Origin of the sequence: Chitinophaga pendula (assembly GCF_020386615.1) — a bacterium.
GTDB lineage: Bacteria > Bacteroidota > Bacteroidia > Chitinophagales > Chitinophagaceae > Chitinophaga > Chitinophaga pendula.
This window is the reverse complement of sequence record NZ_CP077769.1, coordinates 346029-403699: the sequence shown is the minus strand read 5'-3', so window position 1 is coordinate 403699 and position 57671 is coordinate 346029. Positions and strand designations below refer to the sequence as shown.

At 46.6% G+C, this 57671-nt stretch carries 44 protein-coding genes and 2 tRNA genes (2 of these 46 cut by a window edge); 16 read left to right on the top strand and 30 right to left on the bottom strand.

Annotated features, from left to right (window positions below; all coding sequences use genetic code 11):
• Together KTO58_RS01580 and KTO58_RS01575 are read left to right on the top strand one after the other, a co-directional pair.
• Positions 1–608 carry the 3' end of a glycosyltransferase gene (locus tag KTO58_RS01580; protein WP_157753270.1) on the top strand. It extends 736 nt beyond the left edge of the window, so only the last 608 of its 1344 coding nucleotides appear in the window; its start codon lies off the left edge, out of view; it ends in the stop codon at positions 606–608.
• A gap of 100 nt (positions 609–708) precedes the next feature.
• Positions 709–2049, top strand: coding sequence for a glycosyltransferase (locus KTO58_RS01575; RefSeq protein ID WP_095841062.1), 1341 nt, complete (start codon positions 709–711; stop codon positions 2047–2049).
• Between the two features lie 84 nt (positions 2050–2133).
• Here KTO58_RS01575 and KTO58_RS01570 read toward each other — a convergent pair whose 3' ends face one another.
• Positions 2134–2796: an HD domain-containing protein gene (locus KTO58_RS01570; RefSeq protein ID WP_095841063.1), complete on the bottom strand. Its 663-nt coding sequence runs from the start codon at positions 2794–2796 to the stop codon at positions 2134–2136.
• 216 nt (positions 2797–3012) lie between these two features.
• Between KTO58_RS01570 and KTO58_RS01565 the strand changes: the two genes are divergently transcribed.
• Complete coding sequence (locus KTO58_RS01565) at positions 3013–3351, top strand: DUF488 domain-containing protein (protein ID WP_095841755.1); 339 nt, start codon at positions 3013–3015, stop codon at positions 3349–3351.
• Between the two features lie 83 nt (positions 3352–3434).
• On the opposite strand, the gene KTO58_RS01560 is transcribed toward KTO58_RS01565, so the two are convergent.
• The 4 genes from KTO58_RS01560 to KTO58_RS01545 all read right to left on the bottom strand — a co-directional run bounded on the left by KTO58_RS01560 (position 3435) and on the right by KTO58_RS01545 (position 8348).
• Positions 3435–3626: a hypothetical protein gene (locus KTO58_RS01560; protein WP_157753272.1), complete on the bottom strand. Its 192-nt coding sequence runs from the start codon at positions 3624–3626 to the stop codon at positions 3435–3437.
• Positions 3627–4767: 1141 nt separating this feature from the next.
• The gene (locus KTO58_RS01555; RefSeq protein WP_095841065.1) at positions 4768–5373 is read right to left on the bottom strand and encodes a precorrin-2 dehydrogenase/sirohydrochlorin ferrochelatase family protein; all 606 of its coding nucleotides are present in this window, start codon (positions 5371–5373) and stop codon (positions 4768–4770) included.
• Between the two features lie 12 nt (positions 5374–5385).
• Positions 5386–6168 carry a uroporphyrinogen-III C-methyltransferase gene (gene cobA / locus KTO58_RS01550; protein ID WP_095841066.1) on the bottom strand — a complete coding sequence of 261 codons (783 nt, stop codon included), beginning with the start codon at positions 6166–6168 and terminating at the stop codon, positions 5386–5388.
• Between the two features lie 53 nt (positions 6169–6221).
• Entirely contained in the window at positions 6222–8348 is a 2127-nt protein-coding gene (locus KTO58_RS01545; protein ID WP_095841067.1) for a ferredoxin-like domain-containing protein, read from the bottom strand.
• Positions 8349–8773: 425 nt separating this feature from the next.
• Here KTO58_RS01545 and hxpB point away from each other — a divergent pair, with 425 nt between their 5' ends.
• Together hxpB and KTO58_RS01535 are read left to right on the top strand one after the other, a co-directional pair.
• Complete coding sequence (gene hxpB / locus KTO58_RS01540) at positions 8774–9457, top strand: hexitol phosphatase HxpB (protein ID WP_225860009.1); 684 nt, start codon at positions 8774–8776, stop codon at positions 9455–9457.
• Positions 9458–9483: 26 nt separating this feature from the next.
• Positions 9484–10251, top strand: a complete 768-nt coding sequence (locus tag KTO58_RS01535; RefSeq protein WP_095841069.1) for a cyclase family protein — start codon at positions 9484–9486, stop codon at positions 10249–10251.
• A gap of 233 nt (positions 10252–10484) precedes the next feature.
• Here KTO58_RS01535 and rpsA read toward each other — a convergent pair whose 3' ends face one another.
• Positions 10485–12383, bottom strand: a complete 1899-nt coding sequence (gene rpsA / locus KTO58_RS01530) for a 30S ribosomal protein S1 (RefSeq protein WP_095841070.1) — start codon at positions 12381–12383, stop codon at positions 10485–10487.
• Positions 12384–12928: 545 nt separating this feature from the next.
• On the opposite strand from rpsA, the gene KTO58_RS01525 reads away from it, so the two are divergent.
• Together KTO58_RS01525 and KTO58_RS01520 are read left to right on the top strand one after the other, a co-directional pair.
• Positions 12929–13819 (top strand): rhomboid family intramembrane serine protease, encoded by an 891-nt coding sequence (locus KTO58_RS01525; RefSeq protein WP_095841071.1) that lies wholly within the window; start codon positions 12929–12931, stop codon positions 13817–13819.
• A gap of 169 nt (positions 13820–13988) precedes the next feature.
• Positions 13989–15212 carry a 4-hydroxy-3-methylbut-2-enyl diphosphate reductase gene (locus KTO58_RS01520; protein ID WP_095841072.1) on the top strand — a complete coding sequence of 408 codons (1224 nt, stop codon included), beginning with the start codon at positions 13989–13991 and terminating at the stop codon, positions 15210–15212.
• A 337-nt stretch (positions 15213–15549) separates the two neighbouring features.
• On the opposite strand, the gene KTO58_RS01515 is transcribed toward KTO58_RS01520, so the two are convergent.
• From KTO58_RS01515 to KTO58_RS01485, 7 genes are all read right to left on the bottom strand, one after another.
• Positions 15550–16311, bottom strand: coding sequence for a LytR/AlgR family response regulator transcription factor (locus KTO58_RS01515; RefSeq protein ID WP_095841073.1), 762 nt, complete (start codon positions 16309–16311; stop codon positions 15550–15552).
• A 17-nt stretch (positions 16312–16328) separates the two neighbouring features.
• A complete protein-coding gene (locus KTO58_RS01510) occupies positions 16329–18278 on the bottom strand; it encodes a tetratricopeptide repeat-containing sensor histidine kinase (RefSeq protein WP_095841074.1) in 1950 nt (649 codons plus the stop codon).
• A gap of 545 nt (positions 18279–18823) precedes the next feature.
• Complete coding sequence (gene cmk, locus KTO58_RS01505; RefSeq protein WP_198315057.1) at positions 18824–19513, bottom strand: (d)CMP kinase; 690 nt, start codon at positions 19511–19513, stop codon at positions 18824–18826.
• A gap of 98 nt (positions 19514–19611) precedes the next feature.
• A complete protein-coding gene (locus tag KTO58_RS01500; RefSeq protein ID WP_225860008.1) occupies positions 19612–21216 on the bottom strand; it encodes a T9SS type A sorting domain-containing protein in 1605 nt (534 codons plus the stop codon).
• An 8-nt stretch (positions 21217–21224) separates the two neighbouring features.
• Complete coding sequence (locus KTO58_RS01495) at positions 21225–22925, bottom strand: phage tail-like protein (protein WP_157753274.1); 1701 nt, start codon at positions 22923–22925, stop codon at positions 21225–21227.
• Between the two features lie 105 nt (positions 22926–23030).
• On the bottom strand, positions 23031–24761 hold the full coding sequence (locus tag KTO58_RS01490; protein WP_095841078.1) for a phage tail-like protein: 1731 nt from the start codon (positions 24759–24761) through the stop codon (positions 23031–23033).
• Positions 24762–25387: 626 nt separating this feature from the next.
• Positions 25388–27919, bottom strand: a complete 2532-nt coding sequence (locus tag KTO58_RS01485; protein ID WP_095841079.1) for an ATP-dependent Clp protease ATP-binding subunit — start codon at positions 27917–27919, stop codon at positions 25388–25390.
• Between the two features lie 672 nt (positions 27920–28591).
• On the opposite strand from KTO58_RS01485, the gene KTO58_RS01480 reads away from it, so the two are divergent.
• The gene (locus KTO58_RS01480; protein ID WP_095841080.1) at positions 28592–29500 is read left to right on the top strand and encodes a ribonuclease Z; all 909 of its coding nucleotides are present in this window, start codon (positions 28592–28594) and stop codon (positions 29498–29500) included.
• A gap of 188 nt (positions 29501–29688) precedes the next feature.
• On the opposite strand, the gene dapA is transcribed toward KTO58_RS01480, so the two are convergent.
• Both dapA and KTO58_RS01470 read right to left on the bottom strand, forming a co-directional pair.
• On the bottom strand, positions 29689–30570 hold the full coding sequence (dapA, locus tag KTO58_RS01475; RefSeq protein ID WP_095841081.1) for a 4-hydroxy-tetrahydrodipicolinate synthase: 882 nt from the start codon (positions 30568–30570) through the stop codon (positions 29689–29691).
• A 170-nt stretch (positions 30571–30740) separates the two neighbouring features.
• Positions 30741–31694, bottom strand: coding sequence for an acetyl-CoA carboxylase carboxyltransferase subunit alpha (locus KTO58_RS01470; RefSeq protein WP_095841082.1), 954 nt, complete (start codon positions 31692–31694; stop codon positions 30741–30743).
• Between the two features lie 206 nt (positions 31695–31900).
• Between KTO58_RS01470 and KTO58_RS01465 the strand changes: the two genes are divergently transcribed.
• The 3 genes from KTO58_RS01465 to KTO58_RS01455 all read left to right on the top strand — a co-directional run bounded on the left by KTO58_RS01465 (position 31901) and on the right by KTO58_RS01455 (position 33282).
• A tRNA-Asp gene (locus KTO58_RS01465) sits at positions 31901–31974 on the top strand.
• 71 nt (positions 31975–32045) lie between these two features.
• A tRNA-Asp gene (locus KTO58_RS01460) sits at positions 32046–32119 on the top strand.
• 254 nt (positions 32120–32373) lie between these two features.
• Positions 32374–33282 carry a DUF5655 domain-containing protein gene (locus KTO58_RS01455; RefSeq protein ID WP_095841083.1) on the top strand — a complete coding sequence of 303 codons (909 nt, stop codon included), beginning with the start codon at positions 32374–32376 and terminating at the stop codon, positions 33280–33282.
• A 74-nt stretch (positions 33283–33356) separates the two neighbouring features.
• Here the strand turns inward: KTO58_RS01455 and KTO58_RS01450 are convergent, their stop codons facing one another.
• Positions 33357–34169, bottom strand: coding sequence for an SDR family NAD(P)-dependent oxidoreductase (locus KTO58_RS01450; RefSeq protein ID WP_095841084.1), 813 nt, complete (start codon positions 34167–34169; stop codon positions 33357–33359).
• Positions 34170–34374: 205 nt separating this feature from the next.
• Between KTO58_RS01450 and KTO58_RS01445 the strand changes: the two genes are divergently transcribed.
• Positions 34375–34938 (top strand): DUF4256 domain-containing protein, encoded by a 564-nt coding sequence (locus KTO58_RS01445; RefSeq protein ID WP_095841085.1) that lies wholly within the window; start codon positions 34375–34377, stop codon positions 34936–34938.
• 1 nt (position 34939) lies between these two features.
• Here KTO58_RS01445 and KTO58_RS01440 read toward each other — a convergent pair whose 3' ends face one another.
• The 3 genes from KTO58_RS01440 to KTO58_RS01430 form a co-directional block, all read right to left on the bottom strand.
• Positions 34940–35935 (bottom strand): hypothetical protein, encoded by a 996-nt coding sequence (locus KTO58_RS01440; RefSeq protein WP_095841086.1) that lies wholly within the window; start codon positions 35933–35935, stop codon positions 34940–34942.
• 114 nt (positions 35936–36049) lie between these two features.
• Complete coding sequence (locus tag KTO58_RS01435; protein WP_095841087.1) at positions 36050–36367, bottom strand: hypothetical protein; 318 nt, start codon at positions 36365–36367, stop codon at positions 36050–36052.
• 86 nt (positions 36368–36453) lie between these two features.
• Positions 36454–36915, bottom strand: coding sequence for a MauE/DoxX family redox-associated membrane protein (locus KTO58_RS01430; RefSeq protein ID WP_095841088.1), 462 nt, complete (start codon positions 36913–36915; stop codon positions 36454–36456).
• A gap of 680 nt (positions 36916–37595) precedes the next feature.
• On the opposite strand from KTO58_RS01430, the gene KTO58_RS01425 reads away from it, so the two are divergent.
• Positions 37596–37784, top strand: coding sequence for a hypothetical protein (locus KTO58_RS01425; RefSeq protein WP_157753276.1), 189 nt, complete (start codon positions 37596–37598; stop codon positions 37782–37784).
• A 206-nt stretch (positions 37785–37990) separates the two neighbouring features.
• On the opposite strand, the gene KTO58_RS01420 is transcribed toward KTO58_RS01425, so the two are convergent.
• Genes KTO58_RS01420 through KTO58_RS01410 form a run of 3 tightly spaced genes read right to left on the bottom strand, consistent with a single transcriptional unit; the run spans position 37991 to position 41734 of the window.
• On the bottom strand, positions 37991–39856 hold the full coding sequence (locus KTO58_RS01420; protein WP_095841090.1) for a GMC family oxidoreductase: 1866 nt from the start codon (positions 39854–39856) through the stop codon (positions 37991–37993).
• A gap of 22 nt (positions 39857–39878) precedes the next feature.
• Positions 39879–40373, bottom strand: a complete 495-nt coding sequence (locus KTO58_RS01415) for a sugar dehydrogenase complex small subunit (protein WP_095841091.1) — start codon at positions 40371–40373, stop codon at positions 39879–39881.
• A gap of 23 nt (positions 40374–40396) precedes the next feature.
• Positions 40397–41734 (bottom strand): hypothetical protein, encoded by a 1338-nt coding sequence (locus tag KTO58_RS01410; RefSeq protein ID WP_157753278.1) that lies wholly within the window; start codon positions 41732–41734, stop codon positions 40397–40399.
• Between the two features lie 821 nt (positions 41735–42555).
• On the opposite strand from KTO58_RS01410, the gene KTO58_RS01405 reads away from it, so the two are divergent.
• The 3 genes from KTO58_RS01405 to KTO58_RS01395 all read left to right on the top strand — a co-directional run bounded on the left by KTO58_RS01405 (position 42556) and on the right by KTO58_RS01395 (position 46150).
• On the top strand, positions 42556–44289 hold the full coding sequence (locus KTO58_RS01405) for an amidohydrolase family protein (RefSeq protein WP_095841093.1): 1734 nt from the start codon (positions 42556–42558) through the stop codon (positions 44287–44289).
• A 19-nt stretch (positions 44290–44308) separates the two neighbouring features.
• Positions 44309–45124, top strand: coding sequence for a helix-turn-helix transcriptional regulator (locus KTO58_RS01400; RefSeq protein ID WP_157753280.1), 816 nt, complete (start codon positions 44309–44311; stop codon positions 45122–45124).
• 72 nt (positions 45125–45196) lie between these two features.
• Entirely contained in the window at positions 45197–46150 is a 954-nt protein-coding gene (locus tag KTO58_RS01395; RefSeq protein WP_095841095.1) for a nitrilase family protein, read from the top strand.
• Positions 46151–46155: 5 nt separating this feature from the next.
• Here KTO58_RS01395 and KTO58_RS01390 read toward each other — a convergent pair whose 3' ends face one another.
• The 8 genes from KTO58_RS01390 to KTO58_RS01355 form a co-directional block, all read right to left on the bottom strand.
• Positions 46156–47070 carry a UbiA prenyltransferase family protein gene (locus KTO58_RS01390; RefSeq protein WP_225860007.1) on the bottom strand — a complete coding sequence of 305 codons (915 nt, stop codon included), beginning with the start codon at positions 47068–47070 and terminating at the stop codon, positions 46156–46158.
• Between the two features lie 96 nt (positions 47071–47166).
• A complete protein-coding gene (locus tag KTO58_RS01385; RefSeq protein ID WP_225860006.1) occupies positions 47167–47682 on the bottom strand; it encodes a YdeI/OmpD-associated family protein in 516 nt (171 codons plus the stop codon).
• Positions 47683–47745: 63 nt separating this feature from the next.
• On the bottom strand, positions 47746–50511 hold the full coding sequence (locus KTO58_RS01380; protein WP_095841098.1) for a PEP/pyruvate-binding domain-containing protein: 2766 nt from the start codon (positions 50509–50511) through the stop codon (positions 47746–47748).
• Positions 50486–51472, bottom strand: a complete 987-nt coding sequence (locus KTO58_RS01375) for an NAD-dependent epimerase/dehydratase family protein (RefSeq protein WP_095841099.1) — start codon at positions 51470–51472, stop codon at positions 50486–50488. The genes KTO58_RS01380 and KTO58_RS01375 overlap by 26 nt, the downstream gene beginning before the upstream one ends.
• Before the next feature lie 2 nt (positions 51473–51474).
• On the bottom strand, positions 51475–52131 hold the full coding sequence (locus KTO58_RS01370) for a methyltransferase family protein (RefSeq protein WP_095841100.1): 657 nt from the start codon (positions 52129–52131) through the stop codon (positions 51475–51477).
• 52 nt (positions 52132–52183) lie between these two features.
• A complete protein-coding gene (locus KTO58_RS01365) occupies positions 52184–52828 on the bottom strand; it encodes a methyltransferase family protein (protein ID WP_095841101.1) in 645 nt (214 codons plus the stop codon).
• 38 nt (positions 52829–52866) lie between these two features.
• Positions 52867–56016, bottom strand: coding sequence for a polyketide synthase family protein (locus KTO58_RS01360; RefSeq protein WP_095841102.1), 3150 nt, complete (start codon positions 56014–56016; stop codon positions 52867–52869).
• Between the two features lie 44 nt (positions 56017–56060).
• Positions 56061–57671, bottom strand: partial view of an SDR family NAD(P)-dependent oxidoreductase gene (locus KTO58_RS01355; protein WP_095841103.1) — the 3' portion only. 843 nt of this gene lie beyond the right edge of the window; the window shows 1611 of its 2454 coding nt (coding positions 844–2454); the start codon falls outside the window, past its right edge — the gene reads right to left on this strand; it ends in the stop codon at positions 56061–56063.

The window sequence follows — 57671 nt, the reverse complement described above, 5'->3', positions numbered from 1 at the left end:
CGTGGAAATGGCTGGCAGGAGAAACACCGGTTGTTTTCTTTACCATGGGTACTGTTTTCCTGCATAAAGAAGTGATCAGGCAGGCGATAGCTGCGAGTAAGGATGCTCCCTGGAAAATGGTCGTTGCTATCTCTCATCATTTATCGGTAGATGACTTTACCGATGTACCGGAAAATGTGCTGATCAGAAATTTTGTCCCCCAGGTAGCACTGCTGGAGAAAGTGGACCTAGTTGTATCTGTAGGTGGACTGGGGTCTGTAGGGCAAACGCTGCATGCAGGTGTTCCTATGTTGGTGATGCCCAGGGCCGGCGACCAGTTTGACGTAGCGCAGTTGGCCGTGGAAACGCAATCTGGGCGCCGCCTCGATCCGCGCCAGGTAACAGCAGGCAGCATACGGGAGGCGATAAAAGAACTGCTGGACAATCCGGTATATAAACAAAATGCCCTGCGGCTGGCTACCGACTTCCGTAAATGTGATGCCCCGTTGACTGCCGCCCGTATGATAGAACAATTAGCCATCAAACGTAAAATATTGCTGCGGCCAAAGTCCGTAGGCCCAACTGTATATAGTAAAGACATAGACCGGCTGTTGGATATCGTGGCTTAGACCGTAGCATGACCTATCAATTCTTATTGTTTACCCCGGTAGCTTAACCTGGTACATGCTATGTGTACCGGATTAAGCAGCGCCACAACCCCCTTCCGACATGTCTCGTATTCTTTTTGGTGCCATTCCCTTCTGGGCACACATCAATCCTACCATCGGAGTTGCGCTCAAACTCCAGGAAAGAGGACACCAGGTAGCCTACATCTGCCACCAATCTATGGAAGAAGCAGTTACCAAAGCAGGTATACCATACCTGCCGCAATGCCAGTGGAATGAAGCGCTGGTATTTGTCCATTCTCATATTGCCACTCACCCGCATACCTGGGCCAAAATGCTGGAGGAAACGCATGGGGTCAAACAAGGCGATATCTACCTGGCACAGCTGGAAGAAGCAGTCAGGGATTGCCTGGCTATCATAGATGAATGGCAGCCGGACAGTTGCGTGTTCGACATGATGTTTTTCCCGGGTATCATGGCTGCAGAGATCCGGAACATCCCATATGCCACCAGTTGCCCGACTCCCATGCCACTACCCAGTAAAGACACCTTACCGGTAGGCTTCGGATTTCCTGTCAATCAGAAAAAGACCTTCATCGTCCGGCTGGCTATATTCCTGGTGAACAGCCATATAAAAAAAATGCTGAAGAAGCTCAACCTGATCCGTAGCCGGTTTCATCTCCCTCCCCGTATGCATTACATGAATGCTGCCTCCCCTTACCTGTACTTATGTTATACCACCAACGCTTTCGAACGTACCCGCTCTGATCTGCCCCCACAGGTATTTTACGTCGGCCCTTCCGTGAGTAAGGCTATGGTAGGTGCCGACATGGAATTCCCCTGGGAATGGCTGCAGGGTCAGCGTGTCGTTTATTTCTCACTGGGCACCGTATTTGCCCGCCCCGATGTGATCCGGCAGGTGATCATGGCCGCTCAGGGTGCCCCCTGGAAAATGGTGGTCAGCATAGGAAAAAACCTACGGACGGACCAATTTACAGACCTGCCGCCTAACGTGCTGTTACGCAACTATGTCCCGCAGGTCGCCCTGCTCGACAAAGTACAGCTGGTTGTATCCAGCGGAGGACTGGGGACCATCAGTCAGACCCTGATGTTTGGACTACCGATACTTGTGCTGCCCCAGGCGGCAGATGATTTTGATGTGGCCCAGATCGCGGTAGAAGCCCAATTCGGTTTACGCATCGATCCCAAGCAGGTATCGCCCGAAAAAGTACGCCATGCCATAGACGAACTCCTACACAATCCTAACTATGCCTACCATGCCGAACGCGTCGCTGCTGACTTCCGGAAATGCGATGCCCCACTTACAGCAGCCCTGCTGGTAGAAAAAATGACCCTACAACGAAAACCACTGCTAAGGCCGGCTTTTATAGGGCCGACCGTGTATAAAAAGGATATTGAAACGGTATTGGAATCTGTGCAGTAAACAGCTCTATGCTGTAAATGACGAAGGCTTTCCCGTATAGGGAAAGCCTTTGTTAATACATTTTAGCCGGTCACAAACGGCATATTACAGCTGTCCTTCCCACTCCTGGTAAAAGCGGGTCAGGAACTGCTCCATGAACTGGTGTCGCTCTTCGGCCATGGCCCGGCCGCTGGCCGTATTCATCCTGTCTTTGAGGAGGAGGAGCTTTTCATAAAAATGATTGATGGTAGGGGCTGTATTTTTTTTGTATTCTTCCCTGGTCATTTGCAAGTTAGGAGGGATTGCAGGGTCATGTAAGGCCCGTTGTTTAAATCCACCATAGTTGAATGCGCGGGCAATGCCAATGGCACCGATAGCGTCCAACCTGTCGGCATCCTGTACCACCCCCAGTTCCGGGGAGTGGAATATCCGCTCATTATTGCCACCTTTAAAGGAAATATGGCGGATGATCAGCACAACGTGGTCAATTACGGACACGGGTACTGCCAGTTGTTGCAGGAAAGCACCCGCTTTGGCAGGTCCGATCTCTTCGTCGCCGTTATGGAACTTGGCGTCGGCGATATCATGCAGCAAAGCTCCCAGTTCTACGACCAGCATATCTACCGCTTCTCCTGCTGCTATATGCCTGGCGCTCTGCCACACACGATAAATATGCCACCAGTCATGACCACCTTCTGCACCTTCCAGTTCCTGCTTTACAAATGCTACTGTCTGGTCTATGATCTGCTGATGTACTACCTGTTCCATACTGATATGCGAATTTGAACGTTTTTAAAGAACCGCAAATGTATCATTTGCTATTGGTATTTTGGTGTACGGGATATACACAACAGGAAGCGGCGGCTATGGCGGTTTAAACAATTGCCCCATCTGTTCCGTTTATTGGGTGATGTCAACGCCATAATGCCGCATTCAGCGATCGATATGCGTGCTAATACACAAAGCTGCACAATCACATCAGGTATGATACAGATCAAACGCCTCACCGAAGACTATAGCCCGGCAGATGGATATCGTATACTGGTGGAACGTTGGTGGCCTGCAGGCATTACGGAAGAAAACGCCCACATAGACGAGTGGATCCGCGACATCGCACCCAGCGAAGGGTTATTGAAGTGGTTCGGACACGACATAGAGCGGTTTCTTTCCTTTAGTAAATACTATACAGCAGAACTACTGGAACAGCAGGTATTACTGCAGCGTATCCGGAAAAAAGCAACCAGAAAAAAGATCACGCTTGTTTACCTCGGCGTAGACGAGGTGTACAATCATGCGGTGGTGTTACTGAAAATACTCCGTTAGGCAGCTGGCTGTGGGTTAACATCGATTGTTGCAGGCATAGTATGGGTCGATTAACAGCTACAGTGGTGTTAGGCTGTTGTGATTTATACTGTCCCGCCGAAACCTCTTTTCTTTTTTACACAATGAAAATTGTTTGATAACAACATACCTCTGCGGAAGGAAATTCGGTCGGCCAGCTGGCGCTCTTTCACTGCAGATTGGGCTGCATCGTTTACACTTTTGTCGATGGTGGAAAGGGAGGAAGATTTTTTAGTTGGAAAAAGGAATTTGAACATGAACATTACTTCTGGTTTTTCCGCTTACGCGGATGGCTTCAAAAGCTGCTCCGGGTAAACGTGGTTATGAAAAATTAATATTAGTGTTACAGACGCTTGGATTGCTATCCATAAAGGTTTTTTTAGTGAAATGTACACATGGAAAACTGCGCACATACAAATATAACGGATATCGATCCAGTTTGCTGTTAAAGAACCCTTAAATATTCCGTTGTGTCTGGTTCAAAAACAGGAGAGCTATATTAGTCAATCCTACTGCATACTTATGTCAGTCTGGTATCAAATTGCGTACCGAATGAAAATGAAGGGTTTACGAGGAAATGGGCGGGGGTGCGCCCGTTGTTGTGCAAAGGGAATGGAGAGAAGCGCCTCATAAGAATAAATGGTGTAGAAATATAAATAGTGTAACCTTCCTTCTCTCCATGATCCCCTTGCAACTTCCGGGTATCATTTTCTACTATCGCATAGTAACTGATACAAATTGATCTGCGCCTGTCAGGGCGGGTTTTAACGACGAAGTGGCGCCCTGCTAATCAGCTTTCACACAAGTGTTGGTGATAAACCGGCTTGCATACCGGTACTACTGCTGGCATAGGCTAGTATTGATTTTGGTTGATATATGGCTGATTCCACAAGTGTGTCGATGATGCCGGCTACCGCTTCACGTTAAATATTTTCTACTTCCTGCTTCCCTTTAGCCAGCGCCTGCGGAATACTGTCAAACATGCCTCCACAGGCGCTATGGCGTCAGGGATAAAGGGCGCAAGGAAAAAACAAAGAACATTTTGTATGGGTCCTGGGACCGTTGGCGCGGCATAGTGCAGGAGACGTACCAGACAACTCCCGCCTATGTCCGCTATTGGTGTCCTAAAACAAAGATCATATTATACAAACTGAAATATAACAATTTTCCGACCTTCCGTTCATTTAAAAATCATCTCTCTTGTAATATTTCACATAAAAATAAATACTATTGGTCATTTTTCATAACAATTGCCTATAATTATATTAGATATTTATTATTATAATATAAATGATACTATGAGCAGTTATTCTCTAAAAAGCAAAAGGGTCCTGCTTCTTAATGGAAACAGGACCCTTAAATTCTTATGGCAGCTTCGGACGGATATCCGAAAAAAGTTTATATATCGTTATTTTGCAATGTTCCATTCTTATGCACAAGTACTTCTGTGATCTTATTGAGCTCTCGTACTTTGTGGTTGAAGTCTCCTTTCAACCTGTCGCGGATGAGGTGCATTTTCCCCAATATTTCATCAATTGTATCAGGAATAGTTTCCTGCAGCACCTGCTTCAGCCGTTTGGCAATGGTAGGTGATTTTCCGTTGGTGGAGATTGCGATCTTCAGGTTACCTTTTTGCACGACGGAGCCCAGGTAGAAATCACACAGTTCGGGAGTATCTGCCACATTGATCAGCACTTTACTACATTTCGCCTTTTCCCAGATGATTGCATTCAGTTCTTTGTCGGCTGTGGCAGCGATCGCCAACTGTTTACCAAAGAGATCTCCGCAGGAGAACTCCTTTTTTACCAGTTCTACGCTGGGATACAGTGCGGCCAGTTCTTCCAGTTCGGGGAGGAACCAGGTAGCTACTATCGTCAGGTTGGCTTCCGGGCAATTCTGGAGGATGGCGTTGACCTTTTCCAGGCCTACGTTCCCTCCGCCTACTACGAGCACTTGTAAGCGATGCAATTTGAAAAATACCGGGAAAAGATGATTTTCTTCCATAGCATAAGATATTTAAACAGCGATCTTTAATTCTGCAGCCAGGCGGGTTTGCATGGCCTGGAAGGCTTCGTGGAACCTTACTACCTCGCCTATCACGATGATCGCGGGGTTGCGCAGGCCTTCTTTTTCTGCCATTGTTTCCAGCTCTCCGACGATGCCCACACCGATCTTCTGACTGGGCAGGGTCCCGTTTTGGATGATAGCAGCGGGAATATTGCCCTTTCCCTGCTCACTATAGATCGATGCAATCTCCCCCAGTTTACCCATTCCCATAAGGATCACCACTGTGGTGCCTGCCTGGATAGCGTATTGCAGGTCGCGGGACAGGTTACCCCGCTGGGTAGTACCAGTAATAACCCAGAACCCCTCGCTGATGTTGCGTGCGGTAACGGGTATTTTATTAATACCAGGTACGGATATAGCGCTGCTGATGCCCGGGATCACTTCCGTTTGTATGTTAAATTGCTGTGCAAAAGCGATTTCTTCCTGTCCGCGTCCGAATACAAAGGAGTCGCCTCCTTTCAGTCGTACTACGCTGCCGTAGGTCAGTGCGTATTTTACGATCATGCGGTTAATCTCATCCTGGGAGTATACATGCAGCCCTGCGCGTTTGCCCACAAAACGTTTCAGACAGTTGGCGGGTGCATGCTCCAGCAATTCATTGTTGGATAATGCATCGTAGAGGATCACGCGGGCCTGCTGGATTGCTTTCAGCCCTTTCACGGTGATCAGGTCCGGATCGCCGGGACCTGCGCCTACCAGTGTCAGTTTGGGTAATGTTTGTGTATGCTGCATAAGATAAATTATAGTGGGTCGCTGAATAAATTTTAAAACGGACATATCGCTGCCTAAGCTCCGGCGGTAACGGCTTCACTTTTTAGCGACTCCCGGTACTGCTGTGCCTGTTGATAAAAGGCTGCTGCTTTGCCAAAGTATTCGTTTGCAAAAGCGGCTGAAGGTTCGTGCTGGTTGATCTCCAGTACCAGGGTTTTAAACCCGCCTTCTACCGGGAACTTGCCGGTGTCTACAAAATGCTTATCGAAATCGTTGATAATACCATGCTGTGTGTTACAGCTTACACCTTCGCCCAGCAGTAATGCTTTGGCGGATTGAATAAAAGTGGCATATCCGTGATAGATCGTATCGGCATACTTACCAGCTGCCAGGGTTTCATTGCCCCATTGCAGTTTTTCTTCGGCTTCAAACAGCAGGGTGGCCACCAGGTCAATCACCACACCGGCACACTCTCCTACACCGATAGCGGTTGCGAACTTGTCGTCTTTACCCCAATCTACAAAATCCTGGTCTTGCAGGCTGGCGAGATCTGTGAGTGGCTTCAGCAGTTCGTAGAAATATTTTTCGCCCTGGCGATCGTAGTAGTTGTTGAACAACTCATCGGTCTGTGCATTGGCTTCATAATCCTTCAGAAGGGTCCGCAAGGTATCCGGGCCACGTCTGCTGGGCACTTTGATTACTTTATCGGCCACACGGCCGGCACCATCTCCCAGTATACCACCGCCAAGCAGTACCTGCAGGGCAGGCAGCACTTTACCAGCACTTTTGAGGGAGCTGCCATGAAAACCGATATTCGCGATACCATGCTGACCGCAGGAATTCATACAACCGCTGATCTTGATCTTGATATCTTTATTATAGATCAGGTCTTCGAATTCGGTGAAGATCACTTCTTCCAGGGCGTCGGCAATGCCGGTGCTGCTGGAGATAGCCAGGTTACAGGTATCTGTACCAGGGCATGCGGTGATATCGGCTACGCTGTCGAAGCCAGGAGAAGCCACGCCTGCTGCTTCCAGTACGCTGAACACGTAAGGCAGGTGTTCAGGTAAGATGTATTTAAGGAGCAGCCCCTGATTGGCCGTAACCCGGACGTCGTTGGCGACTACTGGGCGGAGGCCGGCGATCAGTTGACGGGAGGTCTCTGAACCAATATCTCCTAATGGTATCTTAATATAAGCACCGAAGTATCCCTTTTGTTTCTGTTCGAACACGTTGGTTTTCCTCCAGGCTTCGTATAATCTTTCATTTTTGATCTCGTAAGCAGGCAGGTTAACGGTCGCCGCTTCGGGTATCTCAGCCGCAGGCCAGGCAGTGGCGTCGATCGGTACTGTTTTTTCTCTGATCGCGACATATTCTTCCTGTACCAGGCGTTCAAACTCCTCCATACCGATCTTCTGAATGAGGAATTTCATACGGGCTTTATGGCGGCTGGCGCGTTCTCCATGGCGGTCGAATACCCGCAGTACATTCTCTATATAGGGGATGAGTTTATCTGCTTCCAGGAATTCAAAGGCTGTTTTAGCCAGGAAAGGCTGGGCGCCCAGGCCGCCACCTACCAGTACTTTAAATCCTCTTATTTCTTTTCCATCTACGATCCTGATTTTGGGGATCATACCGAAGTCGTGCATAAATGCCCAAGCCGTATCTTTTTCGGAAGAGGAAAAGGCCATTTTGATCTTGCGACCCATATCCTGGCAGATGGGATTACGCAGAAAATAGCGGAAGGCGGCATCTGCATACGGAGATACATCAAACGGTTCTTCCGGATCGATACCTGCTTTGTCAGACGCGGTAATATTACGAACGGTATTACCGCAGGCTTCGCGGATCGTGATATCATCCAGGTCCAGTTTGGACCATAGCTCCGGCGTCTTGTCCAGGCTTACAAAGTGGATCTGTACATCCTGACGGGTGGTCAGGTGCAGGTTGCCGGTAGCATATTCATCGGACACGGCGGCGATACGGTGCCATTGTTCGAGGGTCATTTTGCCGTAGGGCAATTTGATCCGGACCATTTGTACCCCCTGCTGTCGTTGTCCATAAACGCCCCGCGCCAGGCGCAGGCTCCGGAATTTTTCATCCGGTATTTTTCCTTCTCTGAACAGGCGAATCTTTTTCTCCAGCTCTATAATATCTCTCTCTACAATGGGATTCTCCAGTTCTGTCCTGAAACTTTGCATGATCAGATATTTTCTTGGTGGTAAATTTTATTGAATTGGTCGGATAACAGCTGGTCGCAAGTGGGGCGGTCGTTAAAATCAAATGCCCCCGCATGCAATCCGGAGGCATTCTATATCTTGACGTTATGATCCTGATCAATCAATATTATCTCAACATGCCTCCTGCGCTGTTGGCCTACAGCAGCTACCTGCACACATCACTGATTTCGCTATACCCATATTTCCCATAGTTTTAGTAGACTATTACAAAGTTAACAACCCAGTCCAGATTTCCAAAACTTTTTTCACTAAAAAACTAGGGTATTTGTTAAATAATTTCCAAGCCGGAAGCGGGCTGTACGGGTGCATCTTTTGCCGGCGGGCATGGGATAACACACATATCTTATTGTATTTGCTACCTTTGCGGCGCAACTACAAAGGCGATTATGATCAATACTGTGATATTTGATATGGATGGTCTCCTGGTGGATTCTGAACCACTATGGGGGAAGGCAATGCGGGAAGTGTTTGCGACGGTGGGGGTGACCCTGTCGCCGGAGCTGACCTCTCAGACTACGGGGCTCCGAACGTCGGAGGTAGTGAGCTACTGGCATTCCTATTTTAAGTGGAATAATAAAAGTGTGGAAACCGTGACCACGGAGATCGTGGATCTGGTGACGCACAAGATATTAACGGAGGGTAAGGCGATGGAGGGGTTGCACTACATCCTGGATTATTTCCGGGATAAGGACTTTAGGATTGGTCTGGCATCTTCTTCTCCTCTGCGACTGATCCAGGCGGTACTGCAGCACCTGGAGATCGGCTCTTATTTTCAGGCCGTTGCTTCTGCGGAATTTGAGTCACATGGCAAACCTCATCCGGCGGTGTATCTGAACTGTGCACAGGCTTTGGGGAGTGATCCATTGCAGTGTCTGGCATTTGAAGATTCTGTGACCGGGATGACGGCGGCCAAAGCGGCCCGTATGCGGACCGTTGTGGTGCCGGAGGCACACAAAAGGCAGGAGCCCCGTTTTGTACTGGCGGATCTGCAGCTGCCCTCCCTGCTGGCATTCAACGATGCTTACCTGGAGCAGTTGCAAGGCGCCAAGATCGGCACTCAACCTGTGTAATTACTATCCGCTTGTAAAACCGTTTTATGGCCACCATTATTGACCTGTCTAAGACCATTGAATATAACCGGCAGGATCCCTGGTTTATGCGTATCCGGGTGAAACATTTCCCTCACCGGAAGAGCCGTTTGTTGATCCGTTATTTCCTGGGATTACCCGCCCGTTTGTTTCCCCAACATTTTGAAGGCTGGGCGGATGATAAGATCGTCAGTATGGGGGTACATGCGGCCACGCATATAGATGCTCCCTGGCATTACAGTGCTACGGTGAACGGGCAGCCGGCCAAAACCATCGACCAGGTACCGTTGGAGTGGTGTTATGGTCCGGGGGTAGTGATTGATATGACCCATAAAGCGGAGCTGGAGGAGATCACGGTAGCAGACCTGCAACAGGATCTGTCCCGTTCCGGTGCGGTGATTGTTCCTGGCACGATCGTACTTATCTATACGGGACGTGACAAATATATAGGTACGCGGGAGTATCCGATGAAAGGTACGGGTATGAGTAGTGCAGCTACCCATTGGTTGATAGACCAGGGGGTAAAGGTGATCGGTATTGATCAATGGGGTTTTGACCTCCCATTAAAAGATATGGTGGCCAGGGCGAAGGCGACCAACGACCCGGACCTGTTCTGGCAGGCGCACCTGGTAGGCCAGGAGAAGGAATATTGCCATATGGAGCAACTGGTGAACCTGGGGGCATTACCTGCTCATGGTTTCAAGGTGGCGGTGTTCCCGTTGAAGATCAAAAATGCATCGGCAGCCCCCGCCCGGGTGGTTGCCATTATCGAATAAGGAAACTCAAGGCTTACCGCTGCTGCACTTTGAGGACGATCTCGTCATCAAAGTGCAGGGATTCGTGTAGCCATTCGTAACGTTCCTACCCTTGTCCGAGTATGCCACTTACATTGAGGGATAGCAAGGTTCCGGGGGGTTAAAAGGGACAATCTGCGGGCGGAGGTAGCGGTAAAAAAACAGCCCCTGCATTGCTGCAAGGGCTGTGATTATTTAGTTTACTTCAATCCGGCTTATTCACCTTCTTTCTTTTCTCCACCTTCGGATTGTTTCAATTTCTCTCTCAGTTCGGCCAGCGCGCCCAGGTCGCCCAGGGTTGCTTTTTCTACCTTACCTTGGATGTTTTTCACTGCTTTACGGGTTTTGTCGGCTTCAGCACGTTTTTCTTTCACTACGGCTTCTTTCTCTTCAGCCTTCACTTGTTCCCATACTTTGCTGTGAGATACCAGGATGCGTTTTTCGCTACGATCGAATTCGATGATCATGAACGGTTTCACATCTTCTACTGCGATTGGTTTTTCGTCTTCTGTTCTCAGGTGACGAGCAGGAGCGTAAGCTTCCAGGCCATATTGCAGTTGAACGGTAGCACCTTTGTCGTCTTTCTTCACTACGGTACCCTCGTGGATAGAACCGATCGGGAAGATAGTTTCGAAGGTGTTCCAAGGATCTTCTTCGATTTGTTTGTGACCGAGGCTAAGTTTGCGGTTGTCTTTGTCGATACCGAGGATTACTACTTCGATTTCGTTGCCCACTTTAGTGTATTCACTTGGGTGGTTGAAGCGTTTGATCCAGCTGAGATCGGAGATGTGGATCATGCCACCGATACCTGTTTCCAGCTCAACGAATACGCCATAAGGAGTGATATTTTTCACGATGCCTTTGTGACGGCTGTCCAGCGGGAATTTAGTTTCGATAGTAGCCCAAGGATCTTCGGTCAGTTGCTTGATAGACAAGCTCATCTTACGCTCTTCTTTGCTCAGGGTAACTACCACTGCTTCGTATTCTTCGCCTAATTTGAAGAATTCTTTTGCATTGATAGGAGTAGAAGCCCAGGAGATCTCGGAAACGTGTACCAGACCTTCTACGCCAGGCATGATTTCCAGGAATGCACCGTAGTCTTCGATGTTTACTACCTTGCCTTTTACGCGCGCGCCTTCGCTGATGGTTGCAGGCAGGGTATCCCATGGGTGAGGGGTGAGTTGTTTGTAACCCAGGCTGATACGTTTTTTCTCGTCGTCGAAGTCCAGTACCACCACATTGATCTTTTGATCCATTTTGAGTACTTCGCTTGGATGAGAGATACGTCCCCAGCTGATATCTGTGATGTACAGCAGGCCGTCCAGACCGCCCAGGTCGATGAACGCACCGAAGTCGGTGATATTTTTGATAGTACCTTCCAATACCTGGCCTTTTTCCAGTTTGGAGATAATATCCACTCTTTGTTGCTCGATATCGCTTTCGATGAGTGCTTTGTGAGATACCACTGCGTTTCTGATAGCTTCGTTTACTTTCACTACCTTGAACTCCATGGTCTTACCCACGAACTGATCGTAGTCAGTAACAGGTTTAACGTCGATCTGAGAACCTGGCAGGAAGGTTTCCATACCATAAACATCTACGATCAAGCCGCCTTTGGTTTTGCTGGTAACGGTACCAGTAACCACTTCGCCTGTTTTGTACACTTCCACGATACGCTCCCATGCACGTTGCATACGAGCTTGTTTACGGCTCAGGTGCAGGTTACCATCGCGGTCTTCTTTTTCAACTACCAGTACTTCTACTTCATCGCCTACGGCCAGACCTTGCAGGTCACGGAATTCGTTGAGGGAGATGAGACCATCAGATTTGAAGCCGATGTTGATTACCACGTCAGTCTTAGTCAGACCCACTACGGTACCGGTCAGCAGACCGTTTTCTTCGATCACTTTAAAAGTGTTCTCGTACGTTTGATCGTACTTTGCTTTCTCTTCTTTGTTGTAAGAAGATACGTTACGTTTGTCTACGCTCCAATCGAAATCATCGTGAGCGGTTTCAACTACAGGAACATTTGTTGTCGCTGTTTCCACCACGGCGGTAGCCTCTGGTGCCTGTTGTTCAGCGTTTTGTTCGTTAGGAATGTTGTTTTCTGCCAAAATTTGGTTCCTCCTTTTGTGAATAAATTTGGTTTAAATCCCAGGAATGTCGATCCTGAGACTCCCTTTTTAGGGGAGGGCAAAGATACGCTTTTCTACTGTATTAACCTATTCAAACTGCCCTATTTACCAGCTTTTTAACGGTTTTTTGCTACCGGATCCCTGGCGGCAGGCCCCTCCCCTTCTATCTCCTGATATATTAGACTATTACAGTTTACCATCAATATATATATTAATGAATAAATACCTGGCATGCCCGCCCGGTACTCTCCTCACGGCTAGACAAGTTAAAATAGCACTACAAAACTATAAATATTGCTGTCTCTTGTAGCAAATTTGGGCATAAATGGCCAAAAGCAATACCATTTTGCCCTACTCCCCCCTTCCTTGCAGGGAGGTGGTAGCAGCCCGTATAGACAGGGCCGTTACCGCCGGATTTTATGTTATCTTCATGGCTGTTACACCCACTGACACAGAAAGATAGTGGCATAAAAGGGCTGCTTTTTTTCGATGTCTGAAATCAAAATTTGCTGTAATTTTCAGGTATGAACGGCACTTCTATTCAATCCGATGTCAGTTACTGGTTAAGGCAGGGCAATACCGTTAACCACCTGCTTTTCTGGAATATTCTTATTTTTCTCCTGCTGGGTATAGCCCGGCTCGTCAACTATATTTCTCCCTCTTCAGGTGCTGTATTTGGTTTCCTGTATGATCAGATGGCTTTTCATGCGGCGCCGGAGGCGTTTATACGCCGGCCTTGGGGACTGTTCACTTATATGTTCTCCCATGTGGCCATTTTCCACATATTATTCAACATGCTGAATCTGTATTGGTTTGGTAACCTGTTTCGTTCTTTCCTGGGCAATCGCCGGGTGTTACCGCTTTATTTACTGGGGGGTATTACCGGGGCGTTGCTGTTCATGGGCAGTTACTTTATTATCCATCCTGGTGTTGACAGTACTATGATCGGTGCTTCTGCGGCGGTGATGTGTATGTTGATTGCGTGTGCTACGCTGATGCCCAACTACCAGATCGGTTTGTTATTCATTGGTTCGGTACGGTTGAAATGGCTGGCGATTGCCATTATTATCCTGGATATCATTTCCATTCCGGATGGTAATATGGGGGGTATTATTGCTCACCTGGGTGGTGCGTTGCTGGGTTTTTCTTATATCAAGATACTGCAATCAGGTACAGACCTCTGCCAGCCGCTGATACTGTTGTTTGAGAAGATGGCTGCCATACGGATGGCCCAACCAGCTACCAATGGTAATCGTTCGTTTAAGCCAAAGAAGTCGCCGCTGAAGGTGGTAAAAAAACAGGACGAGAATAAGCAATTGCGGTTGGATCAGCTGTTGGATAAGATCAACGAAAATGGTATGCACAGTCTCAGTCCGGAGGAAAAAGCGTGGCTGGACAAAATGAGCCAGGAGTAGCCTGCTGTCTGCCGGCAAGTTGCAGTTGCCGGTGTAATCCTTACACATTTTTACTGCAAAGGTGTACCTTTGGTCATTGAATTGACCAATGAGGAAGCTGCCTGCCTAGTTGCAGGGAAATTTACCACACGGCGCCGGGGGCGTTGTGTACTTTTAATCGTCAGGATACATGAAAACGTTCAACGTTCCGATCATATACCGTAGTCCGCTGATCACAGCCATTAAGAACAGGCGTAAGCAGCAGGACCGGATGAAGAAGGATTTTACACCTACTATATTGGATTTTGGCCCTATCAGGATCATGCTGGCCCGTCATTTCGGTTTTTGTTACGGGGTGGAGAATGCTATAGAGATTGCTTTCCGTACGCTGGAGGAAAATCCCGGGAAGCGGATCTTTCTGTTAAGTGAGATGATCCACAATCCTCACGTCAATAACGATCTGTTAGCCAAGGGGGTATCTTTCATTATGGACACCAGCGGGCGGCAGTTGGTACCTTGGGAGTCGTTGTTGCCGGATGATATTGTGATCATTCCTGCATTTGGCACGACGCTGGAGATTGAGGAGAAGCTGTCTTCTGTGGGGATCACCCCATTGCAATACAATACGACCTGTCCGTTTGTGGAGCGGGTGTGGAATAAGGCGGAACAGATCGGTCAGAAGCAGTATACGGTGATCGTACACGGTAAGCCCGGGCATGAGGAGACCAGGGCGACCTTTTCTCATAGCCGTCATATTACGCCTACGGTGGTGGTGAAAGATATGGAAGAGGCGCAGTTGTTGTCTGCTTTTATTACCGGAGAACGTCCGGCGGCTGATTTTGAGGCGGCCTTCCAGGGGCAGTTCTCTCCTGGTTTTGATGTAATTAAGGATTTGCAACGGGTGGGTGTGGTGAACCAGACGACTATGCTGGCGACGGAGACCCAGGCCATTGCAGATTTTATAAAGGGTGTGATGATCAGTCACTATGATCTGACTGATGATACGGTGGGCAGTCGTTTTGCGGATACCAGGGATACGCTTTGTTATGCGACCAACGATAACCAGAGTGCGGTAATAGGCATGCTGGAGATGCCTGCCGACCTGGCTATCGTGGTAGGTGGGTATAACAGTTCCAATACCTCTCACCTGGTGGAGCTTTGTGAGGAGCAGTTGCCGACGTACTTTATTTCTTCGGAGGAGAAGTTATTGTCTGACAACGAGATATCTCACTGGGATTTTCACGAGCGCAGTGAGCGTTATAGTACGGGATACCTGCCGGCGAAGGAGCAGGTGGATATATTGCTGACCAGCGGGGCTTCTTGTCCGGATGCTTTGGTGGAGGGGGTGATCCGGCGGTTGCTGTCTTTCTATGATTTGGAATATATGGCAGACGAAGCGGCTAAAGCTTTTTAATACGGAGGGCCGGTGTTATTGCCGGCCTGCTTATCTTATGGATGATAGCTAACAAAAAAGACGCCTTTGCAGGCGCCTTTTTTCTTTGGGGCTAATACTCATCATGCTGAGAAAAAAATATATTAGGTTCCAATATGTTTATGCTGAGAAAATACGATGTGTCCCTGTAAAGTTGTGTGTGTGCAAATCCTCTGTTGTACGATAATCTTCTTTTATAATTCCCCGTTTAGTGTCCCTTATTAGTGCAAAAGTACTGCGCTGCAAAGCGTTATGCAACTGTCAATTAATATCCGGTGGCTAATGTGCTATAACTGGCATAAAAAATTGTAAATCTGGCTTAGAATTGCATGGCTCTTTTCAGGAATTCGGCTTTCCGGCGGCGGGAGACTTCGACCTGGGTGCCATCGCTCATGAGTGCATAGCCACCTTCTCCCTGTATGTAGGACTGCATTTGTTGGAGGTTGATGAGGTGTGAGTTGTGAATACGAAAGAAGTCGACATCTGTGAGTAGTTCTTCAAATTCTTTCAATGGTCTTGATACCATCAGGTGTTTTTTGTCTGTAAAAAAGATACGGGTATAGTTGCCTGTTGATTCGCAGCGTACGATGTTTTGTACGGGCATAAAAACCAGGCCGTTGATGGTAGGCAGGGCGATCTTCTTATGTGTCTGGTGTACGGTGCGCATGTTTTGTAAGAAGATGTCCAGTGGCGAGGTGGAGGTAGGTTGTCTTTGTTCGTGGCGTTCCCGGCATTTCTGAACTGCTTCCTGTAGTTCTTTTACGCTGAAGGGTTTAAGCAGGTAGTCGAGTGCGTTGAACTTGATGGCCTTCAGGGCATATTGTTCGAATGCGGTGGTAAAGATCACTTCGAACTGGACCTTTTCGTATTGTCGCAGGAGTTCGAAACCGTTCTGATAGGGCATTTCTACGTCCAGGAATACGAGATCCGGCTGTAATTCGTCTACCAGCAGGCGGGCATCTTTTACGTTATGTGCTTTTCCTACCACCATGACTTCCGGACATTTCTTTTCTAACATAGTCTGCAAAGCGTCAACACAGTGTTGTTCATCATCAACGATGATTGCTTTGATTTCGCTCATGCGCGTAGATTTGGTTTTTAAAATATAAACTCAACAGGTAAAACTATTCCCACCCTCGTCCCCGTTGGGTGGCCGTCACGATCCTGGAGATCCGTGACCGTTATATTCGCGTCTTTCGTATTATTGATCTTTCGTATCAGGTCGATCCTTCCTTCTGTTACTTTCATTCCCATGGACTGATGGGCTTGTCCTTTTCTTTCTTTGATCTCCATTGCCTTTTTGCGGCCTATGCCATTATCGGTGACAGTGCATTCCAGCCGTTTGCCATTGAGTGCGATGTTGATATCGAGCCGTCCTTTTTCTGTTCTGGGCACCAGTCCGTGCCAGATGGCGTTTTCCACATAAGGTTGAATGATCATAGGCGGTATCATCACATCTTCTTCATTGATGGCATCGTCTATGGTAATAGTATATTCGAATGCGTTATTACATCTTAATTGTTCCAGGTCCATATAGAGCCGTAATGATTCCAGCTCTTTATTCAGTGAGATGAAGGTATGCTGGGAGTTGTCCAGTATCATCCTCATTAGTTTGGAGAATTTGGTCAGGTAGTCGGATGCTTCTTCCTGGTTATTGCTCCAGATATAACGGTGTATAGAGCTTAATGAGTTGAATATAAAATGTGGATTCATTTGTGCTCTAAGCGACCTTAGTTCGAGTTGCAGTGTTTGTTTATTGGCCTGCAAGTTACGATGCCTGATGTAGAAAAAACCACCAATTGTCAACATCAGGAGGAAACCTGCCAACGTTAAGGTATATACTACGTTTCTTCTTGTCCGTAGGTTACCCATCAGGTTGTCATGTTCGAGTGTCCGGATCTGGTTGTCTTTGCGGTCCACTTCGTAGATGGCATGCATTTGTGCCAGTGCCAGTGTAGATTTCTCGTCTAGTATGCTATCCTTGTATGCCAGTGACCGGTCTTGTGCGGCCAGGGATGCTTCGAATTCATCATTTTGTTTATAGTCTGCGGCCAGTGCTTTATAGGCTTCCATCAGCATGTAGTTGAACCGCCAGCGGTTACTGATATGGATGGATTCCTGTATATTGGTGCGGGCTTCGTCGTGTTTGCCCTGAGCACTTAACAGTTTACCTATATTCAGATAGCTTTCTGCCAGGTGTATTTTGTCGGCTACGCTGTTGTTGATCTTCAGGGCGAGCTGCAGGTATTCCATGGCAGCGGCATAGTCTTTTATCTCCTGGCAGGCGGCCCCCAGCGCGTTATAGCAGATTACGATACCGGTGGTATCCGGCATTTGCTGGTTGATAGCCAGTGATTTTTTAAAGTATTCGATAGCCAGTGATAATTTCCCCAGTCCCTGGTAAGCGTATCCTAAGTTACCAAGATTAATGGCAATACCAAGGTTGTTTTCGCGTGTTTTTTCCAGTGCGAGGGCTTTATTGAAGTGGTCGACAGCGGATTGGTACTGGTGTAAGGAAAGTTCTATGTTGCCGATGCTGTTGGTGGCGACGCAGATATTGCGGAGGTCGTTGATGCGTTCGGCGATATGGAGTGCACGCAGGTGATAGTTGAAGGCGGGTTGTAATTTTTCCAGGCGGCGGTTGTCGACACCGAGGTTATTGAGTACGAAGCAGATGAGCGGGTCATCTTTGGCGTCTTCTGCGTATTTGAGAGCTTTTTCGTGGTAGTCGGCGGCTAGAATGTATTCTGATCGATTTCGGCGGGAGGTACCGGTTTCGTTGTATGCGACTGCCAGTCCGCGGGGATATTTGATCTTTAATCCCAGGGCGATTGCATCTCTGAGGAAGGGGTTGTCTTCTTTACGGGAGTCGTAATACCGGGCTGTACTTTTACCTTTTTCTACCAGCCAGTTTACTTTTGCCGTATCGTTGGGCATTGATCTGGCGGAGTCCATCATTTGACCTATATGGATAGCAGGTTGTGTACGGGCTTGCGTATTTACTCCCAGGAGGAAGGCCACTATTAGTAAAACATATACACCAGGCATTGATAGTTAGGACGATAGAACCTTCACAAGTTAATAATAAAATAAGGATTTATTTGCTGTGGCCCTGGCAGTTAAAAATAGCGAAAGGGCGAAAGAATTCGCCCCTTCTTCCTATTAACCGAATACACCTACTGAAAACATGGAACAGACTGACGAGCAGGCTGCCCCACATTAAGTTTATATGCACGACATGGCAACATGCGTGCAGTTATTTATTTGAAATGCGATTGTTCGGATAGCTGATAACGAAAGTCCCGGGACTTACGTAGTGCTCAACACTGTATACCGGTGGTTGACCGTCCGGACATACGTATTCATACCAAGATCAGTTACTGATCACACAAACCGATGTTGGCTTTTCAGGATGGATAGGTGAAAATATATTATAGTGTAGTGTAGTATGATCAAAAAGGGATTGACTTAACAACACAAACGCTGTATAAGGTCATTCTGCAGGATGTGGAAAATTATTTAGGGTCCCACGCATATGCGCGTGGCATGCGTCACAAATGTAGTAAACCTTTTTAGAAAATGGAAATTAAATATCAGGAGGAGTGCGCCATTACTGCATCTTCCACCCATTGCATCACCAATTGCATTTGTTCATCAGGGTTGAGCTGACTATTATCCAGTATGATGGCATCTTCTGCTTTTCTGAGGGGGCTGATTTCGCGGTTGGTATCGATAAAATCTCTGAGTTCGATATTTTCCTTTACTTCCTGGATGGTGATCTGTTTATTCTTTGCGTACATTTCTTTGAACCTGCGTTCTACGCGGATAGCGGTATCTGCGGTCATAAATATCTTCAGTTCTGCTTGTGGGAATACGACGGTACCGATATCGCGGCCATCCATGACGATGCCTTTACGAGTGCCCATTTTTTGTTGCTGGGCGACGGCGAATTCGCGTACGGCGCCTACGGCGGCTACTTCGCTTACTTTTTCGGCGACCAGCATTTCGCGGATGAGGTGTTCTACGTTCTCTCCGTTCAGGTGCATTTCTGATTGGCCGCTGGCGGCATTGTATTCGAACTCGAGGTGGATATTGCGCAGGGCTGTCTTTACGGCGGTTTCATCGGTCCAGTCTACGCGTTGCTGCATAAAATAGAGGGTGATAGCGCGGTACATTGCTCCTGTGTCGATATACACATAATCCAGTTCTTTGGCTAATTGTTTGGCCAAAGTGCTTTTCCCACAGGAAGAGTATCCGTCTATTGTGATTATTATTTTTTTCAAAACCCCGATTTTATAGCGCAGTGATATGCATTCGTGAAAGACAGTACAAAATAAAGGAAAAAACCTGACAGTTGCATCACTGTCAGGTCCTGTGCTCATCAGCGGTCTATGACGATCACCTTTTGCCTGAATGCCACCTGTTGGGTGCCTTTATGATATAACACGAGGATGTACATTCCTTTAGGCATATCCAATATCTGTACTTCGCCATCGCGTTGTATTTCTTTCTGGCGGATCACTTGTCCCCAGGTATCATACAGTTGCATCATCAGTACACTTCTGATACCCCGTATCCGTACTTTGAACTGGCCGAAGTTGGGGTTCGGGAATACGACGATCTGGATGAATGGCGCTACGGCTCTTATTTCGCTGTATACGTAGTCGCCCCTGTTGTTGACGGCTTTTACGCGATAGTAGCTCCAGCCATCGAAATCGTTCGGGTCTTGGTAGGTATAGTTGAGGCGCTGGCTGCTGTTACCGCCTGGGGCTTTGGTCGGTAGGGTAGCGATTCGAGTGAATTCGGTTTCATTTTCCAGGCGGCGTTCCAGTTCGAAGTGCTGGTTGTTGATTTCCCATTTGGTAGACCAGTCCAGCTGCACCCGTTCGGCAGATATGCGGTAGGCTTCGAAGGACAGGAAAGCTACCGGCGGTTGTGTTTTGATCAGTGCTGTTTTAGCAAAGAGGTCGCTGGTATTGATGCCACCGGCAAAGAGGCGGGCATGTAAGGTAGCGGGTTTTTGCAAGGGTAAGGTACTAAGGCGGCCGGGTTGTTGTTGTCCTTCCAGGGTTTGCAGGCGTTCCCATCCTCCGCTGGTGTAGCGGCTGATATAGCTTTCTCCCCTGTATTGCTGGTAGAGCAATGGTTCGTCTGCATTCATATGTTGCAGGAGTACATTGACTTCGTTGTTGGCAGGTTTTTGCCGGCCGATGTTCCAGGTCTTGTTAACGAAGCTATCGGGGATCAGTTGTCCGTTGCTACCGCCGCTATATACCTTATCGAATACCCTGGCTTTAAAATCATCGGTGGCACCGCTGTAGATGATTGCTGCCGGAGAGTAGTTGCCGGCGCCGGTACCGATAGGATATACGATGGTATCGGCGGTGCTGCCCAGGCGGGCGCGATAGAGGAAGCCACCGGCCATTTCGGTACCGGTTACTACGAAACTGCGGTCGCTGTACCCTGCGATACTACCGGGATTGTTGTGTCCTACCATCAGGTTCCAGCCATTGAGGAATATATGTCCGTTGCCCAGCTGGAGGTGGTTACGGATCTTGAGGTCGCTCAGGTCGGCTAGTTGCAGGCCGGCCGGGTTGTTGAGTTCCAGGTTGGGAAAACTGGGACCGTTGCCAGCGGCGATATTATAGCCACCGTAGACGATCTGTTGTCCGATATTGTTGTAGAGGGGGTTATTGGCGCTGAAGCGGAAGAGGCCACCTTTGCCGCTGAGTCCATCGGGGCTTTCGTCGTGGAGGCTACTTCCATCTGCATTGGTCCAATATTTACCGAAGAAGTGTAATACGGATTGCGGGGTAGATCCGATCGTCCCGTCGTTGTATACATTACCATAAATTGAAACTGGCACATCTCCTGTCAGGAATACCTTACCTCCAGCGGGCACGTACACGCCCTGCTGGGCTTGCGCCACGAGGGTTTGCAGTATCCACCAGCAGGCGGCAACGACTATTTTATATACCTGTTTCAATTGACGTATTAAAAGTTGATAGCTGTAATATCTATATCGAAAGTGCCCATTGCCACGCCTGTGGGGCCGGAGGTCGTGAACGTGATCTCTACTACTCCGGCAGACACCACGCGAGCATATGCAACGGCAATACGTTTGGTAGAAAGGTCTACGCGGGGATTGGCGATGATAGCTGCATCTGCAGTTACGCCATCTATGTTAAAGCGATATTTACGAAAGCCGTTTTCATCAAAGTTACTGGTATGATTCGCGGTGCCGCTCTGATTACCATTATTTCCTGCATTGAAGGTAGTAGCGTCTATCCGTTGTCTGCTTTTCAGAACAGAATTAAATACGGTACCGCCATCGCCCAATTTTACATTACCTGCTACATCCAGGTTCGCTGTTGGTGTAGCGCCATTCATACCGATACCCACTTTATCCCCTTGCAGGCGCATAATTTCCAGCTGGCGGGGCGTACGGTTGTATTGATCGCTTTTAAATACGATCGGTTCATCCCCATCATCACCGATGATGAAATCGAAACCACCGTTGTTGCCGGTGCCGGTGGCGCCGAATTGAAAGAAGTCGGAGCTGCCGGCGTTACCGATCATGCGGAAGTCGCCATCACCATCTATAAAAAACTTAGGCTGGTAGTAGAAGAGGGCGGTAGGCGAATAAAACTGCATGGTGGAGCGAATGTGCATTACATTTTCGTCGTTGTTGGTGTATCCGGGTATAGTAGGTATTGTCAGGCCAAGTGTTTGTCTGCGGCCGAATTCGAGGAATGTGTTGTTGTTTGATTTGATGACCATGGCTTTGTCGTCGGTGGTACCGAGGAAGCTGCCATTGGCAATGTTGGCGTTACCGGTGAAGAGCCAGTTGCTGGAAGCCGGGTTGTTGATGACCACGACATCGCCATTGTTATTTACAGACAGTACCCTATTGCTACTGAAGCCTGGAGCGAAGGCCGCAGTGCCGAGGCCGGTGAGGCGGAGGCCGGATACGGGGCTGTTGGCCACACCGCTGATCTCCAGTTTATTACCCGGAGTGGCATTGCCGATACCCATTGACTTGTTGGTATTATTCCAAAACAGGTCGGCATTGCTTTGCGATACGGTGCCCGCTGCGCCGGCGAAGAGCAGAGATCCTGGTGTCAGTGTGGAGATATTCACATTACCGGAGAAGTTGGCAGCGGCGTTATTGAGTACGCTGAGGCCGTTATTCATGCGGACTTCGTTGGTAAATGTTTTGGTACCTGAGATGGTCTGCGGTACGATGCTTAATAAGCCGGGATAGGTAGTACCTGCTATGGGGAGGTTCAGGGTATGTGTGGTACCTGTGGAGTTGAATGCGAGTGCTGCGTCGTTATTGGTGATAGCGAAGGTCTGGGCCGTTGCATTTAATCCATTCAGTGTTTTGATGCCCGTCCCGGTGCTTGCATCTGGTACGAGCTTTTGCCATATACCGTTCGCGCGTACACGTAGGGTGTTGTCAGCAGTCAGGAATATCAACATACCATCTGCGGCAGTATTGATAGGCGTCTGTAAAGTATCGTTTATACGAGGTAACAATAATCCCTGCTTATCACTGTTAAGCTCGAGGATGGCATCTCTTCTCAGTTGGTTAGGATTTTTGCCCAGCTTTAGCTGCTGAGCATCTGCCTGCAGGTTGACCAGTAACATACTGGTCAGTGCCAGGTAGGAACATAGCGCGACAAAACATTTCATAAACAACGATTGGAATACGACTACACAGGAGTGAGGGAAGATAAAGTGCCATAAAGAGCAGGAGCGCTGCCTGAAACACAGCGCTCCCATTTATCCTTCTACCATTTATTTCTTGATGATGTACCAGTTCTTACCGTCGGTCTGAACGGTAACGAAGGTCCAGTCATTGTAGATCTTGTAGTCACTACCACCTTCGATCTTAGCGGTGCCACCGGGTTGGATGGTCACTTCTTTTTCGATGTCGCCGGTACCGATCTTTTTGATCGTATAGATACGGCCTACGTTGGCGGTAGCTGGTGCAGGCAAGGTGAGGGTGACGGCACCGAGGCTGGCATCGGCCAGGATGGTGTTATCATCTTCTGCTACGGCAGTAGTAGCGGGTCCTTTTACCTCACGTATGGCCATAGATATAGAACCTTTCACCTGGAGGGTGGAGTTAGCTTCTTCTACACCACCTACGGTTACGTTGTTTTTAAAGCTCTTGTTACCCGCGAAAGACTGTTTGGCGGTAGACACGACGCCTCTTTTTGCAGGTACACCGGCATCGGCGCCTGCATCGGGCAGGTTGAAGCTCACGGATTTAGCAGTTCCATCGGCGGTGATGGTGAAGTCGTCGCCGGTAGCGGTAGGTTTGAAGAGTACGTCCGGTCCTACGGTAGTGTTCGTAGCTACGTCAGTGATCTTGGTTACGCCATTTTCGAGTTTGGAGATATCGATAGATCTGGACTCTACTACGTTGCCGGTACCTTGTACGAGGAATTTATAAGGGCCTGTGATGGCGGTTGCATCTGCTTTCGGTAAGGTCAATGCGCCTGTGATGGTAGAAGCGCCATCGAAGGTGGTGTTCCCTTTGATAGAAGCGCCGCCGGCAGTTACGGTCAGTGCATCATCGATGGTTACGGCCTTCTTAACGTGCAGTTTATCATTTAAGGTCTTATCGCCAGCGAAGGTTTGTGCTTCGGCGGTTACGATACCTGCCTGTGTAGCGCTGGCAGCTGCCAGTTGCAAAGTATATTTCTGTGTGGCAGGATCGAAAGTGATCTTAGCCGCTCTTTTTTCTTCACCAGCGGCGAGGGCAGCGACGTAGTCGGCTACCGTAAAGGCACCGGTTCCGGAGGTGAGGTTCTTTAGTTTTTCATAGTCGGCTTTGCTTAGGAAACCGTAGTTCTGTGTAGCGGGATCGTTCATAATCGGCGCATCGATGGAGATGGCACCGGTGGTAGTATTTTCTGTTACTTTGAAGGTGGTATTGGTGATGCTGGCGGTAGTGGTGATCACATCTTTCAGGGCGCTGAAGGCGGTTTTAGGCAATGCTCTCTGTACTACGGTACCATTGGTCTGGATGAGTAGTACCTGCAGATCTGTGTTGGCAGCGGCATCTACTTTTTTGAGTTGTACGTTGCCAGCGGGGAGTACGGAGATACCTTCTACTCCACCGGCGCGGATGGAGAGGTTTACGGCATCTGAGGTTCCGATATAGTCAGTAAGGGGGTTGGTACCTGCGTTACCTTTGAGGGCCCAGTTGGCGAGGGCTGCGGAGGAGCTGGCCATGCGTACCCAGTTATTATCCTGGCGTACATACAAGCCACTTTGTGGGGTACCATCTTTCAGGTATACGACCATACCATCGGGCGGATTGAGTGTGTTAATATCAGCGAAGCTGGTGAGGCGGGTCAGTAACAGCCCTTGTTTGTTGCTTTCCAGTTCCAGGATGGCGGATCGCTGAATAGAAGACGGATTGTTACCGATCTTCAGCTGTGCTTTCAGCTGTGTGGACAGCAACGCTGCTCCACATAGGAAGAGTAAGCGTACAGGCGTACGTAGAGATCTATTCATGGTATAGGGATAAAATTTCTATTATTCATACGGTCTGTCTTGTAGACAGCCACATCAATTTAAGGTGCCGGGTAGGGCACTATTTTTCTGATTGCTAATGATTATTCTGACTGACAGGTTTTTTCAATAAATATGATCGGGCAAAATTTTGGCGTGACATAGGCCGGATAGCATAGATAGTTCCTATTAGAACTTTTTCCGGATCAATCATATTCGTAATGCACACTAAAAAACAATGTATTATCAACTATTATACATTCAATTACGTAGGGCAAAAATGCGTTTTAAACAGAAACTTCCCATAACATCATCATACCATTTTTTTATCATATTAAATAAAGGATATAGATGGTAGGATTCGTTCGTGATCAAAAGTGGTGCGGACTGTGCAATAACGGGTATTACAGGTCCTTGATAAATAGGAAGGGAAGGCGTTATTATTTTCGGGGAGGGATGGTTTGGGTAACATGTCTGTGTTATTTAGGGGTTATTTGGACATCGTTAAATATCCATATTCAATGTGCATAACCTGTGCATTATATACACATCTATTTGACAGACAATAAAAAAAGCCGGCTTAAACAAGGTGTTTAAGCCGGCTCTGTATTTGTGACAAGCTATATTGCTTATGCTTCGGACTTCTCAGATTTGCTCTTCGAAGGATTTTTCAGCGTGAACACCAGTTTCTGGTTTTCTTTGTCCAGGTCGGCGATGAGTATGTCGCCATTGTGGATGTTCATGTTGAGGATTTCCTCTGCCAGTGGATCTTCCAGGTATTTCTGGATGGCTCTATGCAGGGGTCTTGCGCCGAATTGGGAATCGTAGCCTTTGTCGGCGAGGAATCCTTTGGCGTCGTCTGTCAATTCGAGGCTGAAGCCCAGGTTATTCAGACGTTTCAACACGCTGGTCATGGTGATATCGATGATGGTGTAGATATGTTCTTTGCTCAGTGAGTTAAAGATGATCACATCATCGATACGGTTGAGGAACTCGGGAGAGAAAGTACGTTTGAGTGCTTTTTCGATCACTGCTTTCGTATTTTCTTCTTCGGAGACAGCTTTTGCGCTGGTGGTGAAGCCTACACCGGCGCCGAAGTCTTTCAGCTGACGTACGCCGATATTGGATGTCATGATGATGAGTGTGTTCTTAAAGTCCACTTTACGGCCCAGGCCATCGGTGAGGATACCATCGTCGAGTACCTGGAGGAGGATATTGTAGATATCCGGGTGGGCTTTTTCGATCTCATCGAGGAGGATGACAGAGTATGGTTTTCTGCGTACTTTTTCTGTCAGCTGGCCCCCTTCTTCATAACCTACGTATCCCGGAGGTGCGCCGATCAATCTGCTCACGGAGAATTTCTCCATGTATTCACTCATATCGATACGGATGAGCGCATCTTCAGAGTCGAACATATAGCGGGCGAGTGATTTGGCGAGTTCTGTTTTACCGACGCCGGTGGGTCCCAGGAATATGAAGGTACCTATTGGTTTTTTCGGATCTTTCAGACCTACGCGGTTACGCTGGATGGCTTTAGTTACTTTACTGATAGCTTCGTCCTGACCTACTACGGCGCCTTTGAGGTCTTCGCCCATGCGGCGTAATTTGTCGGATTCGGCCTGTACCATTCTCTTTACCGGGATGCCGGTCATCATGCTGACAACTTCAGCGATGGCTTCTTCGTCGATGGGGTAGCGCTTATGTTTCACTTCTTCTTCCCATACGTTTTTAGCGCGTTCCAGGTCTTCGCCCAGTTTCTTTTCGGTATCGCGGAGGGCGGCGGCTTCTTCGAAGCGTTGGCTTTTTACGACTTTATTTTTTTCCTGTTTGATGTCCTCGATTTGTTTTTCGAGGTCCAGGATGTTTTGTGGTACGTTGATATTTTTCAGGTGTACGCGGGCGCCTACTTCATCCAGTACGTCGATAGCTTTGTCGGGCAGCAGACGGTCTGTCATGTAGCGGTCGCTGAGTTTTACACATGCATCGATGGCCTCTTCTGTGTAGCTCACGTTATGATATTCTTCATAACGAGGTTTGATGTTATTAAGGATCTGGATGGTTTCTTCCACGGTAGGAGGATCGACCATTACTTTCTGGAAGCGACGATCTAAGGCACCATCTTTCTCAATGTACATGCGGTATTCATCCAGGGTGGAGGCGCCAATGCATTGGAGTTCGCCTCTTGCCAGTGCTGGTTTGAATATGTTGGAAGCGTCGAGGGAACCGGAGGCGCCGCCGGCACCTACGATGGTGTGGATCTCATCGATGAAGAGGATCACATCGCGGTTTTTCTCGAGTTCGTTCATGATGGCCTTCATCCTTTCCTCGAACTGGCCGCGGTATTTGGTACCGGCTACCAGGGCAGCAAGGTCGAGGCTTACTACGCGTTTGTCGAACAGTACGCGGGATACCTTACGCTGCACGATGCGCAGCGCGAGGCCTTCCACGATAGCTGTTTTACCCACGCCGGGTTCACCTATCAGGATGGGGTTGTTCTTTTTACGGCGGGAGAGTATCTGCGAAACGCGTTCGATCTCCTGCTCGCGACCCACGATGGGGTCGAGGCTGCCGCTTTCGGCCAGCTTAGTGATATCCCGGCCGAAATTGTCGAGCACGGGCGTTTTAGACTTTGTATTGGTTTGCTTAGCCTTGGAAGCGAAACTTTTTCTTTCGTCTTCAAATTCCTCTTCTCCCGGATCATCAAACTCTGCTTTCGGATCGGCAGATTTTACAAAGCCCAGTTCGTTTTTAAAAGTATCGTAGTCCACGTCAAACTGTTGAAGGATTTGAGTACAAACGTTTTCTTTATTCTTGAGGATTGACAGCATCAGGTGTTCCGTTTCGACGGTAGCGCTTTTCAGTGCTTTTGCTTCGAGTACGGTTACTCTGATCACCTTTTCTGCCTGCCTTGTAAGCGGAAGGCTGTTGATATTGGCTATATTCTTTCCGGTCTTATCTTTTACGGCCAACTCTACTTCCTTTCGTAATTCGTAGAGGTCTACGTTCAATGCCTGCAGAATTTTTACTGCGGTGCCCTCACCCTCACGAATAATACCCAATAGCAGGTGTTCTGTTCCGATGAAATCATTCCCCAATCGCAAAGCCTCCTCCCTGCTGAATGAAATGATCTCCTTTACTTGCGGTGAAAAATTCTGGTCCATGGTGAGATAGTTAAATTTAATAAAACCCTTACGGGGGCTTGCTTATACAATATTACCAAATAATTTTGATTTACTTTTTCATCGTTTGTGCTACCCTAACACTTTTATGGTATAAGATAATTTCGGGTGTTTGAAGGAAAGGTCTGTTTAAATTACTTACGAAGAAGGGCCGGAAAGTGTTGCTTATCTTCCAGTAGTTTTTTTGCAGGAAGGTTCCCTGAAACGATGTTATTTAAAATATCTGTATAAAACAACTTCCAGGGATGATAATTTCAAAATTGATACCAAAGAAAAAATAATGCGGTTAAGTCCCAATTACGGCTCCCGGGATGCTAATTTGTCAGCCACTCTTGTAGCAAAAGTTACCCAAACTATTCTTTTTTTCACAATCTAAACCACCACTATAGCCACAATACCGGATTATTTTATAGCAGGAAGTCCACCAGCCATTTTTTCAGGGGGTGATTGCTGTGGTGGCAGCTCCATCCTGATAATAATATTAACGATATTGACTCACATTCGCCAGCAGTTTGCGGATAAAAGCCACCAGCAATGGATAAAAGGTAATTGACTTACAGGACTTTGGCTCAAGTGAGCGCAATATTTCTTACATTCGGCATTTAACCATCTTTTTTTGGCTTCCTGTAGGACGGGGAGTGCTATGATACGAACATGTTTGCGGTAACAATTTTAGGTAATAATTCAGCCATACCAACGCCAGACCGTCATCCGACAGCACAGGTGCTTACTTTCAATGACCAGCTTATACTCATAGATTGCGGGGAAGGAACGCAGGTGCAGATGGCGCGTTATGCCATTCGTCGCAGCAAACTTCGTCACATTTTCATCAGTCATTTACACGGGGATCACTATTTTGGCCTTATTGGGCTGATCAATAGTCTGAGTCTGCTGGGCAGGCCGGAGCCGCTTACTATTTACGGGCCGGCGGAGCTGGAAGCTATTATCCGGCTGCAGCTGGATTGTGCGGCCACTATTCTGAAATTTGACCTGCATTTCGTAGCGCTGGAAAAAGACTTCAGCGGGGTTATATTAGAAGATAAAGAATTGACTGTCAGCTATTTTCCTACTCAGCACCGTATTACTTGTTTTGGTTTTTCGTTTGAATGGCAGAAGAAAAGGCGCCGCATTATCCCTGAACAGGCGCGGGCTTATGAGATTCCTACAGCTTATTTTTCCCGTTTGCAGGAAGGAGAGGATTATCTCCGTAAGGACGGGAAGCTGGTAAAGAATGACTGGGTGACCCTCCCTCCTCCCAAGGGTAAAAAGTATGTATTCTGTGCGGATACGATTTATGATGAAGGCTTGTTGCCATATATGCAGCAGGCAGATCTGGTCTATCATGAGACGACCTATTTGCATGACCTGGCTGACCGGGCGGCCGAACGATATCATAGTACGACGGTGCAAGCGGCGACGTTAGCGAGCCGGGCAGGAGCGAAACGCTTGCTGATTGGTCATTTCTCCTCCAAATACACTCACCTGGAGCCCTTTCTTGAAGAATGCCGTCCTGTATTCCCAGCTACCGATCTGGCAGCGGAAGGTACCAGCTTCATCATTTGATTTTTTAGCTTTTCTTTAAGGTTTGTATCACATATTCATGTGAGGCTATGGGGTATACATGGCTTAAGCAGGAGCTATAGTTTACTTAAGTGAGTAGCGCAGACAGGTGTAAATCCTATAAGCGTAACGGGTGTTACTGCTCTGGCAATAACACCCGTTACAAGGTTTTTATATCGCTGGCCGGTCTCTCAGGCGGCGTACTGACGCAGGTAATTTTTGATCTTTTCCTGTAAGCCGGCACTTACGGGAGTTACCGGCAGGCGGAACTGGTTGCCTACTATGCCAGCTTCGGAGAGGAATGCTTTGATACCTCCCGGATTGTTTTCGGCAAACATGAGGTCAAAAGCTTCCAGGAGTTTGTACTGCATGGTACGAGCTGTCTGGAAGTCGTTGGCTAGTGCTGCGCGGACGAGGGAGGACAGGTCTTTGGCGAAGTAGTTAGCGCCCACAGAGATGAGGCCGTCCATTCCGCAGGCTATTTGTGGTAGTGCGAGTACGTCGTCGCCGCTGATCACGAGGAATCCTTGCGGTTTGTTGCGGATGATCTCCATACATTGTACCATATCGCCGCTGGCTTCTTTCATGGCTACGATGTTTTCTACTTCGCGGGCCAGGCGGAGGGTGGTATCGGCGGTCATATTTCTGCCGGTACGACCTGGTACGTTATACAATATCACAGGTTTGGGCGCTACGGCAGCAATGGCTTTGTAATGCTGATAGATGCCTTCCTGGCTAGGTTTGCTGTAGTATGGAGCGACGCTCAGGATGGCGGCGGCTTCGTCGAGTGGGCAGCTTTCCAGGCGCTTGATGACGTTGCGGGTGTCATAGTCTCCGATACCTACTACAACGGGCACTCGTTTGGCGGTTTTCTCAAAGGTGAACTTTATCAGGTCCAGCTTTTCCTCTGCGGATAGCGTTGGTGTCTCGCCAGTAGTTCCGAGGGATACTACGTAGTCAACGCCTCCCTGGATCACATGGTCTATCAATTTTTCCAAAGCATGCCAGTCGATGCTTTCATCTGCTTTAAAAGGTGTTACGAGTGCAACACCTGTACCTCTTAGCTGTTCCATTGTTAGTATGTAATAGACTGGTAGCTTACATGCAGCATTGTTCACATGACCCGGATGGGGCAAAAGGATTGCCTGCCGGTCTGTAGTCTGGCATATATCGCCTACCTAACCCCGTTTTTTAAAGAGCATGCAAATATTGCAAATTGCGCTGTTTAATTCCGCATTTTTTTCTAGCGTTCTTCGAAGAAGCCCATTTTGCTGAACTTTTCGATACGCTGTTCGATACGTGTATCGGGATCGATGGCACGCAGTTCTTTAAGGGTATCGAGTATTTTATCTTTCAGGATCACGGCCATTTCTTCCGGGTTGACATGTGCGCCACCCAGCGGTTCGTTGATGACGCCATCTACGAGGCCGAACTGACTCATGTAGTCGGAGGTCAGTTTGAGTTCTTCCGCTGCTTTTTCTTTATAGTTCCAGCTACGCCAGAGGATAGTGGAGCAGTTTTCCGGGGAGATCACGGTATACCAGCTGTTTTCCAGCATGAGGATACGGTCGCCCATACCGATACCGAGGGCGCCACCGGAGGCACCTTCGCCGATGATGATACAGATAACTGGTACGCGCAGGTTGACCATTTCGAACAGGTTACGGGCGATAGCCTCTCCTTGTCCGCGTTCTTCTGCTTCCAGGCCGGGGTATGCGCCCGGGGTGTCGATCAGCGTTACGATGGGTTTGTTGAACTTTTCGGCCAGTTTCATCAAGCGGAGGGCTTTACGATACCCTTCCGGGTTAGCCATACCGAAATTGCGTATCTGGCGCATTTTGGTATTTACGCCTTTCTGTTGGCCGATGAACATAACGGTTTGACCGTCGAGGTCTGCAAAGCCACCTACCATGGCTTTATCGTCTCTAACATTGCGATCACCATAGAGCTCGATGAAGCTGGAACACATCCTTTCGATATAGGCCAAGGTATATGGCCTGTCGGGATGACGGCTGAGTTGTACCTTCTGAAAGCTGGTCAGGTGACCGTATATCTGTTGACGCGTATCCGCGATCTTCTGCTCAAACTCCTTTACCGTAGCAGACACATCGACGCCAGACTTCTCTCCGCTTTCTTTCAATTTCTCCAGCTGGCCATACAGGTCTTCAATGGGTTTTTCGAAATCCAGGAATTGCATAAATTGGTTTAAATTGGTTAAAGTTCGGTGTAAAGATAAAGACGAAAAAAAAATTTAAAAAAGATTTGCAGAATTGTGAACTTTGTTCATATCTTTGCAATCCCAAAACGGAACAGTAGTAAGCCGTTGAGGGCCAGAAAGATAAGTGAAGTCAGCCGCAGTAGTACTGCAATCTTAGAAAGTTCTTACTAAAAAATATTCGGTTTGGATCAGTAGTTCAGTTGGTTAGAATGCCGCCCTGTCACGGCGGAGGTCGCGGGTTCGAGTCCCGTCTGGTCCGCAAAGCCTCTCAAATTAATACCTGGGAGGCTTTCTCTTTTAAATGAGGGATGTTCACATCCAAACCGGAAAGGATCAGTAGTTCAGTTGGTTAGAATGCCGCCCTGTCACGGCGGAGGTCGCGGGTTCGAGTCCCGTCTGGTCCGCAAGCTTTAAAGCCTTCAAGTCGAAAGATTTGGAGGCTTTTTGTTTTGGGGGGGAAGAGCACTTATAGAGTGTCTATTACTTGGATCATCTCTTTTTTACTGCACCCAGCGTTCCCAATTATCTCTCCCGTGCATCTTGTTAGTTTCCATCTTTATTTTAGTTAACAAAACATATGAACGATATTTACTAACTGCTGACTTCTTCAGAATTGGATCTCAGATAAGTTTTTCGTTAGAAAAAATACATTGGAAGTATGATGCTATATTCAAAACAAGGTAACCTGTTACAAGTCGTAAAGGAATATCCTTTTAAATTGGAAAAGAATATTCAAACCCTACTTGAAAACAATCTCACTAACATTATGGGATTGCTATTGGTAAAAAGCGAATGCACAATAAAAAATAAACGAATAGATACATTGGCATTTGATCCAGAGACCAATGCTTTCGTTGTTATTGAATACAAAAGGGACAAAAGCCATAGTGTAGTAGATCAAGGAATTTCATATTTAAACTTGATGCTGGAATACAAGGCTGATTTTATAGTCGAGTATAATGAAAATCTACATCAAAATCTGAAGCGTGAAGATGTAGATTGGAGTCAAACCAAAGTTATATTTGTATCTACTTCTTTTACAGACAACCAAAAGCAGGCAACAAACTTCAAAGATCTCGCTATTGAATTATGGGAAATCAAACAATACGAAAACGGTACAGTCATTATCGATAGTATTAAAAAGTCTGCAGCAGCGCCCAGTATAAAACAAATCGCGTCACAAAATGAAACGCTACAACATGTTACCCGAGAAATTAGAGTTTATACAGAAGAGGATCATACTGCTAGCAAATCTGATGAAGTGAAGGAATTGTATTACACCTTTAAAAATGCTATTCTGAATTTATCAGACAATATTGAAGTGGTACCTAAAAAAACTTATATCGCTTTTAAACTAAAAAGTAATATTGTAGATATTGAACTACAAGCAAATTCAATTAAGCTGTGGATCAATGTCCGGAAAGGAGCATTAAATGATTCACTTAATATCATGCGCGATGTGTCTACCTTAAAAGGGCATAATGGTAATGGAGACTACGAAATAATCATAAGAGACACGATACATTTAGAGTACATCATGAGCTTAATAAAGCAAGCCATCATATAGCAATATCTGATAGTCTTGGGTCTTATATGTAAAATGGGTGCCTTACGAGGAGGCATCCATTTTACATATGGCTTTTAGGATATGGCATATAAATACGGTTTCAACATACGTTGCGTCAACTCCCGGAGCTCTTTCCTGCTTTCTGCATCATAGACCTGATGAATGGCTTTCGCTTGCCTTTTACCATTGAAATATTTACCCGTTGTCTCCACTTTTAATAATGCTTCTACCGCGGTGGCTCCTTCTTCCACCGAACTACAAACCGAATTCTTCGGGACCATTTTAGTATTCATCAGCGTTGCCGGATGCAATGCATTTACTGCTATTCCTGCTTCTATCAGTCTTTCTGCCAGATCGATGGTATACATGATCAGGGATGTTTTGCTTTTACAATACGCGGAATACCCCTCATAATATCTTTCCATCATGAAATCAGAGAAGTTGAGCTGCTCCTGCGATGCAGATGCCACATTAATCACTTTACCTGATCCGGTGGCCATCACCGGAAGCAATTTTTCTGTCAATAACACCTGTGCCATGTAATTGACGGCCATGGTCAGCTCCATGCCGTCGCGGCTGATTTCACGTCTGAAAGTGCCCATACCGGCGTTATTAATGAGTATATCTATACGAGGTTGTTCATTGACTATTTTTTCGCTCATTGCATGTACAGCTTCCAGGGACGAAAAGTCAGCGTTATAATAATTCAAGTGCTGATTCCCCGTGATCTTTTTTATTTCCTCTAGCACAGAGAGCCCTTTTTCCATACATCTGCCATGTAGTAATACCCGTGCCCCTTTTTCCGCGAGACGCAGGACCAGCAATTTCCCGAGGCCATCTGTAGCTCCCGTTACCAGGATGGTTTTATCCACCAGTATATTTTTCATCTGATCAAATTTGTTGTTAATGCAAAATTAGCCGGGAGTACTCCGGCGGCATATTGCGAATCCATCAAAGAGTATTGCAAAAGGGTCAACTTTGTTTAAGAAAAGTTTGCGTAGTCAAATAACTACGTATATTGTAGTCAAATAGCTACGCATTTAATTTCCCCTATCTAAGGGTGACATATTCATTGGCTATAAAACTAAAGCTATGACTACAAAAAAGAAGCTGTCTGCCACCGAACAGGATACTTTGTTAAACATTTTAAAGGCTCGTTTTGCCAAAAATATGCCCCGGCATAAAGGTATTGAATGGGCTAGCGTACAAACCAAGCTAGAAGAAAGTCCTGCCAAACTGTGGTCCATACAGCAAATGGAAGAAACCGGCGGTGAACCAGATGTAATCGGCTATGATAAAAAGGCTGATGAGTTTATCATTTGTGACTGTTCTCCGGAAAGTCCCAAGGGTCGCAGGAGTATTTGTTTCGATGATGATGCCCTGGAGTCGAGGAAAACTTTTAAACCTACCGACAGCGCATTGGCGATGGCAGCTGCCATAGGTATTGAGATATTAACCGAAGCACAATACAAGGAGCTACAACAGCTGGGTAATTTCGATCTGAAGACATCCAGCTGGATAGCTACGCCTGCTGCTATCAGAAAACTCGGTGGGGCGCTCTTCGCGGATCGTCGTTACGACCATGTATTTGTATATCATAACGGGGCAGAATCTTACTATGCCACCAGAGGATTTCGCGGTTTGTTACGTGTCTGATCTATAGTTCCATTGTATAACTAATCAGCTGCTCTTTCAGCAGTACATATATTTGTTGTCCTTTGATATGATAAGATAACACCTGTCTTTTGTCTACCGGCAGATAAAAGCTACCGGCATATTTACCATTTTCGAGGTGATAGGTATCCAATACCGGATGTTGCCTGAATGTGTCCTTCTCTTCGTTGTCGGCCAGCAAGTCGGACTCGATGAAGAGCAGCCTGTCATTGGCGAATGCACGTTTATTTACTTTTATACGGGGAGCCGATGCGTATAATTTCTGCCGCTCTCCCACCCCATTGCTTGTAACCTGGATGCTACTGTTGAATACAGTATCGATGGTCGGGCGTTTATAGCGTAACTGCATATCACTATCCATACAATAGATCCCATTCTCAAAGTATGGTATGTAAAATAATAGCTCTTTCCCGGCATCCGCACAAAGGATACCATCGCTGGAAAAGCCGGCATCCCCTTTTTCAGACAGTAGTTCCGACTTACGTTTTTCTCCCGATCGTGTATTGATGCGCATAAATATGGGATGAAAACTTCCTGCGTCAAAACTTCTTATTACCACCACTGAGTCAGATAACTGCAGAGATTTGACAAATGGGCCTGTCGATACTTGTAACGAATCAAATGTGGTAGCATGTAATGCTTTGAAGAACAGCCGGCCTGAATTGTATTCATGTATGTAAATTATGGATGTATCGGCGTAAAAACCTACCGGGGGTTTAAGTTGTTTATCGACAGACAGATAAATGGTATCCGTGATGTGCAGCCAATCATCCAGGCGATATATCCGCTGGTGGGTAGATTCTGACATATAGAGTGCCTTGTTGTCGCCGAATAAACGTTCCGGTAATAATGTCCATTGCTGTGATGACTGCTTTCGTATGGTTATCGTCAGCCATTGCCGGCTAAACCCATTCCGTTTATCACCGGATATTCCCGATAGCAATACCAGCAGCAGCAGACACCCAATCGCCAGTAACATAGTTCCAATGATAAAAAATAAAGTGCGTTTCATAACTCGTAGGGCATGTGGCAACAGGGACTACCTGCAGATAGTCCCTGTTAATTAACTACTACTGTGGTAAATAACTGATGATTACAGGTCCGTCAGGAACACTTCCGAAACGTATGTTTTACCACCGGACCTGAAAGTAGAGGCACAACAGAAATATCCATCCCCTTTGCAATTAGCGGTGCTGTTGGCATCCGCTACACTTTTGATATTGTTGCCAAAGGACAGGATTAGGTTTCCGCCATAAGTGGCCGTCCGGTCGGCCGGTAATCCGGGGATCACTACTGTGCGGTAGCAGGTTTCCTGCGCTTTCCGGATGAGGGTACTTGCATTGGAGGTGATAGTAAGGCCAACGGCAGCTATGGCTACCAGTGCGGCAAAGCTGAATTTCATCTTTTTCATGTTTTGGTTTTTTGAATTAAAAAATACAACCACCTATCAGCAGCTGTCATTACTCATACAGTAGAAGTGAGTTCTTTTCTTATTGATCAATAGGCATTTTCATTCAGGGGAATTCTTTGCCCTTGTAATATCGCCAACTGGTTTTGCAGCAATATGGCAATTGCTATCAGCAGGGTTAGCAGCGCATTTACGACCAGATGCTGCTCCCAGGTCAGTAATTCGATAATTCCTCCGCAGCTGCAAGGCAGGTCGGAAGCATAGTGCAGCATCATATATACGTAACCGGTAAACAGGGTCATCGTAAAAAGGGATGCATACAAACCTGCTGCACGTGTTCTTTTGAAGATCAGTAATGCGGCCAACAGCAACTCTGCTACGGGCACAGTGATCGCTACCCATGATGTGAGGTGTTGCAAAAAAGGAGAACGGCCCACTTCGAAGCGGAATTTGTCATAATGGATCAGTTTGTTTAAGCCGGTATAGATCCAAAGTAAAAGCAACACAGCGATAATTGCTTCAATAGTAAAATTGAATACCCTTGTTTTCATACGGGAATACTAAAAAAGTAAAATGAAAATCTTTGGCGAATTAGTGTTTCATTGGGTTTATCACGGAACTGGTCTTGGTTAACAGTGCAACTTCCACTATCTACTTGCCGGATAAAATTAATAAAACACACTGAGAATTACAATTCCTTTCTATTGCAGTACAGATGAGCCTTCACAGCCATCTGGCCCTTTCAGCAAAACATCTGTATCTAATAACGTTCTCATTTCCTTATATTTATAGGTATTATCAAGATCAACCAATCTATCGATATGTTTACATTCATGCGACGCTATACCTACTTTCTCTTATTCATTTTTACCATTGGCTGTTTACAGACTACATATGCACAAGATTTACAGGCGAAAGCAGATAGCCTATTACTGGCCTTACCGGAGCACATGGGACTGTGACGGGTATTGACACGAGCGAGCATCTGATCGATCTGGCAAAGAATAATTTTGGACATTTGTCGCAAGTCCGGTTCGAGGTAGCAGACATTAATACATATCTGACCGACAGGAAATAGGAGGCGATAACAACCGCCCGCGTATTACAGTGGGTAGATAATCCGGCTGGTATTATTAGTCAAATGAAACAATTGCTGGCAGAAGATGGCTGTCTTACTATACTTGACTATCACCATGAGAAAATCGAGTAGACGCCACAGATACCGGAAAGTATGCGTCAGTTCTATCAGGCTTTTTTGCAATGGAGAACAGATGCAGGAATGGACAACGGGATTGCGGATCACCTGCAGGATATGCTGCAGCAAGCAGGTTTCCAAACAATAACAGTGACCAATCTTTCTGAAAGGACCGTTAAAGGAGATCCTAGTTTTTCTGACGACCTTAATATATGTCCAAAGTAGCGGCAACACGTGGTCATCAATTGGTACAAGACAGGTATATTACCGAAGAGTTATGGATTGCTGCTATTGCTGACTACGAAAAGTAGATAGCAGAAGAAGCCGAAGCTATGGCCTTCTATTTACTTGCCGTTACGGCCTGTATGTAATAAAGATCATTCCAGCCGTAACGGCCGGAATGATCTTGTATGCCACTACTAACTATTGCGTTAGAAACTTTTGATGATGGCATCAGCAGCTTTAAAACAAAGTGCAGACATTGTCAACGTGGGATTAGCGGTAGCTGTGGTAGGGAATGATCCACACCCCACGATGTACAGGTTATCGTGATCCCAGCTCTTCATATCAGCATTTGTCACAGAGTCGTATTTGTTAAAACCCATCCGGTGGGTTCCCATTACGTGACCTGCTCCCTGAGAATAATAGGTTACATTATCATATTTGAACTGACCGCCGGTAGCTACCGGTGGTGTATTGGCATTTTCCACCTTCAGTTGACTGAAGATCGCTTTCGCTGCATCTGCGGCGGCTTTGAATCCTTCCCGTGTATATTTATTCAGGTCGTAATGGATTTCGGGGCGAGGTATGCCCAGATTATCCATACATTTTTTTGAGGGAACGATGTAGTTGTTAGCATCAGGTAATTGTTCCATCAGGAATCCGATCCTAAATTGCCGGGTGAAATCTTTCTGGATCTGTTTTCTGAGTCCGGAGCCGAAGGAGTTCCTGTCGCCATGCGCAACGGCGCCACCAGGACTGACGATATTGATCAGTTGTGTATAAGGTGCCCCTCCAGGCCAGTTCCAGCCTTCGTTGCCTATTTCTATACGGAAAGCGGCCCTTGTCTTCCGGAAATCGCCATCCCGGGTTGTTTCTATACCAGAGGTAGATAAGGGACCTCTGAAAGGGAAGGTACTCTTTGGCATTAACCCCCAGGCCAGGTATACGGGATGATCCATCAGGTTTTTACCTACCTGTCCGCTTCCATTAGCAACACCAAAAGGAGCATTGGACATCAGGAGTAATTTAGCGGCTTCAATAGCGTTGGCGGCAATGACATATTTTTTCCCGGTAACTACGCCGGTATCTTTTACTCCTCCATTGATCGTCTCATATGTCTTGTACATGATACCCGTGACCTGCTGTGTGAGCTTATCTATTTTGATATCGTAAGCTACTGCCTGGTACATGATATCCACGTTGCCGGTCATGAGGGCTTTTTTCATGGAAATAGTCGCATCATATTTGGCCTGGATAGGACAAATAGGTGTGCAATTGGTATTACCCTGGCATTGACGCCGGCCATTGTCATAGTAGGTACCGTCTTTCATTTTATTTGGTGTACCATTGCGACCTGCCGGTGTACCCGTTACTTTCATTTCAATATTCTGCCAGTGGAAATTTTTCAACCCTGTAGTCATGGCTACGTCGAGTAATGTCGGCGGTATTTTTGCCATCGGATATACGTATCCTTTGCTGAAAGTAATGCCATGGATCGCTTGTTCCTCTACATCAGCAGAAACGCCGATCTCGTATTCTGCCTCATCGTAATAGGGTGACAGGTCTTCATACTTCATGGGCCAGTCAACACCTACTTTGTATTCCGAGGCCATTTTAAAATCTTTTGGTAATAGCCGCAAGCTGGTGCCCAACCAGTGCCAGGAAGTACCTCCACCTCTGCGTTCGTAAGTACTACCAAACGGCATGGGGCCTTTTTGAATAAAGTAACCCTTTGTGTCGATGGACTTAACAGGTTGGTTACAGTTATCTGGTATCTTATCATCTTCTGCAGTGGTACGTATATCCAGTACGGAAGGCCTGGGGGCGTTATAGTTCTGTACATAAGGAGACTCCGGCGTCTTAGCCATAGCCAGGTAAAAGGTCTCCATAAAATCGCCACGCTGATATGTTTCCGGTTGATCGTTGTCGTCGCTGGAAGTCACACCATCTATAGCGACGCCAGACTCCAGCACTAATACCGTTTTATTGGCAGCCGCCAGTTTATATGCCAGCAAGCTACCGGCCCATCCTCCTCCTACAATCACTACGTCGTATTCTTTATTTGAAGTATTCATAGTTTGAAAGATTTAATGATTCTTACTTAAGTACCGCTGCACTTACTGCATTTATTGCAGGCAATGTGGGAGTATGAGCCCAATAGCCATAGTCACCGGTACTAAATCCCATGGGATGTGCTCCCATCTCTCCCCATACCAGGCCATTGATGTAGGCAACAGAAGACACTACATGATCATTATTAGGCGTTGCGAAACTGTTGGGGTTTTTACCGAGGTCGTACCAGATACCCAGATACCACATATAAATGATGTTCTGCGCCAGTCTGTTAATAGCAGGGTTCTGAACGATCTGCTGCCATACCTGGTCTTCAAGTTGTGCGGCTGGTGTGTGGGCAATAGCATTCCAGGTATCTGTCAATTGCTGCAGTTGTGCCGGCGATATTTTATTATCTGGATTTGATAATTCCGCGTATAATGCTTCGCTTACGCGTTGGGTATCAGCAGAGGGCTTTAGCACATCAGCATCGTAACCGGTCAATGCAGCAGAAAGTCCTACAAATTCATCAAGTGTCATGTGAGTTTGTTTTGGGGTGAATACTATTTTTTTACCGCTTTGGCCCTTCTCAGGATGTAGGTGAAGTCAGAGGTATGGCCGGTCCAGGAGGTAGCACCGTTATGGCAGCTGATACAGCTGGAGGATACATTCGGTGTGTAGGTGATCTTGTTACCCTGTATGTTTCCCTGGTCGTATGTTTCCAAGGTGGCATTGGCCATAAATACCGGGAATGGATCGCCAGTAGCATCTTTGGCGGGGTTTACCGGCCATTGGGTACCTACGAGCTTATAATACTGCCATACGCTCTTTGGATTGATCTTTGTCAGCAGCGTCCGCATAGAATCATTGAGATGTTGGGTACCGGTATCAATAGGAGTAAGCCGCGCTACCTGGCTGGGGCGTTGTCCGGAGATCCGGGCGCACCACGGTTGAGCAGGTGTTCTGTTGAGTCGTTTGGTGCTGGTATCTTCTGCATTATAGAAATTATAATGTTGTTTTTCTTTCCTCTTGGTGAAATCGGGGACGTTATCCACATGCTCGAAAGTGGACCAGATCCATTGTGGGGAAACAACGGTTTTCGTGCCGATATGCAATCCTACCAGTCCTACCAGCGCTTTATAGATGGTATCTTTTATACCTCTTGATGGCAGGCCTGTGGCATAGACGGTAGCCATCGTCTTATGAAAGCGGGAAGTATCATCTCCTTTACCTAATATTTTCCAGGAAGCCTTTACCATGATCGCACCATGTTGTTTGGTAGAATCATTCCCGGACGGAAAAATGACGGTATTGGAGAATGTTTGCTGCCCGTCTATATTATAGAGTTTATTCTGATCTATGTAGTTAAACATCTCTTGATTCACTGCTATTTCAAAACGAGCGTATTCGCCATTCTGGTCAATTAACGGACCCGTATTAAAAGGCTGAACGAATGCTGATAATTCGGGAGGTACCTTTCCTGTCTGCGATAGCAATTTAGGTTGCGTACGTAAAGTACTATCCCAGGGAGTAGGGTCTTTGCCGTCATCCAGGAATATCTTATCTACTGTTTTCCATGTTTCCCATACGGTGGGGTTATCACCAAACTGTCCTATTACCTCTCCATCTTGAGTAGGCCAGCATAGTGCGATAAAAGAATCCCAGGAGAAAATATCAAAACGTCTGCGTACAGTAGTTTCCATTACAAGTGGCTCTCCGGGGAGAAACGTCACATCATAGGGTAAGTCAGGGCTAAGGGGTGTTTGGGGGCTACTGGCCGCTATGCCTTCAGGCGGCTTGGAGTTATCTTTTTGTTCTGGCTGCCCACTGTTGCAGGAACTCACATAGACAATAGCTGCCCATAGAGAGATAATGACAGTTATGGCACTGATCTTCTTCATTTGGAGTTGTGTTTTTGGTAATTTAAACAATAGCATGCCCTTTCCATTAAATAACATTAACGGGCACACGTAAGTACAATTTCTTTTGCAGATTGGTTCTAAGTACTGTCTGGACAATATATCATAGGCATTCTTTTCGTCTTAATGGTTATTGTATAATGCTGCACCATTTAGGCCTACCGTAACGTTTACAGGCAGGTGCAACCGTTTTTCACGGTACATTCATGCACCAATAGCGGAGGTAAAACAGGTTAATACTGTCAGCCTTAGCTGCACTAATAGCAGCTAACACGTATCTGGAAGTATGCCTGGATAAGGATTACTTTAGCGGGGTACTCACCGGTATCAGGATCCTTGTATGTAATGGTCGTAATTTGAGGTTTGGGATACGTTAATAGTTATTATTCCATGGTATTCACATCAACAATCTACTTTTTATTGTCGTTCAAAGTAAAGTTATGCTTTTTTAATAAAAACAGGAGAATTCACTTATCAATTTATAATAAAAAAGGTCAGATAACTCTTGATTATCTAACCTTTTGAAGAAGCTGCCATTTACGATCAATCATTCACAAAGACGTCTATGCGGGCGATTAAACTGCCTTCATAACTGACCCATACTTGTTGCCATCCTCTTGATGTTCCAAAGACGGAACTATCTACCGTCAATAAAAAACTGGAGGAGATACGATGATGGCTCCTCGGTATGGCAGGCAAGCAGGGTGTTCCAGACAAAGAGCGGGTAATTTGAAACAAGATCCTCACAGGGGCATCATTACGTGAAAGTAGTTACCTTTAATCTGCTTAAATCTTATTCCACCATGAAAACTTATCTGCTGCTGGCAGGAGTACTGGTCACCCTACCCGTTATTGCCCAAAACCAAAAGGCATTGTCAACATCTGATGCCACTTACATCACACACGTCAACCTGGTGAATGTCCATACCGGTCGCACTGACCAGGATCAGACCATCGTTATTACAGACCAGCGCATTTCTGCGGTTGGCCCTGCGGGCAAGATAAAGCCTCCGGCAAACGCAAAGGTCATCGACGCTACCGGACAATATGCAATGCCGGGTATGACGGATGCCCATATTCATTTTTTTCAGAGTGGCGGTCTTTATACCCGTCCTGATGCCCTCAACCTAAATGCCTTTACACCTTACCAGGAAGATCAGCAATGGATAAAAGCACACCTAGACAATACCCTTGCCCGCTACCTGGCTACCGGTATCACACAAGTGATCGACGTAGGCGGACCATTGAGTAATTTTAGTATCCGTGCTCGTACCGACACCATGGTTGCGGCACCTACTACATGGGTTACCGGCCCGTTAGTATCCACCTATCTGCCGCCTAACCTTGATGAAAAAGACCCTCCTATCATCAAGGTCAACACACCGGATGAAGCCCGGGAACTAGTCAGAAAACAATTACCTTTCAAACCTGATTTCATTAAAATATGGTATGTCGTGCGCACCGGCCAGCAACCGGAAGACATGCTACCTCTTATTACCGCGGCAATAGCAGAAAGCCATGCCAACGGCCTTAAAGTAGCCGTACATGCTACTACCTATGTAACTGCCAAGCTAGCTGTAACAGCCGGCGCCGATATATTGGTGCATAGTGTAGACGACCAGCCCCTGGACAACGATCTGTTACAATTACTAAAGGACAAAAAAGTGTTATATATTCCTACACTTATTGTGATGCAGAACTACCATCGCGTCTTCACGCAACAGTTCAATTTCAGTGCCCATGAATTTACCTATGCAGACCCTTTTATGCTGGGTTCATTAATGGATTTGCAGCATCTTGATTCTACCCGTATAACGCTTAACTATAAAAAGGTACGCAACAAATTCATTGTTCCATCTAAGTCAGACAGTATCATGCTGTCCAATCTTAAAAGAGTGCAGGATGCTGGTATACTCATCGCAGCCGGAACAGATGCCGGCAATATTGGGACACATCATGCGGCTTCTTTCCTTCCCGAATTACTGGCTATGCGTCAAGCAGGCCTGTCCAACCGGGAAGTGATCCGGGCAGCTACCATTAACGCAGCAAAAGGATTCGGAAAGGACAAAAACTATGGCAGCATCGAAAAAGGGAAAATAGCGGACATACTACTACTGCCCAAAGATCCGGCAGATGATCTTTCTGTATTGGGAAATATCACCAGCGTTATTCACAGAGGCCGCTTTTTCCAGCCCACCAGCCTGATCCCGGTGACACCGGAGATATTAGCCCAACAGCAACTGAATGCTTATAATGCACACGATGTGGAAGCATTTCTTGCACCTTATAGCGACAGTGTAGAAATATATAACCAGACTACGCAAAAACTTTTGATGAAGGGGAAAGAGGAGATGCGGAAAGGATATGATCAATTTTTCAAACGCAATCCACAGGTACATTGCCAGGTGATAAACCGCATTGTGGTTGGCAATACCGTAGTGGATCAGGAAAGGCTGACGGGTATTAGCCAGGTGGTTAATGCCGGCGCCATCTACATTATCGAGAACAAAAAGATCAGAAAAGTATACTTTTTCTGATAAACTGTACCTTTATACTATGCAACTATTGCCATCTCCTGATCTGGCCCATGTGGTCAAACATTTTCTGCTGCTGGAGAGCGGGCACAGTCATGCCCGGCATTGTTTTTTCCCTGACGGGAATACGGGAATGGCCTTCCATTTCGGCGTTCCTTTTGACCAGGAAATTTCGGACAACGCAACTATTACCCAACCAACAAGTTTCCTGTATGGTCAGGTCAATCAATTCAGACACCTTACTGCCAACGGCGGTATAGGGCTGCTTATTGTTGTTTTCCAGCCCTATGGCGTGCATTCACTATTACGAATGCCTGCTTATGAGTTGTCAGGTAAATGGGTGGATACACGTGATATCTGGGGGCAGGACGCCACCGTACTGGAGGAGAAGGTACTGACAGCTACAACTGCTTATCAAAAGATCGCATTTATAGAGGATTTTCTACGCTATAAACTTACCGGCGATATCGGACAAGAACATATGATCCAACGAGGGATCACCACTATATATGCTCACCATGGGCATATAGCCGTAGAAGAGCTAAGTCAACAGTTGGGTATCAATAAGCGATCCCTGGAGAGATTATTCAGAGAGAAAGTGGGTATTACCCCCAAACACTTTACCAATATTATTCGCCTGCAGCATTCCCTCCGTTTATTACGTAACAGATCTGCAAAAGAGAATATTACCGGCATTGCATATGAATGTGGTTACTTTGATCAATCACATTTCATCCGGGAGTTCAGGAGCATGGTCGGTATTACTCCCCGGCAATATCTTTTTAATACGCTGCCGCTGGCCGTCAACTTCGTACAATTACAAGCAGGTTGCGCATAGGAGTTACCTTGTCGCGTTTTTACAATTTCCCTTAAATACTGCCAGGTAATTTTGTCATAAAAACGAGTTACTATGGACAATATCAGGATTGCAACGGCCCAATTTGAAAACCGCAGTGGCGACAAACAGTACAACCTGTCTGTCATTGCTGATCTGACTGCTCGAGCTGCAGCTCAAGGGGCAAATATAATAGCCTTTCATGAATGTTCGGTAACGGGGTATACGTTTGCCAGGCATTTATCCAGACAGCAGCTATCCGACCTGGCAGAATACATTCCGGAGGGTGACAGTATCAGGCAGTTAACAGCTATTGCAGCTACCTATAATATGACGATCCTGGCCGGGCTTTTTGAAAAAGACAGTGAGGAACGGCTTTATAAAGCCTACATCGCAGTGGACAAAGGTGGGTTAGTCGCTAAGTACCGTAAGCTGCATCCTTTTATTAATCCACATCTTACACCTGGAGATGCCTACGTTGTTTTTGATTTATATGGCTGGAAATGTGGTATCCTGATCTGTTACGATAATAATATCATTGAAAATGTCAGAGCCACTGCCCTTCTTGGCGCAGATATCATTTTCATGCCACATGTAACCATGTGTACGCCCTCAACCAGGCCGGGAGCCGGCTTTGTAGATCCTGCATTATGGTATAACCGGGAGAATGATCCCACTTCACTCCGGCAGGAATTTGAGGGTCTTAAAGGCAGGGCTTGGTTGATGAAATGGTTGCCGGCACGTGCATATGACAATGCTATCTATGCTGTCTTTTCCAATCCTATCGGTATGGATGATGATCAGCTCAAAAATGGTTGCTCGATGATACTGGATCCATTCGGGGATATTGTAGCGGAATGCAGATTGCTGGATAATGACATTGCTATTGCTACTATTACGGCCGATAAACTTATCAAAGCAGGAGGTTTCCGTTACAGAAAAGCCAGAAGACCAGCATTATACCGTGATATAATTGGCCAGCCGAATGTTGCCGAGCAAAATGTAGCCTGGTTACATTCAGTAAAATAGTTACCTCAGAGTAAGAGGCATTGTAATACGATGAGGCTGCCATAGAACAATCCCAGGTACCAGAGCCCATGTTTGATGGGTTCTCCATTCCGTTGGCGCAGAAACTGGGAAACGCCATATATGGCCGGTATCCAGCAGACATACATTAGCAGTAACAAGGGATGGAAAGAGCGGCTACTGATAACACCTATCATAACAACAACGGGGGCGAGCAGTCCAAATAAAAGGGTGAGCATGGCGGTGGCTACTCCTCCAAGTTCCCGTGAGTAAATACGGGCACTTTCTTTGGCCAATTCCGGCCAACGGGTCTTCCTGGCAAATTCATAGAACAGAAAACCCAGCGCAAATCCACCTACTGAGAACCAATAGGTATCACGCCAGTTGATCTGGTACTGCTGATATGTATAAAAGGTAATGTAAACGCTCAACAGGATATTTACCGGATAGGTAATGAGCAGGTTGATATAAATGTTATCAGCCAGTTTAGGCCATCTTTTCTCTATAAATATCAGCAAGTATCCATATACGAAATCGGCCAGGATGATCAACCCTAACATCTGTTGCAAATATAAGTTGATGCTGGCGGTTATTACTGCCAATACGATCATGTAGCTACCAAGGTCCCGTGGGCTGACCAGTCGTTGCACTAAGGGGCGATCCGGGTTATGTACCTTATCGTAATCGTAGTCCTTTATCTCATCTGCTATGCGCAGGTGGAATAAGGTGAGGTACATACTCAGTATGACCAGCATATCCTGCCATAGCCATATGCTACTGATAGGTTTGTTAACTACCAGCAATGTAGCCGTTTTCAAAGCGGTAAACCAAAAAATGGCGAACAAAAGGTGTATAACCGGGGCATATGACTTTTGCTGGAATAGCAGCAGTCGACTGAAATAGTTGTGGGAAAGGGATTTCATATTTTACTCAATATTATAATTAGTTAACGTAGATAAGATCAGATAACATTGGATAGGTTTCCGTTGTCTGAAACACACATCATGAAAAGGATAGTTCTACTGATCACGCCGGCGCCGTTCATGCCTGGCTACCACCATTTGGTTGAAATTCTGTTTTCTTGATAATGCTTCTATTGTCTGGGCGATGCGATTTGCTTTGGTAGGCGCTGTTTTAGCCTCTTCTATCCATTTACCAAAAAAGTTACGGTTCGACCAGGATAAGGATTCAAAAAAGCGTAGTGCCTCCGGCTCATCATCCAGGCATTGCATTAATTCTGCGGAATAAACGGCGACCGGTTCAGCATCTAAAGTTAAGGATAGTTGCAGGGTAGCGCCTAAAGACTTTCTGCCGGTGCCTTTACGGATCGCATTGTTTAAAGGGATCATAAAATCTCCGTTTCCCAAAGGTAGCAAGGTGATACAGTGAACCGGATGTCTATCTATATGGCCGCTGGCGCGAAATGCGCGCCTATTACCAGGGTTAAGCTGTTGAGCAATTTCGGCAGGAATGTTAATATAATTCCAGCCGAAATTGGAGTGATCATTGACTATTTTGGTACTGAATCGGATCATGTAACTGGTTACATCGGTTAATATATAAAATTACATAATCCCTTCATTTTTCCAGCATGTCTGTTAAACTGTTGCTTCTTCCTGCAATATAACAGCGCTCCGTTGTCCGGTTTTCAGTGTATCATAGTCTTCTTGTATGGCTTTTTCCCTTAGTATCCGGATAATGCCGGTGGCGCCATCCATCTCTATCAATGCTCCGTCCTGGATACGGGTGGTCACTTCTTTTACGGATACGATGGTAGGAATATTAAATTTCCGCCCAGTAATAGCGGTATGAGAGAGCATAGAGCCCTTTTCGGCGATGATTCCCCTAGCCGACATCATCAGGAATAGCCAACCAGGATCGGTTTCTCTTGCAATCAATATTTCATGCTGATGTATCTGTTCTACCGTGGTAGGGTGTGTTATTACCCTGGCGATCCCCGTGACCCGGCCTGCAGCGGAGGGTAGTCCTTTGAGTTCATTACTGCCACCTTGTTGTTCTCTGACTTCTTTCGCGAGACTGTTCTGGCGTACAGGTCCCATCGTGGTGATCTGTTCCGGTGTCTGACACTGTGTATTAGCCGTAAATTCCTTTCTGCGTATATCCGCCAGCGATTGCAAGTCTTCCGTATAACCGGTGCCATCAATATAGCCGAATATCTCATCTTTTGCCAGGTGATACACATCGTCAGCACTACGCAGGATACCCTCCTTTACAAAATAATGGCCCAAGGCGTTGAAGATATTTTTGCTGAAGCCGAACAGTTCCGAGCGGCAATACCTGGAATTTTCTCTATTCCTGATTAGTCCCCGCAACCATCCTGTAATCAGCAATAAGTAGTGATAACGGACGGGTTTACCTTTCAAAGCGTTTTTTAATACCGCTACCGCCTGGTCGCGGGTCTGCTGTTCGGTGGCCCGGACAGTCGCCTCTGATACCTGTTGTACCGCATATTGTTTCACGATCTTCACTAGCTCCCAGGGTGTATCCCGCAGCGATGGTTGTTCTACTTTTAACTCCTGCAGGCCACGATCTCCGTTATAATGCAAATGGTGTTTAAAACGACGACAGAATTCTCCATCCAGTTCTTCCCGCTCGATCTCTCCCCAAAGGGTATGTGCATCCTGTACAGCGTTGAAATGAGCGGCCAGCGCTTTATTATTTCGTATATACTCTCCCAGTGCCACCGCAGAAAGCATGATATCAACGCTACGAAGGCGGCCACCCCCACATAGTAATTCGCTTAGTAAGCCAGGATAGCGAGTGGTCAACCCGGCCTTATCAAAAGCCCGGTTAACTATTCCATTAAGAATAGGCAGGTAGGTATCATTCATCAGGGTGATTCCCCATTGCTCCCCTACCTCTTTCCAGACACGATGGAACAATTGTGCTTGCTCCAGCGGATCGGTTAGCCGGAAATCTTTTCCTCTCAAGGGACTGATCAACTTTTCCCACCAATGGTGGAACTTAAGCATATTCCGCTGGTGATTAACGACCTGCAGCAGATTGCGGAACAGCACAATATAGTAGGTTAGCTTTGTTTTTATCTTACGGCCCCATGCAGATAGCCCATCTCCACGTGTATGGTAAGATGCACTGAATCCCATCATCTTTTCCCAGTCTTTGGCCAATAGCGGGAACATAGGAGTTTGCCGGTGCAGCAAGTAAAAATGTGTTAAACAATAATACACGCGGCCCTTTAGAAATCCTATCATTCTATCCAGCATTTCAAAATTGTCGTGTATACGCTTGTATGGTACGCCTATACGCAAATAGGCATCAAAAAATATGACCCGGTAAAAGTATTTTGAAAAACTGTAGGTCAATGCTGTTGTTACGCCAGGAAAACTTTCTGTGACATTGGCGTTCGTCCAGATCAGTTGGCGGTCGTAGTTAAATACGATCGGCCGGGATTGCAATATCCATATCTGCCCTTGTTCATCTATGGTACCTTCTATGTCCTGCGGTGCAGCAAAAATGCCTTCTATCCGGCGGGCAAGCGTTGCTAATTCCAACAGAACCTCATCTGAAAATACCGGCTGCTCACGAAATGCGAACGGTACAGGTATTCTCTTCACACCATATCCTTGTTCCGCGTCAAAGGTTAGCTGTTCTGTTTTATTTACGACATGCGAAGTGATCACCTGGTCCATTTGTCTTATATGGTAATGATCTATCGGTACAGCTTCTTGTACTACACCCTCTCCTATACCATGAGCGCCGGCTATCAGCACATCTTTGGCAGCTGTCTCCGGATGGCAGCTAAACATTACGAAGGAGCGTTGTCCGAAGATCATACGTTGTACACCTACTGCCACTGCAAAGTCCATTACGTCGAAGCTCTGGGCATGCCTGTAGATCAATGATTCTGTTGAAAATCCTGATACCCAGCACAGTTTAACCTTATCTAGCAAATGTTCGCGTTTTACATAGAGGAAGGAGCTACTCATTCCTGCAAATGCGTTGGTAGCTGAGTCCTCGCTTTGGCCGGCACGGTCGCTTACTGTAGAGGCACGTACAGATACCATTGCGTCCTTTCCATGCATACGGTCAAAGGCTTCGTATATCTGCTGTGCTTCCTTTTCAGGTATGGTCAGTTCGTCAAATAGCAGACCTATCGCTTCGGATGCCGATATAATGGATGCCTGTTGCCGGAAGTCGATACGATCTGTAATATACCGGATCGAGCTACGTATAGCTGCTGTACAGGCTGTATACACTGCTTTACTGATGCAGAAAAAGGGAGGCACCTGAATGTCGCGTTTTGCCATTACTGCCTGCCTGGAGAATTTACTACCGGTTTCTGCATTCGTTGGCAGATCATTGATACTGATTATGTGTTTCATTATATTCTTTTTTTAGGGTATAAATTGCACGACAGGCATCGTGTACTGCAGTAATTGCGGTCTTCCTGATAACAGCACTTGCGAGGTCATACAATGGTTTTGTATCCGCTGAATGTTCCAATCCTAGTAAACCCGCTTTGGTAACAAATTGTGGAATACGGCCGAATGGGAAATAATGTAATAAACGGATCAGTGCGGCCGGTGCATACCAACGTTTACGGGGCCAATCACACTGTGTAACTATAGCGATAGTTCGCATCCATTCGTTATAGCTGATCGGTTGCTGATAACCGATATGTAAAGGCCGTTGTTGCAATTCTACATTTCCGCTTTTTATATGCCCGCACAGTGACAAAATAATACGGGCATAGTCCTCAACATCTATCAGGTTAAACCGTTGTTTTCCATGGTTAATCTGAATGCCATTATTCGCCAGCTGCATCATTACCTTCATTGTATACCGATCTCCTTCACCTATAATAAACCTAGGACGAAGGGTGAAGCTATGGCGCGCTTTTTCTTTCATTGCTTCGTGAATAAGTTGTTCTGCCGCAGCCCGGCTTTTTGCCAATGGGGTTTCGGGACGCAATGGGCAGCTATCTTTGACCATATACTGTATGCCATCGCCATATACGGACATGGAGCTGCCGTAGATAGCTCCGATACAGTTGCCCTGCATGCTGGCCAACAGTTGTCTGGTACCACGTACATTATTATATTCAAATCCGCTTCCATCCTTATCCACCTGCTTGGTTGCATAATGCACCAGCACATAGGGTTCGTCGAACCATAAATGGGATGGTATATGAAAAAGATCTCCTTTTACTTCTTCTACAAAAGGATAAGATATAGTCAGTGGTTGACGGACCAATACCTTCATGCTTATTCCGCCATGGTTTGCTGCCTGTCTGAGTAATGCACTACCGACAAATCCGCTTCCGCCTGTTAATACGATATTCATAGTTACCAGATAAAGGGAATAATACGTTTGCGATGCCTGGCGTAGTTTTCATAGCCATCGATCTCATAAAGGGTACGTTCTTCAATGCGGATGCGTATAATGATAGCCGGGATCAGTACCCCTGCGTAGATACAAACGGTTATCGGGTTAAGGAAGAACAAGGTTACGCCGAGATTCGCCAATATCATCCCGGTATAGGCCGGGTGGCGTAGTAAGCGATAAGGGCCACTTGAAATGATACGATGGCCTTCCACCTTTCTGACGATATGAGAATAGTATCGTCCTAATGTATGAATAGCATATAAACGAAAACTAAAACCGGCAATGAACAGTGCGAACGCAATAATGTGTCGGGGTGTCAATTCTGACCATTCATCGTAGAAAAGCAGGCCCGACAACAATGTCAGCATGCGACCGAGTGCGTATACTTCACAGGTGCCAAAATCAGCTGTGCGGGTACCTTTTTGTGTTTCAGACTTGGCAGTTTTAAATTCCAGTAGTATCCACAATAGATAACTACCGATAAAAAGCAGTAAAAAGGGAATAAGTGGTGATGCGACCGTTTCCAATACTCTTACCTTATAGATGGTAATGCCGATAACAACGGTAATGAAGGATAATGAAAGAATACGAGGGATCTGATTACGGAAGGTTTGCATAGTGATCGTGTTTATAAGTGGTTAACATACCAGTGGTGATATACGGGATAACTTACCAAATGGAGCGAAAGAGTTTATATTTCACACGCTGTGCGTATAAGCGATATTCGGGTAGCTCCATCAACATGCGGTCTTCCAGTATTGTGCGGATCAGTACTGCTGCTCCCCAAAGGATAAATACTGACAATACAGACCATTTATTGAAATAGACCATTACAAATCCTATATGAGCGATGAAAGTGCCTAAATAAGCCGGATGGCGTATACTGTTGTAGGGGCCTTCTTCTATAATACCCTGTTCGGGGATGCGTAAACGATGACTGTATTGATTACCCAATGCGATAACTGCATATTGCCGCAGGCGTATCCCCCACCACATTACAGCGATACCAGGCAGCGCGAGGTAAAGATGTACGACTGTCCCCCCCAGGAAAGCAGCGCCTAACGTGGTAAGTTTTGCAACTGCTGCCAGTTCCATGGTGTGATAGTCCTTATGCTCTGTACTCTTTTTGAGTTCGCCTACTGAAATATGGCTTTCCCAACGTAGCCAATAGAAATATAATAACAAGGTAGCTCCTGCGATAACCTGACGGGGAATATCGGGCAATTGCCAGATCAGACGTCCCGCAAAGAATAGTATGAGGCCACCGCCAATAATAGTGAGTATTAGCGGCATTGCAGCAAAGATCTTTTTCATTTTTAATGATTAAGGGTGTTGAACAAAGTGATGATATGTTAAAGGATAGCAGATTGTTTTTCCAATATGAGCGAGTGCGTACTAAACTGTCCTATACGTTGATCATTGACATAGATATCTGCCTGTAGATGTGATATATTTCCTGCATTACGGTCTGTAACTAAAGTATGTCTCAGTTCTATTACCTGCTCTCTGTATAGTGGTTGTTCCAGCTGGAAGTTGATATCCAGCAAATACATCGGCTGTGTTACAGGAATGTCATATTGCTGATGGGAAAGCAACATAAAAAATTGCCGGCATACCTCGAGTACAAAGCATGGACTATACCACCGGGGATGTCCATCATTAAAAAAATGTGTAGCGGCCGGTGGCTTCACGTAGCAAGACCAGCTATTACCGGGTAAAGGTATAAGTTCACTTACCAATATATTTTCTTCCCGATGTTTGTGTAACCAATGCGCGGGCGGTGTATTGTACACGGGTTGTATAGCTGATTGCAGGGGCGTATCAGCTGCAGCACTGCACTCCATATTGATTGTTGCCACTACTTTCTCATCCTGCCATATCCTGCCTTCATAGGCACGGCCGGCCTGAGGGCGTATTACAATCTCTGCAGGACGGTTGCAATGACACAAACGTGTAAACCGCATATCGAGGCGGTTGATATAATGTGAGCCTACCGCGCCGGTATCCGGCGGATATTGTTGTAGTTGCTGGTCGATTAATTGACTCGTGCCTTCGAGCAATAAGATACCCGGGACATGATCTAATGGGTGGTCAAAAAAATAAGGATGTTCTTCATTTACCTGCAGTATAGCGGTGGCACGTTGCTCTTTCAGGGATACGCTACTGATTACCGGGTCTGCATTTGTCGCTGTATTGTCGCTTGCAGGTCGGATTAACAATGACTGTACCTTTTGTTGCAGGCGTTTAAACTGTGCTGTCACCATCTTTTCTGCAAGCAATATCTCCTGCAAGAGGGAATGGCGAGCCGGAAGCGAGTTAACAGAGACCGGCTTTCTCTGATTAAAATGGATGGACATAGGACGCTGGGGTTTAGATATGGAAAGCGGTTTCATTGCATGCTGCTGTTCAAGTAACAAGGTACCATCGGCCAGAGGGATGGCCAGGTACTGGTCATCACCATAGGCAAAGTGTAGCAAGTCGGTAGGCAATGCATCAGAAGATATAGATACCTGGTGGGCGGGCCAGTTCATTTTCCGGACGGCTATATCAGGTGATTGATGCGGAAAATAGTGCAGCAATATAGTCGATGCGGAATATAATCTGTCATTTGTGTCAAACAAAAACCAGCAAACATATTCGTCTGCATAGCGATGATCATCGTACACGCCGGCTCCGGCCAGCAGTTGGCCCTTTTGGTAGCGGGATAATAAAAGGCCATTCAGCAAACTGGAATAAAACGTTTTCATGGCACCGGAACTTGTCATATAACCGCCACGTGTATTCATATGCCAGGCTGGATAACCTGCACACATAGAAGGCAATGCGGATACAATGACATCATTATCAATTGGCGGCAACGTTTCTGTAGCCAGTTTTTGTCTGTCTGCTATGGGCATTATCTGATGCTGATCGTACAACAGCGATGCACGTTGGTTTAGCTGCAGAAATTTATGGTTACCATCGTTGGTATGTATAAGCATAGCCGTGTTGTCAGCATTTGCCAATACCGGATGCCTATCAAACAGCTGATGTGCTTTATCTAAAGCCAGCAATTGAAAGGCGGAGATGTTCTTCAAAAAATTGGGTCCGGAACGTAATCCTTTTGTTGCAATATCGAGCGTATCCGGGAACTGCTGACGTCGATCCGGTATGGCAGGCATTTGGTGATCGCCAACATTTCCGTATTGCCATGCCATATCCTGTAATGCAAAAGTGAAGCGATCAGGCAATGAGTGACTTCCGGCAGGTGAAGAGACGGCCGTCTCCAATACCAGATGTGCATTCCCTCCTCCGATACCCATCGCCGAGATACCGACCCGTACTGCCGGTTGAGATCCTGCTATTGCTGTACTTTCTTCCCTCAATGACAGACAACCTTCATTTAGCAATGGATGAAGTGTACCCGCCAGGTGCGGAGGTAATTGCCGGTGCTGGATGATAAGTAATGCTTTAATAACAGCTACCATACCTGCTGCTGCCAGCGTATGGCCAACCAGGCTTTTAATACTGCCCAGTCGTATTTGTTTTCCGGCTGGCAATCGTGGGCCGAAGAAATGGCGCATAGCTTCCAATTCAGCTTTATCACCAGCAAGTGTACCGGTACCATGGCCCTCCAGATAGTCGGGGGCCCCATCAATATGCTGATAGGCCCGTTCAAACATCAACTGTTGACCTTTAGGCCCTGGCGTAAATACAGAACGTTCTGCGCCATCAGATGAAAGTCCTAGTCCGCAGATCCTCCCCAGTATATTCGCTTTACGGGCTACAGCTGTCTGCTCACGCTCCATGACAATGCCTGCTACTGATTCTCCCAGGAATGTACCACCTGCGTCCTGCATATAACTGCGGACGTGTCCTCTTTTGTCCAATGCACCTAGATGAGAAAATATGGAGAAAACAGGCAACGATATAGACATATTCAGTCCTATCACCACGGCATGGGTCACCTGTCCACTCTGCAGCATGGCCATTGCCTGGGCAATGGCATACAGGGAAGAGGCGCACGCCACATCAACGGATATATGAGGACCTCCCAATCCGGCACCGATAAAAGCTGCCTGTTCATCAATACTATAGACAGGAGATCGCCTATATACTGATGTTACTCCGTATTGTTGTAAGTGATCACTACTATCCTGTTCCAGATAGCTATTAGGTGGCCATTGCGCACCTAACACCAAACCTGTTTGTGCCCTTGCCGCTACCGGTATCTGGTGTTGCAGCAGTTCACAAATATAACGCCCCGCTTTCTCCTGCCGATTGGGATCATTATATGCAAATAGCGGATGTTCATCTACCAGAAATGCGCTATCAAGGAAGACATCTTTACTATCCTGTCCATGATCTGGCAGATAAAGTGCGGGGTCTTTTTCCCACATTGCACGAAGTGAGGCAGGTTCCAATTGTTTGGCCTGCAGGATAAGTTCCCAAAAGGCAGCTATATCAGCAGCACCAGGAAATATACCTTCCATGGCTGTAATAACTATAGGATCTGTAAACATTGATATCGGAGTGTGAATGTGTAAAGGATGTGCTGCCAGAGAGGTCAATTGCTGCACAAGGCAGCAGCCGGAGCGGCAGCCAGGAATTCCTGACAGGAAGGAGTAGTCAACAAGATATTGGCAGCCTCTTTTGTACCACTATACAGTTCGCGTAAGAACGCGGCCGCACCTGCCTGATTGCTGATCCCCTGGACCCCGTGTTCTGTCAACATTCGAAGTCCACCCTGTTTGTCCCTGGCAAAGCCTGTTTCCGACCATATTCCCCATAATAGGGATTTTACCGGATAGGTTACTTCTTTATTCCATTGCGAAGCCAGTTCATTCAGCCAATCATTAGCAGCGACATAATCAGCTTGTCCGGCGTTGCCATATACTGCTGCAATGCTGCTCATGAAACATACAAACTGTAAATCTGGAAATGTCTGTAGCTGTTTATACAGGTGCCTGGCCGTCGACACCTTCGCATTAAACACAGTTTTGAAATCGGCAGTGGTTTTGTGGGGTATCCTGGCATCTTGGAAAAAACCTGTACCATGTACGACACCAGCCAAAGGTCCTAATCGCTTGCAGTATGTCAGTATTTTCTTCATATCTGCCTGTGAAGAAGTATCTGCCTGCAGATAGTGAAATTTCGCTCCGTTGGCAATTACGGCCTGACGAGTTCTAAAAATGGCCTGTTGTCTGCGTAACAGTTTCAGGCGTTTTTGCAGATGAGAGATATCTGTTTCGCTGGTGCCCATCCGTTGTAGCAGCTCTTGTATCGTTAATGCAGCTGCATCTTCTCCCGGGAGGGGATCTTCTGAGGGTAAGGCTGTTCTTCCGACACATACAAAATGGCAGGGGTAGGTGACAGATAGTGCTCTTGTCAAAGCAGCCGTTATTCCGCACGCGCCTCCCAGTAATAAGATCACCTGACCGGGCCCTATTGTCCTGCTTAGCAGCTCCTGCCGGCTGACTGCCTCATCAGTTGTCACCGCTTTATTCAGTGTCTTGTATAGACCGGCGTTGTGTAATACCAGATCATGGGATACCGGGGCGTATTGCAGCAGCTGTAGTAGCTCCGCCGGAGACCAATGTGTAATAGCGGACTGCATGTCTACTGTGCGAACGGAGCTATGTATCCATTCTTTCGACAGTGTTTTGGCAACACCCCTCGCAGCTATCTGTGAAAGGCGTTCATTCCCTTCTATCACGATACTGATGTTCAATTCGCTTTGTTCCGGCAATGATCCTTTGTCCAACAGCTGGGCAAATTTTAGTAAGGTAATACCGGAGCTATGCATTTTTGTCTTCTTTCCAGCGGATGTGTTAGCCAGGAAAATAATGAGCGGGGACCGGCCAGGCTCCAAATCAGATAATAAAGAGAGTGCACTTCCTTCATTATCCATAGTGTATTCTTTGCTGTTATATTTCCATTTTTTCCTGCCAGTTACCAGCATCTTTACACGGGTGACTTGCCGTAGATATTGTCCCCACATTTGTGTACGGGACTTATCTCCGACCAATAATATCTCCTCTGCGGGTAATCCTCCGGCAACATTGATCTGCTGGATGCCCGCGTGTAAGAGTGAACGTATTACCGGTTCTTCCTTTACAATACCATTGCTACTATGCTGCGACAGCTTAGGTATACCATCATCTATCTTCATCATTTT

Excerpts from the sequence above, each read along its gene's own strand:
- KTO58_RS01575 (WP_095841062.1), top strand. The coding sequence starts at position 709 with ATGTCTCGTATTCTTTTTGGTGCCATTCCCTTCTGGGCACACATCAAT.
- KTO58_RS01570 (WP_095841063.1), bottom strand. The coding sequence starts at position 2,796 with ATGGAACAGGTAGTACATCAGCAGATCATAGACCAGACAGTAGCATTT.
- KTO58_RS01565 (WP_095841755.1), top strand. The coding sequence starts at position 3,013 with ATGATACAGATCAAACGCCTCACCGAAGACTATAGCCCGGCAGATGGA.
- KTO58_RS01560 (WP_157753272.1), bottom strand. The coding sequence starts at position 3,626 with ATGTTCAAATTCCTTTTTCCAACTAAAAAATCTTCCTCCCTTTCCACC.
- KTO58_RS01555 (WP_095841065.1), bottom strand. The coding sequence starts at position 5,373 with ATGGAAGAAAATCATCTTTTCCCGGTATTTTTCAAATTGCATCGCTTA.
- cobA (WP_095841066.1), bottom strand. The coding sequence starts at position 6,168 with ATGCAGCATACACAAACATTACCCAAACTGACACTGGTAGGCGCAGGT.
- KTO58_RS01545 (WP_095841067.1), bottom strand. The coding sequence starts at position 8,348 with ATGCAAAGTTTCAGGACAGAACTGGAGAATCCCATTGTAGAGAGAGAT.
- hxpB (WP_225860009.1), top strand. The coding sequence starts at position 8,774 with ATGATCAATACTGTGATATTTGATATGGATGGTCTCCTGGTGGATTCT.
- KTO58_RS01535 (WP_095841069.1), top strand. The coding sequence starts at position 9,484 with ATGGCCACCATTATTGACCTGTCTAAGACCATTGAATATAACCGGCAG.
- KTO58_RS01525 (WP_095841071.1), top strand. The coding sequence starts at position 12,929 with ATGAACGGCACTTCTATTCAATCCGATGTCAGTTACTGGTTAAGGCAG.
- KTO58_RS01520 (WP_095841072.1), top strand. The coding sequence starts at position 13,989 with ATGAAAACGTTCAACGTTCCGATCATATACCGTAGTCCGCTGATCACA.
- KTO58_RS01515 (WP_095841073.1), bottom strand. The coding sequence starts at position 16,311 with ATGAGCGAAATCAAAGCAATCATCGTTGATGATGAACAACACTGTGTT.
- KTO58_RS01510 (WP_095841074.1), bottom strand. The coding sequence starts at position 18,278 with ATGCCTGGTGTATATGTTTTACTAATAGTGGCCTTCCTCCTGGGAGTA.
- KTO58_RS01495 (WP_157753274.1), bottom strand. The coding sequence starts at position 22,925 with ATGAAATGTTTTGTCGCGCTATGTTCCTACCTGGCACTGACCAGTATG.
- KTO58_RS01490 (WP_095841078.1), bottom strand. The coding sequence starts at position 24,761 with ATGAATAGATCTCTACGTACGCCTGTACGCTTACTCTTCCTATGTGGA.
- KTO58_RS01485 (WP_095841079.1), bottom strand. The coding sequence starts at position 27,919 with ATGGACCAGAATTTTTCACCGCAAGTAAAGGAGATCATTTCATTCAGC.
- KTO58_RS01480 (WP_095841080.1), top strand. The coding sequence starts at position 28,592 with ATGTTTGCGGTAACAATTTTAGGTAATAATTCAGCCATACCAACGCCA.
- dapA (WP_095841081.1), bottom strand. The coding sequence starts at position 30,570 with ATGGAACAGCTAAGAGGTACAGGTGTTGCACTCGTAACACCTTTTAAA.
- KTO58_RS01470 (WP_095841082.1), bottom strand. The coding sequence starts at position 31,694 with ATGCAATTCCTGGATTTCGAAAAACCCATTGAAGACCTGTATGGCCAG.
- KTO58_RS01455 (WP_095841083.1), top strand. The coding sequence starts at position 32,374 with ATGATGCTATATTCAAAACAAGGTAACCTGTTACAAGTCGTAAAGGAA.
- KTO58_RS01450 (WP_095841084.1), bottom strand. The coding sequence starts at position 34,169 with ATGAAAAATATACTGGTGGATAAAACCATCCTGGTAACGGGAGCTACA.
- KTO58_RS01445 (WP_095841085.1), top strand. The coding sequence starts at position 34,375 with ATGACTACAAAAAAGAAGCTGTCTGCCACCGAACAGGATACTTTGTTA.
- KTO58_RS01440 (WP_095841086.1), bottom strand. The coding sequence starts at position 35,935 with ATGTTACTGGCGATTGGGTGTCTGCTGCTGCTGGTATTGCTATCGGGA.
- KTO58_RS01435 (WP_095841087.1), bottom strand. The coding sequence starts at position 36,367 with ATGAAAAAGATGAAATTCAGCTTTGCCGCACTGGTAGCCATAGCTGCC.
- KTO58_RS01430 (WP_095841088.1), bottom strand. The coding sequence starts at position 36,915 with ATGAAAACAAGGGTATTCAATTTTACTATTGAAGCAATTATCGCTGTG.
- KTO58_RS01425 (WP_157753276.1), top strand. The coding sequence starts at position 37,596 with ATGCGTCAGTTCTATCAGGCTTTTTTGCAATGGAGAACAGATGCAGGA.
- KTO58_RS01420 (WP_095841090.1), bottom strand. The coding sequence starts at position 39,856 with ATGAATACTTCAAATAAAGAATACGACGTAGTGATTGTAGGAGGAGGA.
- KTO58_RS01415 (WP_095841091.1), bottom strand. The coding sequence starts at position 40,373 with ATGACACTTGATGAATTTGTAGGACTTTCTGCTGCATTGACCGGTTAC.
- KTO58_RS01410 (WP_157753278.1), bottom strand. The coding sequence starts at position 41,734 with ATGAAGAAGATCAGTGCCATAACTGTCATTATCTCTCTATGGGCAGCT.
- KTO58_RS01405 (WP_095841093.1), top strand. The coding sequence starts at position 42,556 with ATGAAAACTTATCTGCTGCTGGCAGGAGTACTGGTCACCCTACCCGTT.
- KTO58_RS01400 (WP_157753280.1), top strand. The coding sequence starts at position 44,309 with ATGCAACTATTGCCATCTCCTGATCTGGCCCATGTGGTCAAACATTTT.
- KTO58_RS01395 (WP_095841095.1), top strand. The coding sequence starts at position 45,197 with ATGGACAATATCAGGATTGCAACGGCCCAATTTGAAAACCGCAGTGGC.
- KTO58_RS01390 (WP_225860007.1), bottom strand. The coding sequence starts at position 47,070 with ATGAAATCCCTTTCCCACAACTATTTCAGTCGACTGCTGCTATTCCAG.
- KTO58_RS01385 (WP_225860006.1), bottom strand. The coding sequence starts at position 47,682 with ATGATCCGATTCAGTACCAAAATAGTCAATGATCACTCCAATTTCGGC.
- KTO58_RS01380 (WP_095841098.1), bottom strand. The coding sequence starts at position 50,511 with ATGAAACACATAATCAGTATCAATGATCTGCCAACGAATGCAGAAACC.
- KTO58_RS01375 (WP_095841099.1), bottom strand. The coding sequence starts at position 51,472 with ATGAATATCGTATTAACAGGCGGAAGCGGATTTGTCGGTAGTGCATTA.
- KTO58_RS01370 (WP_095841100.1), bottom strand. The coding sequence starts at position 52,131 with ATGCAAACCTTCCGTAATCAGATCCCTCGTATTCTTTCATTATCCTTC.
- KTO58_RS01365 (WP_095841101.1), bottom strand. The coding sequence starts at position 52,828 with ATGAAAAAGATCTTTGCTGCAATGCCGCTAATACTCACTATTATTGGC.
- KTO58_RS01360 (WP_095841102.1), bottom strand. The coding sequence starts at position 56,016 with ATGTTTACAGATCCTATAGTTATTACAGCCATGGAAGGTATATTTCCT.